Genomic DNA, 56339 nt, shown 5'->3' with positions numbered 1-56339 from the left:
CCCGGACCGTCCGGTGCACCTGGTCGGCCACGACTGGGGTTCCGTACAGGGCTGGGAGTTCGCGACCGTCGCCCGCACCGAGGGCCGGATCGCCTCCTTCACCTCGATCTCGGGCCCCTCCCTGGACCACTTCGGGCACTGGATCAAGAAGCGGATGTCCCGGCCCACCCCGCGCCGGGCCGCGCAGCTCCTCGGCCAGGGCGCCAAGTCCTGGTACGTGTACATGCTGCACACCCCTGTTCTGCCGGAGCTCGCCTGGCGCGGGCCGCTCGGCAAGAGGTGGCCGCGGATGCTGGAGCGTCTGGAGAAGGTCCCGGCCGGCTCCTACCCGACGGCCTCCCTGCCCTCGGACGCGGCGCACGGAGCCTGGCTCTACCGCGACAACGTACGGCCCCGGATGCGCCGGCCGCGCCCCGACGCGTACGCGCACGTACCCGTGCAGCTGATCACCCCGACCGAGGACGCGTTCCTCTCCGAGCGGCTCTACGACGACCTGGAGCTGTGGGCCCCCGATCTGGTGCGGCGCACCCTGCCCGCCAAGCACTGGGTGCCGCGGACCCGGCCCGATCAGCTGACCGCGTGGATCACGGAGTTCGTCACCGCCCGGGAGGAGCCCGCCACCCGGGCGCCGGAACAGAAGGCCCCGGGCAGGTACGCCGACCGGTTCGGCGGCCAGCTGGTACTGGTCACCGGCGCCGCCAGCGGCATCGGCCGGGCCACCGCGTTCGCGTTCGCCGAGGCCGGTGCCCGGGTGGTGTGCGTGGACCGGGACGCGGAGGGCGCGGCCCGTACGGCCGACATGGCGCGGCTCGTCGGGGCCCCCGAGGCCTGGGGCGAGTGCGTCGACGTCGGCGACGAGCAGGCGATGGAGAAGCTCGCGGCGAAGACCGCCGCCGAGTACGGCGTCGTGGACGTCCTGGTCAACAACGCCGGGATCGGGCTCTCGGGGCCCTTCCTGGAGACCACCTCGGAGGACTGGAAGAAGGTCCTCGACGTCAACCTGTGGGGTGTCATCCACGGCTGCCGGATCTTCGGCAGGCAGATGGCCGAGCGCGGCCAGGGCGGCCACATCGTCAACACCGCCTCCGCCGCCGCCTACCTGCCGTCCAAGACCCTGCCCGCGTACAGCACGTCGAAGGCCGCCGTGCTGATGCTGAGCGAATGCCTGCGCGCCGAGCTCGCCTCGCAGTCGATCGGGGTCTCCGCGATCTGCCCCGGCATCGTCAACACCAACATCACCGCCACCTCGCGCTTCGCCGGGGTGGACGCGACGGAGGAGAAGCGTCGCCAGGAGCGCTCCTCGCGGCTGTACGGGCTGCGCAACTTCCCGCCGGAGAAGGTCGCCGAGGCGATCCTGCGGGCGGTGGTGCGCAACGAGGCCGTGGTGCCGGTGACCCCTGAGTCGAAGGGCGCCCTGTGGATGTCCCGGTTCGCGCCGGGCGCGCTGCGGCGGCTCGCGAAACTGGAGCCCCGGCTGTGAGCGCGACAGAGCCCGGCACGGCCATATCCCGCTCCTTCCGGCAGTCGTACCATCCCTCGCAGGAGGGCTCGCTGCGCAGGGCGGTCGAGTACCTTGCGGCTTCGCCTGCCGCCCGGGCCGCGGCGGCCGCGGTCGGCCGAGCCGCCATGTCGTAGGGAGCCGGGATTGTCAGAACAGGCGGTGGCCGAGTACCGGATCGAGGATCTCGCGCACCACAGCGGGGCGACGGTGCGCACCATCAGGGCGTACCAGGACCGCGGGCTGCTGCCGAAGCCGGAGCGGCGCGGCCGCTCCAACGTCTACCGGGACACGCATCTGGCGCGGCTGCGCCAGATCGCCGATCTGCTGGACCGCGGCTACACCCTGGCCTCCATCAAGGAGCTGCTGGAGGCCTGGGACGCCGGGCGCGGGCTCGGCGGGGTGCTGGGGCTCGTCGCCGAGGTGCACGGACCGTGGACCGACGAGGAGGCCGCGCGCATCAGCCGGGCCGAGCTGAACGAGCGGTTCGGCGGCCTGCCCGACGACGACGCGGTGGGCGAGGCGTGCGAACTGGGGGTGCTGGAGGCGATCCCGGGGCGCCCGGACGAGTTCCTGGTGCCCTCCCCGCAGGAGCTGACGGTGGCCGCCGAGCTGTACGCGGCCGGGGTGCCGCTGTCGGCGATCACCGGACACCTGCGTGAGCTGCGCGGGCAGGTGGAGCACATCGCCTCGCGCTTCCTGGAGTTCACCACCGAGCACGTCTTCGCCCGCTACCTCGGGGAGGTCCCGCCGACGGACGCGGACGCGGCGGAGGCGGCGACGATGGTACGGAGACTGCGCCCCCTGGCCCAGCAGACGGTGGACGCCGAGCTGGCCCGGGCGATGCAGATGTTCGCGACCCGGCATCTGCAGCGCCACCTGGGGGCGGCCGGGGCTCCGCAGCCCTCGGGACCCGCGTCGGTGGCCCTGCCGGCGGGGACGGTACGGGCGGTGCAGGAGCTGGTCGGCGCCGAGCACGTGGGGGAGTTCGTCCGGGCCGCGACGGAGCGGGAGCTCCAGGCCCGGACGATGAACGAGCTGGCCCGCCGGGGCGGCGGGTAACGGCCCGTGGCATCCGGTCAGTAGTCCACAGGGCGGATCGCTCGTTTGCCCCCAAACCCGGCCCAACCGGCTGTGGAGAAGTCGGTGTTGCCTGTGGGCAACTCTGTGGACGGCCCTGTGGAAGCCCGTGCGGCCGGGTCAACCAATGGTCTCGTACGCGGGGTTCACCGGGCCGATGGCGCCGGCGGGGCCGGTGACCCTGACGACGTCGGCCGGCGCCTCCTGCTCACCGCGCCGGGCGCTCCCGTACAGCAGTGCGGCGAGGGCCAGGCCCAGGACGCCGCCGACCACCTGGGCCGCGATGAATCCGGGCAGCGACTGCGGGGCGATCCCGGTGAAGGAGTCGCTGAAGGCGCGCCCGATGGTGCCCGCCGGATTGGCGAACGAGCCGGACGAGGTGAACCAGATCGCGGCGGCGATGTACGCGGCGACCGCGGCCGGAATCAGCTTCGGACGCCCGATGCGCTCCAGGCCCTGGATGACGAGGACGAGCCCGGCGGTGGCGACGATCTCGCCGACGAGCAGGTGGCCGCCGGCTCGGATCTGCGTGGAAAAGGTGCCTGGTGTACGGCCGAACATCACCTCGGCGAGGACGGCGCCGCCGATGGCCCCGGCGGTCTGGGCGGCGGTGTAGACGAGGGCCTCCCGGCCGCCGAGTCCCTCGCCGCCGGTCCGGCGGGCCCACCAGGAGGTGAGGGTGACGACCGGGTTGAGGTGGGCTCCGGACAGCGGCCCGAAGAGGGTGATGATCAGGCCGAGGCCGATGGCCGAGGCGATCGAGTTGGCGACGAGGGCGACACCGGTGTCACGGCTGAGGTCGGCGGCTTGGATACCGGAACCGATCACGACCACGAGAAGGCCGGCGGTGCCGACGAGCTCGGCGACCGCGCGACGCGGCAGGGAAGCGTGGATTGTCATGGGTTCTCCCCCTGGGCAGCAGTACAGCGGAAAATGTATTCCGTATCTTGGAAACGCGATAGAGGGTGTCTCACGGTGTCCCAGGCCGGCGGAGCGCCGATAAATCCCTGCTCGACCCCAGCCCGACCCGGCAAGCTGGGCCCATGGACGACAGACGCACCGTGAAGGTGTCCAAATACGTCTCGAAACATCTGCGGCATCAGCCGGAACGCATCGGACTGGTGCTCGACCCCCAGGGCTGGGTGGAGATCGACGATCTTCTCCACGCGGCCGCCGCCCACCGCTTCCCCATCAGCCGCGCCGAGCTCGACCACGTCGTGGCGGCCAACGACAAGCAGCGGTTCGCCGTCGAAGGCACCCGCATCCGCGCCAACCAGGGCCACACCGTTCCCGTGGACCTGGACCTGCCGGAGGCCGAACCGCCCGCGTACCTCTACCACGGCACCGTGGCCGCAGCCCTGGACGCGATCCGCGCCGAGGGCCTGCGCCCCATGGCCCGCCACCACGTGCACCTGTCCCCCGACCGGGAGACGGCGACCCGCGTGGGCGCGCGCCGCGGCCGGCCCGTCGTGCTCTCCGTGGACGCCGGAGCGATGCGCGCGGCCGGACACGTGTTCCGGATCAGCGCCAACGGGGTGTGGCTGGCGGAGGCCGTGCCGCCGCAATTCCTGCGCTTCTCCTAGCCCGGGAATTCACGGCGGGATTGTCAGATCATCCCCCTACTCTGTTCCTCATTCCGATCCGTGAGGGGGGTACCTCGCGATCGCCGAACCATCCATGCGCGTACGCGAGGTGACGCCCCATGACGTCCACGTCCTCTTCCTCCACCCATTCCGACCCGTCCGCCAACAGCTTCCAAGTCGATCTGCGCGGCCTGGTCGACCTGCTCTCCCACCACCTCTACTCCAGCCCGCGCGTCTACGTCCGCGAGCTGCTGCAGAACGCGGTGGACGCCGTCACCGCCCGCCAGGCACTCGACCCGGAGGCGGAGATCCGCATCCGCCTGTCGGCGTCCGCGGGCCGGGTGACCATCGAGGACAGCGGCATCGGCCTGACCGCCGCCGAGGCCCACTCCCTCCTCGCCACCATCGGCCGCAGCTCCAAGCGCGGCGGCGACCACGGCCTCGAGACCACCCGCCGGGAGTTCCTCGGCCAGTTCGGCATCGGCCTGCTCGCCTGCTTCGTCGTCGCCCGCCAGATCCGCGTCATCACCCGTTCCGCCCGCGACCCCCAGGCCGCGCCCGTCGAATGGCTCGCCACGGACGACGGCTCGTACACCGTCCGCGAACTGCCCGACGAGGCCCGCCGGGAGCCCGGAACCACCGTGATCCTGCAGGCCCGCCCGGGTGCCGAGGAATGGACCGTCCCCGCCAAGGTCGAGCAGCTGGCCCGCGACTACGGCTCCCTGCTCCCGTACGACATCACCTTCACCGAGGGCGAGCCCGAGGGCGGCGAGAGCGGCGAGCACGGCGAGCCGCGGGGCATCACCGACCGGCCCGCCGTGTGGGACCGCCCCTTCCCCACCCCCGCCGCGCGCCGCGTCGCGCTCGCCGGCCACTGCTCGCAGCTCTTCGGCTTCACCCCGCTCGACAGCATCGACCTCGACCTGCCCGTCGCCGGGGTGCGCGGAGTGGCGTACGTCCTCCCCGAACCGACCAGCCCCGCCCACCGGGCCGGACACCGCGTCCACCTCAAGGGCATGCTGCTCACCGACCACGCCGACAACCTGCTGCCGGACTGGGCGTTCTTCGTCCGCGCGGTCATCGACACGGACACCCTGCGGCCCACCGCTTCGCGCGAGAACCTGTACGACGACGAGACCCTGTCCGCCGTACGGGAAGCCCTCGGCGCCCGGGTCCGGGCCTGGCTCGGCGAGCTCGCCGCGAGCGAACCGGAGCGCCTGGCCGCCTTCCTGAGCGTCCACCACCTCGGGGTGAAGTCCCTGGCCCGGCACGACGCCGAGCTGCTCGGCCTGATGCTGCCCTGGCTGCCGTTCGAGACGAGCGAGGGCTCGATGAGCCTCCAGGAGTTCACGGCGGCCCACACCGAGATCCACTTCACGCGGACCGTCGAGGAGTTCCGTCAGATCGCCCCGATCGCGGCGGCCCACGGCCTCGGTGTCATCAACGCCGGATACACGTACGACGCCGACCTGCTCGCCCTGCTGCCCGCCGTCCGGCCGGACCTCAAGGTCACGGAGCTGGACGCCGGGGCCGTCACCGAGCGCCTCGACCCGGTCCCGACCTCCGCCGAACTGGCCCTCGCGCCCTTCCTGTCCACGGCCCGCACCCGGCTGGAGGCACAGGGCTGCGATGTCGTGCTGCGTGCCTTCCAGCCCGTGTCCGTCCCCGCGCTCTACCTCGACGACCGCCAGGCCCGACAGGAACGCGACCGCACCGCGGCGCTGGACAGCGCCGACTCCCTTTGGAGCGGAATCCTCGGCGCGCTGCGCGGCTCCGCGCCGCGCGCCCGTCTGGTGCTCAACCACAACAACCCGCTGATCCGCCGGATCTCGGCCCTGCCCGACGAGGCCCTGACCGGCACCGCCGTCGAATCGCTGTACGGGCAGGCGCTGCTGATGTCCCAGCGGCCGCTGCGTCCCGCCGACTCCACGCTGCTCAACCGGGCCTTCCTCGGGCTTCTGGAATGGGCGACCCACTCCACCGACTCCCAGGAGGGACAGAAGTGACCACGCTGACGCGCGAGGAGATCGAGCAGGGCCTGGCCGAGAACAGGAGCTCCCCGAACGGAGCCGCGCGCAACGCGCACGCCGAGGTGCTCGTGGGCGCGGCGGAGGCGATCGGTGACGGGGCCCTGTTCCGCACGGCCCTGGACAACCTGATCAACGCCTACCTCTGGAGCGCCGAGTCCTCGAAGATGCTGGTGCCCTTCGCCCGGCTGCTCCAGGAGTACGACAAGGACCCCGGCTCCTTCGACCGGTGGGCCGCCCACTCGCTGTTCTGGCAGTTCAAGTGGGTGGCCACGGCCATCAGCGATTCCCCTGAGATCCCGCTGGAGTCCGCCGTCGGCTGGCTGGACGAGATGGAGCGCCGCTACCGGATCGCCGGCTACAGCGAGCGGCCGGTGCGCGAGTCCGAGCTGTGGCTCGCCGACGCGATCGGCGAGGACGACCGGGCCGAGCGGGCCCACCGCGCCTGGCTGGCGGCCGACCGCGACGACATGAGCGACTGCCACGCCTGCGAGCTCAACGGCCAGGGCGCGTACGCCGTGCTGCGCGGGGACGACGCCCGGGCCCTGGAGCTCTGGCAGCCCGTCCTGGCGGGCGAGCGGACCTGCGCCGAGGAACCCCACCGGCTGCTCGCCACCTCGCTGCTGCCCCTGCTGCGCCTGGGCCGCTTCGACGAGGCCCGTTCGCACCACGTACGCGGCTACCGCATGGCCCGCGGCAACGAGAGCCTGCTGCCCTCGATCGGCAAGCACATCGAGTTCTGCGCCCTGAGCGGCAACGAGTCGCGCGGCCTGGAGATCCTCGCCGAGCACGCCGCCCACATGAGCCCGCTGGTCAATGCCGACGACCAGACGGCCTTCCACGGCGGCATCCTGGTACTGCTGCGCCGGCTGACGGAGCTGGGGCACGGCCAGAGCCCTGCCCTCCCGTACGAGGGCGTCCCGCACACGGTCTCCGAGCTGTACGAGGTGCTGCGCGCGAGCTCGCTCGGGATCGCCCGCCGGTTCGACGCCCGCAACGGCACCACCCGGGTCTCCGACCGCTTCCTGGCCCGGATCGGGCGGGAGCCGCTGGTCGGCGTACTGCCGCTGGGGGTGCGCAGCAGCGCGCTGCCCCGGCCGGCCGCCGCCGTGAGCGCATCTGCGGCCGCGGCCGTGCCCGCGCCGCCCGCGGCCGATGTCGAGGAGCTGGTGGAACGGGCCCGGCAGGCCCGGGAACAGCGGCACCCGGCGGCGGACGCGCTCTGGGCCGAGGTCGGTGTACGGGTGGACGCGCGCCCGGGGGACGAGGTGGACCCGCTGCTCGCGGCCGACGTCGCGGACCAGCGGGCCCTTACGGCGGCGCGCGGCGGGGCCGCGAACGCGGCGGCGCTGCTGGAGGCGGTCCGCGACCGCTACCGCGAGCTCGGCCACTCGGAGCGCGCCGCACTGGCCGAGCTGCGGCTGGCCAGCGCGGCCGCGCAGTCCGGCGCCGAACCGCAGCGGATCCGCGAGCTGCTGGCGGTGGCGCTGAAGGCCGCCGAGGCGCTGGACGCGGACGAGCCGCTGCGCGGGCGCCGGATCGCACTGGCGGAGCTGTCGTCGATCCGCGTGGAGTCGTACCTGCGCTCGCTGGAGTCCGGCCCCGAGCACGAGCACCTCCACGGGCCGGGGCAGGACCACGGGCACGGTGAACTGGCGGCCGAACTCGACGCCTTCGTCGCCGCGTACGAGCAGGCTCTGCCCGATCTGGCGGCCGAGGCCGAGGAGATGCTGGGCCGCGTCGCGCTGTCGCAGGGTGAGCCCGAGCGGGCCCTGCCGCTGCTGGCCGCGTCCGCGGCGCGCGCGGTGTCGGCCGGTCTGCCCTGGCAGGCGGTTGATGCGCTGGTGCTGCGGGCCGGTGTCCTGATGTCCGTGGAGCGGCCCGAGGAGGCCGAGGAGGCGGCGCGTTCCGCGCTGGAGTACTCCGCGGAGGTGACGGAGGCCGAGACGCAGGGCGTCGTACGGCTCACCCTCGCGGACATCCTGCTGCGCCGGACCGATGCCGCGGCGGAAGCGGCCGAGCACGCCCTCACCGCGGCGCACTGGTTCGACCAGGCGGGTCTGACCGCCGACGGCGGGGCGCAGGCCCGGCTGGTGCTGGCCCGGGCGTACGCGCGGGAGGGCCGGCACGCCGACGCGGCGGAGGTGTTGCAGTCGACCCTGCCCGATCTGCTGGAGCACGGCGAGGGACAGGCCGTGTCCGTACGGGAGTTCCTCGGCGATCTGCTGCGGCAGCTGGGCGACTCCCGGGCGGCGGCGGAGCAGTACCTGCTGGCGGCGGAGGTGGCCAAGGGCTGGGAGGACACCCGCCCGCAGGCCGCCCTGGCGCAGGCGGCCGCGGAACAGCTGTCCGCCGCGCGCCTGGACCAGGAGGCGCTCGCCGCGTACGAGCGGTCCCTGGAGCTGTACCGGGTGACGGGGGACGCCCCGGTCGCCGAGGTACGGATCCTGCGCTCCCTGGCCTGGATGGCTCCGCGCGGAGACGGCGATGCGGCGGCGTGGGCGCGGGCGCGGGACCTGATGGACCAGGCCGCCGGGGTCCTGAATGTCGCTCTGGCCGAGGCCGCGCCGGCCGGGCGCGGGGAGGCCGGCGAGGGCCGGGCCGCCCCGCAGCTGCGGGGCGAGCTCGCTCAGACCTGGCTGCAGCTGGCGCAGCTGCTCGACTGGCGGGTCACCTCGTACGAGCAGACCGCGGAGGAGGACGAGGCCGACACGGGTGGCGAGGGCTCCCGCCGCGTCGAGGTGGACACCGAGGCGCTGAGGCTGGAGGAGATCGAGCTGACCGCGCGGGCCGGTGACCTGTACGCGGAACTGGGCCCGGACCATCTGGGGGACCGGCTCCAGTGCGTGCAGTACGCCGCCTGGACCGAGCAGGAGATCGGTCGGGAAGAGGCGGGAGCCGCTCGGCTCTCGGCACTGATCGAGGAGTTCCGGGCCATGCCCGAGGGGGTCCCGGACGAGCTGCTGGAGCGCGCCCGGTCCTCCCTGGACAGCCTGCGGTCCTGAGCGGGATGCCCCCGTCGCCCGGCGGCGACGGGGGCATCCTCGCCGTTTCAGCCGTTCAGCTGGGCCAGGCCCTCGGTGGCGATCTGCTCGAAGACCTTCTCGTCGGCGGCGAACTCGGAGTCCGGGATCGGCGCGTGGATCACGATCTCGGTGATGCCGAGCTCCCGGTGGCGGCCGGCGAAGTCGACGAACGCGTCGACGGAATCCAGCATCGTGTTGCGGTCCGGGGTGAAGCCGGTCAGCAGGATCTTCCCCATCGGCTCGGACGCGCGCCCGATCTCGGCGCATACCTTGTCGAGCCGGCCCAGCTGGCCGCGGATGGCCTCCCGCGACTGCTCGGGGGTGCCCTCGTCGAAAAGCTTCGGATCGCCGGTGGTCACCCAGGCCTGGCCGTGGGCGGCGGCCAGCTTCATGCCCCGCGGGCCGTTTCCGGCGACGGCGAAGGGCAGTCGCGGCCGCTGCACACAGCCGGGGAGGTTGCGGGCCTCCTCGGCGGAGTAGAAGGCGCCCCGTTCGCTGATCTCGGTCTCGGTGAGCAGCCGGTCCAGCAGCGGTACGAACTCCGCCAGGCGGTCCGCGCGCTCACGCGGGGTCCAGGGGTCCTGACCCAGGGCGGTGGCATCGAACCCGTTGCCGCCGGCGCCGATCCCGAGGGTGATCCGGCCGCCGGAGATGTCGTCCAGCGACATCAGCTCCTTGGCCAGCGTCACCGGGTGCCGGAAGTTCGGGGAGGTGACGAGCGTGCCCAGGCGCATCTTCTCGGTGGCGGCGGCCGCCGCGGTCAGGGTCGGGATCGCGCCAAACCACGGCCGGTCGCGGAAGGACCGCCAGGTCAGGTGGTCGTAGGTGTACGCGGTGTGGAACCCGAGCCGCTCGGCTCGCACCCACTGGTCACGGCCGCCCTCACGCCACGGACGTACCGGGAGGATCACAGTGCTCAGAAGCAGACTCATACATTCGAGACTACGACCCCGCCCATGTTTCACGTGAAACGTCGTCCGTTCCCGGCTCACCGCAGGCACCCGCCCGGCCGCCGCCGGGGGAGAAACATCGCCATCCGGCACAGGAGCCCGGCCCGCTCTGGTCGGCTGCGGCAAGGCCATGGGCGAAGATGGATCCGTGACCTCGGCTCCCCAGCGCCCGGACGGGCCAACCCCCACTCCCCGGCTCATCGCCACCGACCTCGACGGCACCCTGCTGCGCGACGACAAATCCGTCTCGCACCGCACGGTCGCCGCGCTCGCCGCCGCCGAGGAGGCCGGGATCGAGGTCTTCTTCGTGACCGGCCGCCCGGCCCGCTGGATGGACGTGGTCAGCGACCACGTCCACGGCCACGGCCTGGCGATCTGCGCGAACGGGGCCGCGGTGGTCGATCTCCACGCAGGCCGGGAGTTCGTACAGGTCCGCGCACTGCCGCGGGCCACGGCGCTGACGGTCGTGGAGACGCTGCGCGCTGCCGCGCCGGGCACCTCCTTCGCGGTCGAGATGACCACCGGCATCAACTACGAACCGCTGTACCCGCCCTTCTTCCAGGACCCGGGTGCCCATGTGGCCACCGCCGAGAAGCTGCTGGAGGAGGAGGCGGACGACACCTCCACTCCTGTCCTCAAGCTGCTCGCGCACCATGCCGAGCTCGCCCCTGACGAGTTCCTGGCACTCGCCCGCTCGGCCGCCGGGGCCTACGCGTCGATCACCCGCTCCAGCCCCACCGCCCTGCTGGAGATCAGCGGACCGGGGGTCTCCAAGGCCAGCACCCTGGAGCTGTGCTGCGCCGAGCGCGGCATTTCCCCCGCCGAGGTCGTCGCCTTCGGTGACATGCCGAACGACGTGGAGATGCTCCGCTGGGCGGGCACTTCGTACGCGATGGGCAATGCCCACCCGGATGTGATCGAGGCCGCCTCCGGCCGTACGGTCGCCAACAACGAGGACGGCGTCGCCGTCGTCATCGAGCGCATCCTCGCGGAACGCGCCGCACACCAGCACTAGGGAGTTTCGTCAAAGGGGCGTCGGCCGCCCGAGCCGCCGGCCGGACGGGACTTCGACGACACGGCCCAGGACGGCGTCAAGGCGTCGGAGCGAGCCGGAGCCGGTACCGGCGCGGGGACGTCAGAGCGGGGCCTCCCACACCAGGGTGGTCCCGTTGCCGTCCTCCCCGATGCCCGGGCCGTACGAGCTGGACCCGCCCAGCGACTCGGCCCGCCGACGCAGATTCCGCAGCCCGCTGCGCCGGCCGCCCTCGGGGATGCCCACCCCGTCGTCCGCGACCTCCAACCGCACCCCGGGCCGCCCGTCGGTCAGTGTGCCGGTGCAGTCCACGACCACCTCGATCCGTGACGCCTCCGAGTGCCGGAAGGCGTTCGACAGGGCCTCGCGCAGCGCCGCGATCAGGTTCTTGCCCACCAGCTCGCCGACCACCGTGTCGATCGGGCCGAGGAACCGGTGCGCCGGCTTGAAGCCCAACGGCACGGCGGCCATGTTGATCTCCCGCAGGACCCGGGTACGCAGTCCCGACGGAGCCTCGGCCGGTCCCTGCTGGAGCGCGAAAATCGCGGTACGGATCTCCTGGATCGTCACGTCCAGCTCGTCCACGGCCTTGCCGACCCCGTCGACGACCTCGGGGACGACGGACCGCCGCTGGGCGCCCTCCAGCATCATCCCGGTGGCGAACAGCCGCTGGATGACCAGGTCGTGCAGGTCCCGGGCGATCCGGTCGCGATCCTCGAACACCGCGAGCCGCTCCCGGTCGCGCTGCGCCTCGGCCATCATCAGCGCGAGCGCCGCCTGGGAGGCGAACTGGGTGGCCAGGGTCCGTTCGGCCTCGCTGAACGGCCTCTTGCCGCGGGCCCGCGGTGTCACCAGCGCACCCAGCACCCGCCCGCCACTGTGCAGAGGCAGCATCATGCAGGGGCCGTACTGGCTGGTCAGCCGGCTGCTCGTGCGGGGATCGCCGGCAGCGTCCTCCACGAAGACCGGCTCGCCCTCGAGCAGCTTCGCCACCACCGGGCTCTCAGCCGGGATCACCAGGCCGAGCGAGCTGGCCGCGTTCTCGGCGGAGACGGCGACGATCTCCATGCCGCCCTCCTCGGCCGGCAGCATCACGATTCCGGCGGCGGAATCCGCCAGGTGGCGGGCCTGCTCGGCCACCACCGAGAGGGCGTCGTCCGCGTCCCCGCCCGACAGCAGGGCGGTCGTGACGGCCACCGAGCCGTCGATCCACCGCTCCCGCTGGGTGGCGGCCTCGTACAGCCGGGCATTGCCGATGGCGATGCCCGCCTCGGTGGCCAGGACCCGGACCATGTGGACGTCGTAGTCGTTGAACCGGCCGCCGCCGTTCTTCTCGGCGAGGTACAGATTGCCGAAGATCTCCCCCTGCACCCGGATCGGGACGCCGAGGAAGGTCTTCATGGGCGGGTGGTGCGGCGGGAACCCGGCCGAGCGCGGGTCCTTCGTGAGATCGGCGAGCTGCACCGTGTCGGGATGGGAGATCAGCGCACCGAGCAGACCCCGCTTCCCGTCCGGCCGGTGCCCGATCTTCCGGGCCGTCTCGGCGTCGATGCCGAAGGTGACGAAGTCCGACAGTCCGCGGCCCTCGGTGTCGACGACCCCGATCGCCGCGTACCGGGCGTCCGCGAGCTCGGCCGCCGTTTCGCAGATGCGGTCGAGGGTGGAGTGCAGTTCGAGACCGGTGCCCACGGAACGCATGGCCTCCAGCAGTTGTGGCACCCGGGCAGTGAGCTCGGTGGAGAGGCCCTGCAGACTCCGGGTGGCCTGGGTGGCTGCCTCCAGCGGGTCCGGTGTTCCGGGTGGTGATTCCGGCGGTTCCTGCGACTCCTGCAACGACATGCCCTTGAGCCTAGTTAGTCCCTTTTACCGGGGAAAGTCGGCCAGGGCTCCATCGGCCGCCCGCTCCCGCTCCAGCAGGTTCCGCAGGGGACCCTCGACTGCGGCCAGTTCGGCGTACGTACCGCGCTGCACGACCGCTCCTTGATCCAGTACGAGCACTTCGTCAACCGCCTCCAGGCCGGCCAGCCGGTGCGTGATCAGCACGGTGGTGCGGCCCTCGGTCGCGGCGAGCAGATCCGCCGTCAGGGCGTCCGCCGTCGCCAGGTCCAGGTGCTCGGCCGGCTCGTCGAGTACGAGGACGGGGAAATCGGCGAGCAACGCCCGGGCCAGGGCCAGCCGCTGGCGCTGACCTCCGGAGATCCGCTCGCCGTGCTCGCCGACCAGCGTGTCCAGCCCGTCCGGGAGGCCGTCGGCCCACTCCAGCAGCCGGGCTGCCGCAAGGGCCTCCCGCAGCTCCTCCTCGCTCGCCCCGGTGCGGGCCAGCCGCAGGTTCTCCCGTACCGAGCTGTCGAAGAGGTGCGCGTCCTGCGCGCACAGGCCCACCATCCGGCGGACGTCGTCGCCGTCGAGCGTGCGCGCGTCGGCGCCACCCAGGGTGTACGTGCCGTCGTGCGGGTCGAGGAACCGCAGCAGGACCTGGGCCAGCGAGGTCTTGCCCGCACCCGAGGAGCCGACGACCGCGATCCGTCGGCCGGCCTCCAGGGTGAGGTCCAGCCCCCGCAGCGCGTCCTGCTCCTGCCCGGGATGCCGGACGGCGAGTCCGGTCAGCCGCAGCGGGAAGGGGGAGGCCGGCACCGCGGCCGGCCGCTCCGGCTCGGCGACCGGGGCGGGAGAGTCGATGACCTCGTAGATCCGCTCGGCGCTGCGGCGCACCCGCTGCCGGTACTGGACGGCCAGGGGCAGCCCGTTGACCGCCTCGAAGGCGGCGAGCGGGGTCAGCACGGCCACGGCCATGGCCACTCCGGACAGTTGCCCGCCGTGCACGGCGTCGGCGGCCAAGGCCGCGGCGACCACCACCGTCAGCCCGCACACGAGGGCGGTCAGCCCGCTCCCGAGTCCGGTGGCGGCGGCTCCCCGCGCGGAGATGCCGGTCAGGGTCCGGTCGCTCTCCTTCGCGGCGTCCTTGCGCCCGGCCAGAGCGCCGGCGACGGTCAGCTCGGCGGTCCCGGTCAGCAGATCGGCAACCCGGGTGGCGAGTTCTCCCCGGGCCGGCGCCAGCCGCCGCTCCGCACGCCGGGAACAGGCTCCGCTGACCAGCGGCACCCCGACCCCGGCCGCGAGCAGCCCTACGGCGAGCGCGGCTCCCGCCCCGGGCAGCAGCCAGGCGGTGAAGGCGACCGACCCGGTGCCGACGAGCACCGCGGTGCCGACCGGCAGCAGCCAGCGCAGCCAGTAGTCCTGGAGGGAGTCGGCGTCGGCCACCAGGCGGGCCAGCAGGTCTCCGCGCCGCTGCGCGCGCAGCCCGGCGGGCGCGATGCGCTCCAGTCGGCGGAACACCGACACCCGCAGGTCGGCGAGCATCCGCAGCACGGCGTCATGGGAGACGAGCCGCTCCGCGTACCGGAAGACGGCCCGCCCGATCCCGAAGGTCCGGGTGGCCGTGACCGCCACCATCAGGTAGAGCACCGGCGGCTGTTCCGAGGCCCGCGAGATGAGCCATCCGGAGACGGCCATCAGCCCGACGCTGCATCCGACGGCCAGGGCACCGAGCAGCAGACCGAGCCGGAACCGCCCCTGCCAGGCCTTGGCCACGGCGCGCACCCGCCGCAGCGGATCGCCCCCGCCCGAGTCGGTGCCGCCCGCCTTGGCCGCCTTCTCCGAGGCGCTGCCGAGGATCCACTCCCCGGGGCCGGACGGCCCGTTGTGCTTCCCGGCGAGACCCCCGGAAGCCGCGGTTTCGGTCTTCCCGAGCCGGACGGCGGAAGGAGTCGGCAGGACCCCCGCCGCGCCCACCCGCACCACCCGGTCGGCCACGGCCAGCAGCGCCGGCCGGTGAACGACCAGCAGCACGGTCCGCCCCACCGCGAGGCGCCGTACGGCATCGACCACCGCCGCCTCGGTCTCCCCGTCGAGAGCGGCCGTCGGCTCGTCCAGCAGCAGCACCGGCCGGTCCGCGAGGAACGCCCGCGCCAGTGCCAGCCGCTGGCGCTGCCCGGCGGACAGCCCGACCCCGCCTTCGCCGAGCTCCGTGTCGACACCGCGCGGCAGCGCGGCCACGAACTCCCATGCCCCGGCGTCCTTCAACGCCCCGGCCACCGCGTCCGCGGACGCGTCCGGCCGTGCCAGCCGTACGTTCTGCGCGATCGTCCCGGCGAACAGGTGGGGCCGCTGCGGCACCCACGCGATCCGCTCCCGCCACTGTTCGAGCGACAGCGAGGCGAGGTCCACGCCTCCGATCCGCACCTGCCCGGCGGTGGGCTCGACGAAGCCCAGCAGTACCTGGAGCAGCGTGGACTTGCCCGCCCCGCTCGGCCCGGTGAGGGCGACGCACTCCCCGGGTCCGACCTCCAGCGAGACCGGTCCCGGCGAATCCTCGCCCCGGCCCTCGTAGCGGACCGCGACCCCGTCGCACTCGATCCGCAACCCCGCGGCCGGCACCGGGGCCACGCCGCCGGAGACGGCGACGGGGGTCTGGAGCACCTCGAAGATCTCCTCCGCGGCAGCCAGCCCCTCGGCGGCCGCGTGGTACTGCGCCCCGACCTGGCGCAGCGGCAGATACGCCTCGGGCGCCAGGATCAGGATGACCAGCCCGGTGTACAGGTCGAGCTCCCCGTGGACCAGCCGCATGCCGATGGTCACGGCGACGAGCGCCACCGACAGCGTCGCCAGCAGCTCCAGGGCGAAGGAGGACAGGAAGGCGATGCGCAGGGTCCGCACCGTCGCCTGCCGGTAATCGTCGGTGATCTTGCGGATCGACTCGGCCTGGGCCTTGGCCCGGCCGAAGACCTTCAGCGTCGGCAGCCCGGCCACCACGTCCAGGAAGTGCCCAGACAGCCGGGACAGCAGCCGCCACTGGCGGTCCATCCGGGACTGGGTGGCCATGCCGATCAGCACCATGAACAGCGGGATGAGCGGCAGGGTGACCACGATGATGGCCGCCGACACCCAGTCCTCGGTGACGATCCGGGCGAGAACCGCCACCGGGACGACCACCGCGAGCCCCAGCTGGGGCAGGTAGCGGGAGAAGTAGTCGTCGAGGGCGTCCACGCCCCGGGTGGCCAGCGCCACCAGCGATCCCGTCCGCTGACCGCTCAGCCAGCCGGGTCCCAGATCCACGGCCCGGTCCAGCAGTCGCCCCCTGAGCTGCGACTTGACCGCCGCACTGGCCCGGTGGGCGGCCAGCTCCGTGAGCCAGGCGAGCAGGCCACGCCCCAGCGCGACCGCAGCGAGCAGCAGCAGCGGTGTGCGCAGCGCCTCGCCGTCCAGCCCCTGTTCGAAGGCTCCGACCACGATCTCGGCGATCAGCATCGCCTGACCGACGACCAGCCCTGCCCCGGCAAGTCCCAGGGCCACCACGGCCGCCAGGAAGAGGCGGGTGGAGCGGGCGTACCGAAGCAGGCGCGGGTCGATCGGTTTCACGTGAAACATCCCCCAGAGCAGGGTCGGGCAGCAGGGTCGGGATCAGTGCGCGTCAGCGATGTGCTGCGTACCGATCCGCTTGCGGAACACCCAGTACGTCCAGCCCTGGTAGAGCAGGACGAGCGGCGTGGCCACCCCGGCGCACCAGGTCATGATCTTCAGGGTGTACGGGCTGGACGAGGCGTTGGTGACCGTGAGGTTCCAGGCGTCGTTCAGCGAGGACGGCATCACGTTCGGGAAGAGCGTCAGGAAGAGCATCGCGACCGCGGCGGCGATGGTGATCCCGGACAGGGCGAACGACCAGCCCTCGCGGCCCGCGAGGTTGAAGCCGAGGGCCCCGACCAGGGCCAGGACCGCGACGGCCATGGCGATCAGGCTCTTGCCGTCACCGCGCGAGACCTGCGTCCAGATCAGGAAGACGAGGGCCAGCACGGCGGTGAGCACACCCAGCCGGGTCGCCAGCGCGCGCGAGCGCTCGCGGATGTCCCCGACCGTCTTGAGCGAGGTGAACACCGTCCCGTGGAAGGTGAAGAGGGCGAGCGTGACGAGTCCGCCGAGCAGGGAGTAGACGTTGAGCAGGTCGAAGAGGCTGCCGACGTAATCCATGTGCTCGTCGATCTTGACTCCGCGCACGATGTTCGCGAAGGCCACACCCCACAGGAACGCGGGGATCAGCGAGGTCCAGAAGATGGCGTGTTCCCAGTTGGTCTGCCACCGCTCCTCGTCCCGCTTGTGCCGGTACTCGAAGGCGACACCGCGGATGATCAGGCAGACCAGGATGAGCAGGAGCGGCAGGTAGAACCCGGAGAAGAGGGTGGCGTACCACTCGGGGAAGGCGGCGAAGGTGGCCCCGCCGGCGGTGAGCAGCCAGACCTCGTTGCCGTCCCACACGGGTCCGATCGTGTTGATCAGGACCCGGCGCTCCTTGCGGTCGCGGGCGAGCAGCTTGGTCAGGACGCCGACTCCGAAGTCGAAGCCCTCCAGGAAGAAGTAGCCGGTCCACAGGACGGCGATGAGCACGAACCAGACGTCATGGAGTTGCATGGTGTGGTCCCCTCAGCCTCAGTACGAGAAGGCCATCGGCCGGTCGGGGTTCTTGTCGTCCCCGCCGATCTTGGTGGGCGGGTTCAGGTCGGCCTCGGTGAGCTCGGGCGGGCCGAGCTTCACGTACTTCACCAGCAGCCTGACCTCGATCACCGCGAGCACGGCGTACAGGAGCGTGAAGCCGATCATCGAGGTCAGCACCTCGCCCTGGGAGACGTGGGGCGAGACCGCGTCACGGGTGCGCAGGACTCCGTAGACCACCCAGGGCTGGCGGCCCATCTCGGTGAAGATCCAGCCCCAGGAGTTGGCGATGAGCGGGAAGCCCATGGTCCAGAGGGCGACGATCCAGTACCACGTGGCGAACCGGGGGCTCAGCGCCTTCTTGAAGAGGACCAGGTGCGGGACCTCTTCCTCGCCGGTGCGCAGCCCCGGCGGCAGCATGAACTTCTTCCGGGTGAGCCAGAGTCCCAGCACGCCGACGCCGAGCGAGGCCATGCCGAAGCCGATCATCCAGCGGAAGCCCCAGTAGGCGACCGGGATGTTGGGCCGGTAGTCGCCGGGTCCGAACTTCTCCTGCTCGGCCTTGTTGACGTCGTTGATGCCGGGGACGAAGGAGGTGAAGTCGTCGTTGGCCAGGAAGGACAGCAGGCCCGGGATCTCTATCGCGACCTTGTTGTGTCCCTTTTCGACGTCTCCGTATGCGAAGACGGAGAAGGGCGCCGGCGCCTCGCCGTCCCAGAGGGCCTCCGCGGCGGCCATCTTCATCGGCTGCTGCTTGAACATCACCTTGCCGAGCAGGTCGCCGCTGATGGCCGTGCCCATGCCGGCGATGATCAGCGTGACCAGGCCGAGCCGCAGCGAGGTCCGCATCACGGGGATGTGCTTCTTGCGTGCCAGGTGGAAGGCGGAGATGCCGACCATGAAGGCGCCGCCGACCAGGAAGGCCGCCGTGATGGTGTGGAAGAACTGGGTCAGCGCGGTGTTCTGCGTGAGGACCAGCCAGAAGTCGGTGAGCTCGGCCCGGCCCCTCTCCTCGTTGATCCGATAGCCGACCGGGTGCTGCATCCAGGAATTGGCCGCGAGGATGAAGTACGCGGAGAGGATGGTGCCGATCGAGACCATCCATATGCAGGCCAGGTGGATCTTCTTCGGCAGCTTGTCCCAGCCGAAGATCCACAGCCCGATGAAGGTCGACTCGAAGAAGAAGGCGATGAGCGCCTCGAAGGCCAGCGGCGCTCCGAAGATGTCACCGACGAAGCGCGAGTAGTCGGACCAGTTCATGCCGAACTGGAACTCCTGCACGATGCCCGTGACGACACCCATGGCGATATTGATCAAGAAGAGCTTGCCCCAGAACTTGGTGGCCCTGAGGTACTTCTCCTTCCCCGAACGCACCCAGGCGGTCTGAAGGCCTGCCGTGAGCGCGGCGAGCGAGATCGTCAGCGGGACGAAGAGGAAGTGGTAGACGGTGGTGATGCCGAACTGCCATCGCGCCAACGTCTCTGGCGCCAAAGCTACGTCCACGTCGTCGTCTCCTTCGGTGCGCCGTGGTCACTGTCGCAGTTTGCCTGGTACGTCCTACTCAATACGGGATAAAGCAGGACGCGCTTGTGAACGCGTTCACATTCACAAGCATTATGTCGCACCGGCTTCGACGGGTTTCGGCCGGGGTCCCCCTAGCCAACACATTCAACAGATTGTTGAATGCCGCCCATGAGGATTCGTATCTCCTGGCCCGCGGGCCAGCTCACGGCAGCCCTTGACGAGACTCCGACCAGCAAGGCGCTGGCCGAGGCCCTCCCGATCTCGGCCTCCGCCAACACCTGGGGCGAGGAGGTCTACTTCGACACCGGCGTCTCGGTGGCGCTGGAACACGACGCCAGGCAGGTCGTCGACCCGGGCACGGTCGCGTTCTGGACCGAGGGCGACGCACTCGCGCTGCCCTACGGCCCCACGCCCATATCGCGCGGAGGCGAGAGCCGCCTGGCGAGCCCGTGCAACGTGCTCGGCTCGTTCGACGGCGACCCCCGCCTGCTGTCCACCGTCCGCGACGGCGACCCGATCCGCGTGGAACTCGCGTAGCCGTTCAGGGCTCGCGCGGTCCCACGGGGTCACATCTCCTTGAAGAAGGCCTCGGCCGTGTGCAGGAAGATGTCGTTCGCCTCGGGCTCGCCGATCGTGACCCGCAGGCCCTCGCCGGCGAAGGGCCGGACCACCACGCCGGCCTTCTCGCAGGCCGCCGCGAAATCGGCGGTCCGCTCCCCCAGCCGCATCCACACGAAGTTCGCCTGCGTGTCCGGCACCACGGTCCAGCCCTGGCCGAGCAGCGTCCTGTGGACCCGGGCGCGCTCGCCCACCAGCGCCCCGACCCGGCCCATCAGCTCGTCCTCGGCTCGCAGCGAGGCGACCGCCGCGTCCTGGGCGAGCTGGCTGACGCCGAACGGCACCGCCGTCTTGCGCAGCGCCGCAGCCACCGGCTCGTGTGCCACCGCGAAGCCGACGCGCAGGCCGGCCAGCCCGTACGCCTTGGAGAACGTACGCAGCACGCAGACGTTCGGGCGGCTGCGGTAGAGCTCGATGCCGTCCGGCACCTCGGTGTCCCGGACGAACTCGCGGTACGCCTCGTCCAGCACCACCAGGATGTCCGAGGGCACCCGGTCCAGGAACCGCTCCAGCTCGGCGCGGCGCACGGCGGTGCCGGTGGGGTTGTTGGGGTTGCAGACGAAGATCAGCCGGGTCCGCTCGGTGATCGCGTCGAACATCGCGTCGAGGTCGTGCACGTCTCCGTCGGTCAGCGGGACCTGGACGGACGTGGCGCCCGAGATCTGCGTGATGATCGGGTAGGCCTCGAAGGACCGCCAGGCGTAGATGACCTCGTCGCCCGGGCCGGCCGTCGACTGGATCAGCGACTGGGCCACGCCCACGGAGCCCGTGCCGGTGGCGATGTGCTCGACCGGCACCCCGAACCGCTCGGCGAGCTCGTTCACCAGGCCCGTGCAGGCCATGTCGGGGTAGCGGTTGAACTGTCCGGCCGCCGCGACCGCGGTCTCCAGCACCCCGGACAGCGGCGGGTACGGGTTCTCGTTCGAGGACAGCTTGTACGCGACGGGCCCGCCCGCCGCAGCGGGCTTCCCGGGCTTGTAGGTGGGAATGCCGTCCAGCTCGGCGCGCAGCTTCGGGCTCTTCTCGCTCACCGCAGGTCCTCCTCGACCGTCCCGTACGACGTCGCCGTCGACTCAATACTGCTCACCTTATGAGGATTCCGCTCTCTCGAAAATGGGCGGCGCCAGGATTGCGGGGGAGCGTGCGCATATATGCGCACGCCGGTGGCCCGCGCCGTGGCGCGCATCCCTCGTACAGGTGAGTTGAGACCGTCCCGAGACCACACCTCTTTGGCATGCCCGGGCCCGACGACAAACGCCCCACTCACTCTCCGCACTCAAATTCCTTCGTTTCCAAGGTCATTGGGGGTGGCGAACCATGCAGAATCGTGCCTGTCAACGGGTGCATATGCACCCGGACCACCCACCCCGCCGAGCCCTACTATCGGCTCGCCATGACAGCAGCAGGGAAGCATCAGGTGAGCCGGACCGAGACCACCCGGCGGGCCGCCGGCCGACAGAGCCGGGCCGGCATCAGGGACGTGGCCGCCGCGGCGGGCGTCTCGATCACGACAGTCTCCGACGCCCTCAATGGCAAGGGGCGGCTGCCGGACGCCACCCGCCGCCACGTTCGCGAGGTCGCCGACCGGCTGGGCTATCGCCCTTCCGCAGCGGCCCGCACCCTCCGTACCGGCAAGTCGGGTCTCATCGGCCTGACCGTGACCACGTACGGGGATGAACCTTTCACCTTCACCGAATTCGCGTACTTCGCCGAGATGGCCAGGGCCGCCACCTCCGCCGCGCTCGCCCGCGGCTACGCCCTCGTCATCCTCCCCGCCACCTCCCGACACGACGTGTGGTCCAACGTGGCCCTCGACGGCACCGTCGTCATCGACCCCTCCGACCACGATCCCGTCGTCAGTGAACTGGTCCGCCAAGGGCTCCCCGTCGTCTCCGACGGCCGCCCGGCGGGCTCCCTCCCCGTCACCGCCTGGGTCGACAACGACCACGAAGCCGCCGTACTCAACCTGCTCGACCACCTCGCGGCCGCCGGCGCCCGCCGGATCGGGCTGCTGACGGGCACCACCACGGACACCTACACCCGGCTGTCCACCACCGCCTACCTCAGCTGGTGCGAGCGCGTCGGCCAGGACCCCGTCTACGAGTCCTACCCCGCCCACGACCCGTGCGCGGGCGCCGTCGCCGCGGACCGGCTGCTCGCCCGGCCCGACCGGCCCGACGCCGTCTACGGGCTCTTCGACCCCAACGGCACCGATCTGCTGGCCGCCGCCCGGCGCTACGGCCTGCGCGTCCCCGAGGACCTGCTGCTCGTGTGCTGCAGCGAGTCCACCGTGTACGCCAACACCGAACCGCCCATCACCACCCTCTCCCTCAAACCGCGCCGCATCGGCACTGCCGTCGTGCAGCTGCTGATCGACGCCATCGAGGGGGTCGACACCGGCCGCCCGGTCGAGCAGGTGGTCCCGACCGAACTGATCATCCGCACTTCCTCGCAGCGCAGGCAGCCCCGTACGACCGTCAGCCCGCCCCGGTCACCGGCCAAGGACTGACCGCCGCAGCGCGATACCGGCGGGGCCGACGGCCCCGCCGGGGATTTCTGCAACACCTATTTCGGGAGAAAGCGGCAGGAACCATTGGTTCCGCCCAGGATTCACCACCCCTGGTGCGTCACAGAGCGCGAGCCGCATTCCTATGATGGGCGCACGACATCACGGACCCTCCGGTCAGGAGGCCAAGAGGGTCCGCAGGTGTACGGCAGCGCGACGGTGGTGGAGGGGTCGATGACTCAGGGGGCCGGTCAGGGACCCGCGATGCGGACGGAGACGCTGCGGGACTTCCGAGTTCCGGTCACCGAGCCCGTCCCGTACGGCGTGCCCGGCGCGCTTCCCGAAGAGGCCCCGGTGTACGGCGAGTACCCCGCGTACTACGGGGAGGGCGCGCCAGTGCCCCCGCAGCCCTCCGTGCCGCCTCAGCCGCCCGTGCCCCCGCAGCCGCCCGTGGGCCGGGCCCCGGCCGCGGACGGGCCCGCTCCGGCCGACGGGGACGAGCTCGACGAGGGCTACACCCCCACCCACCGGGATCTGCCGATCATCGGCCGCGGAGGGCCGGGCGACACCGTCCAGGTCCAGTACGTACCCCAGGAGCCCCCGGCCGCGGGCCCCGGACCTCTGTACGTCGTCGGCGACGTCCACGGCTATCTCGACGAGCTCGTCCATGAACTCCAGGCCCAGGGCCTCATCGACGCCGACCGCAGCTGGTCGGCCGGCAACGCCCGCCTCTGGTTCCTCGGCGACTTCACCGACCGCGGCCCCGACGGCATCGGCGTCATCGACCTCGTCATGCGGCTGTCCGCCGAGGCCGCCGCCGCGGGCGGCTACTGCAAGGCCCTGATGGGCAACCACGAGCTGCTGCTCATCGGCGCCAAGCGGTTCGGGGACACCCCCATCGCCTCGGGCGCCGGCACCGCCACCTTCCAGGCCGCCTGGCTGCTCAACGGCGGCCAGCGCACCGACATGGAGCGCCTGGAGGACGTACACCTGCAGTGGATGCAGCGGCTGGACGCTGCCGTGCTGGAGGACGGGCACCTGCTGCTGCACTCCGACACCACCGCGTACCTCGACTACGGCGACTCCGTCGAAGACGTCAACGACACCATCCACGAGCTGCTCAACCGCAACGACGCCGACATCACCTGGGACCTGTTCCGCAAGTTCACCAAGCGGTTCGCGTTCCGCGACGAGGAGACCGGCCCCCAGGCCGTACGCGAACTCCTCGACACCTACGGCGGCGGCCGCGTCGTCCACGGGCACAGCCCCATTCCGTACCTGCTGGGCGAGGTGGGCACCGAGGACGGCGACGGATCGCGCGGACCGGAGGCCGTGAACGGCCCGCACGTGTACGCGGAGGGGCTCGCCATCGCGATGGACGGCGGGGTCACGATGGCGGGCAAACTGCTGGTGGTGCAACTCCCCTTGAACGACTGACGGTTATCAGAAGGGGGGTAATTTCGGGAAAGCCCCTGTCACGGCGTGGCATGGGCGCTCTACCATCGCCCTATCCGTAGCAGGCTCTCCTCCGTTTGTGCCGGCGCCCGGGTCTACGCGGGCAAACCGGTCCCTACGGAGCATCGGGGGATGCACATGAACAGCGCTCCGCACCTGCTGACCGAAGACCGACCCGAGTTCGATCGGCTCCTCGACGAGGCGCTCCGCACCGCGCACGAACGGCCCGAGCTCGCCGCCCTCGGTGAGCGCCTGAACGCCGAACAACTGCGCACGATGGCCATCGGGGCCAGTGCGCTGCTGACGGCCGCGGCCGCGGCCGAGTACGACCACTACGTGAAAATCCGCGGAGAGCGGCGCGACGAGGTCCTGTCCACCCCCGGTGCGGCCGCGGACCAGGCTGCCGGACTGCAGGGCGAGGGCGAGGACGGCGCGGGTGTCAGTGCCGTCGTCGCGGTGCTCGCGCCGGTCCTGGCGGGCACCGCGATGGTGATATTCCTGCTGGTGGGCTACGTCCTGAAGGCGGTCGAACCCGAACCTGCCTTCGCGGACACGATGCTGACGGCAGGTTGGCTGTTCGGCGCGCTGACCGTGGTGTCGCTGTTGTTCGCGGTGATCGGGCTGCTGGTGACGGCCGTCCGCAACCGGGCGACCGAGGTGGTGGCCGAGGACGAGGCCGACGCGATACCCGACGACGTCGCGCGGGCCCGCGAGGCCTGGCGGCACGCCCTGCTGGAGCGGGGCATCCTGCCGTTCCTGCGGGACGCGCTGGCCGACCCGAGCGCGGCGCCGGCAGGGCCGGCGTATCCGGCCCCGCACACGCCGAAGGCCGGGCGCATCCCCAACCTGGGATACAGCCGGCCCGACTTCACCAGTCCGGGGTCCCCTTCGCAGGGCCCCCGCCCCGGCTACACCCCTCCGGACTTCACGAGCCCGGACTTCACCAGCCCGGACGGCGGCACGCAGTAGCGCCGCGGCCGCGGCAGGTCGGCCGTCCCTGTTTCACGTGAAACATCGCGCCACGGCCGGAACGCTGCCCTGGGAAGCCCCCTCATCCTCCCCAGAGCAGCGCCGGCCGCCACGGGCGGTCAGTCCGCCAGCGGGAGGTACACCCGGTTCCCGCTCGCCGCGAACTCGGCGGACTTCTCCGCCATGCCCGCCTCGATCTCATTGGCCTTCAGGTCCCCGCCGTGCTCACGGCGGATGTCCTGGGAGATCTTCATCGAGCAGAACTTCGGACCGCACATGGAGCAGAAGTGCGCGGTCTTGGCCGGCTCGGCCGGGAGCGTCTCGTCGTGGAACTCGCGGGCCGTGTCCGGGTCGAGGGCCAGGTTGAACTGGTCCTCCCAACGGAACTCGAAGCGCGCGTCCGACAGGGCGTCGTCCCACTCCTGGGCACCCGGGTGGCCCTTGGCGAGGTCCGCCGCGTGCGCAGCGATCTTGTACGTGATGACGCCGGTCTTCACGTCGTCGCGGTTGGGCAGGCCCAGGTGCTCCTTCGGCGTGACGTAGCAGAGCATCGCGGTGCCCCACCAGGCGATCATCGCGGCGCCGATGCCCGAGGTGATGTGGTCGTACGCCGGGGCGACGTCCGTGGTCAGCGGGCCGAGCGTGTAGAACGGCGCCTCCTCGCAGATCTCCTGCTGGAGGTCGATGTTCTCCTTGATCTTGTGCATCGGGACGTGGCCCGGGCCCTCGATCATGGTCTGCACGTTGTGCCGCTTGGCGATCGTGTTCAGCTCGCCCAGCGTCTTCAGCTCCGCGAACTGCGCCGCGTCGTTGGCGTCGGCGATGGAGCCGGGGCGCAGGCCGTCGCCCAGCGAGTACGTGACGTCGTACGTCGCGAGGATCTCGCAGAGCTCCTCGAAGTTCGTGTAGAGGAAGTTCTCCTTGTGGTGCGCGAGACACCAGGCAGCCATGATCGAGCCGCCGCGGGAGACGATGCCGGTCTTGCGGCGGGCGGTCAGCGGCACGTACGGCAGCAGCACGCCGGCGTGGACCGTCATGTAGTCGACGCCCTGCTCGGCCTGCTCGATGACCGTGTCCTTGTAGATCTCCCAGGTCAGGTCCTCGGCGCGGCCGTCGACCTTCTCCAGCGCCTGGTACAGCGGCACGGTGCCGATCGGAACCGGGGAGTTGCGCAGCACCCACTCGCGAGTGGTGTGGATGTTGCGGCCGGTCGAGAGGTCCATGACCGTGTCGGCGCCCCATTTGGTGGCCCAGGTCATCTTGTCGACCTCCTCCTCGATGGAGGAGGTGACCGCGGAATTGCCGATGTTGGCGTTGACCTTCACCAGGAACCGCTTGCCGATGATCATCGGCTCGATCTCCGGGTGGTTCACGTTCGCGGGAAGCACCGCGCGACCCGCGGCGATCTCCTCGCGGACGACCTCGGGGGAGACGTTCTCGCGGATCGCGACGTACTCCATCTCCGGGGTGATCTCGCCGCGGCGGGCGTACGCGAGCTGCGTGACGGCGGCGCCGCCACGGCCTCGGCGGGGCTGACGCGGGCGGCCCGGGAAGACCGCGTCGAGGTTCTTGAGGCCACCGCGCGGCGAGGTGTGCTTGATGCCGTCGTCCTCGGGCCGCACCGGCCGGCCCGCGTACTCCTCGGTGTCGCCGCGGCTGATGATCCAGTTCTCGCGCAGCGCGGCCAGGCCACGCCGTACGTCGGTCTCGATCTGCGGGTCGGTGTACGGCCCGGACGTGTCGTAGAGCGTCACGTCCTTGCCGTTGGTGAGGTGGACCTGGCGGACCGGAACCCGGAGGTCGGGCCGGGAGCCTGCCAGGTATCCCTTGTGCCAGCCGGGCTGGCGCTCGGTCTGGCCGTCGGCGTCCTGGCTGACGGCAGGCGTGCGTGCGTCCTGAATGGTCATGAGACCTGATCTCCCTACGCCGGCATTACCCGGTAACAGGTTCGGCGGTCGACGCAGCCTCTTCCCGTACGCATATGTGCTGCGCGTACGGTGATCAGCGCCCTCTCAGCCCGGTGCTCCGAGCTCCCGCGTTGTGCAAAGGTGCCCCCACGCTAGCGTCATTTGTGGCGTGCTGAACAGTGGGCCCCCTCAACTCTTGCGATGATCTGCCGGTGAAGTCCTCGCCGCAGCCTCCCTCCGCGCCCACCGAGCCCCCGGGTCACGCCGACCACGCACACGTGGGCCGCGGGCATGACCACGAGCATGACCAGAGCCCATCCCAGGGCCACTCCCACGGTCATTCCCACGGCCACGGACCGGCGGCTCCCGTCTCGAAGCACCTGCGCAAGGTCATCGCCGCGGTCCTGATCCCCTTCGCCGTCGCCGTCTTCGTCGGCATGGTGGTGCTCTGGCCGGGCGGCGCCCCTGCCCACGAGCGCTCCGGGGTCGGCTTCGACCGGCAGACCCAGCAGGGCAAGGTCGTCGCGCTCGAACAGGTCGACTGCAAATCGGTGAACGCCTCGCAGGTGCCGACCACGGGAAGCGTCTCCACTCCGGAGGGCCGCGAGGCCCGGGCCCAGCAGACCGGTGACTGCAAGAAGGCCACCGTCGAGGTCGCCACCGGGCCGGACAAGGGCCGCACGTTCGTCGAGATCGTGCAGCCGGGAGCGCCACGACAGTTGGAGAACGGCCAGGAGGTGGTCGTCGCGTACGCGCCGGACGCGCCCCGGGACCTCCAGTACTCCGTGGTCGACGTGAACCGCAAACTTCCCCTGGCGGTGCTGGCCGGCATCTTCGCGGTGGCCGTGGTCGTCGTCGGGCGGATGCGAGGCCTGTTCGCGCTGATCGCGCTGGTGGTCAGCTTCGGCGTGCTGACCCTCTTCATCCTCCCGGCGATCCTGCAGGGCTCGAACCCGCTGGTCGTCGCGGTCGTCGGGGCCAGCGCGATCATGCTCATCGCGCTCTACATGTGCCATGGCCTGAGCGCCCGTACGTCCGTCGCCGTCCTGGGCACGCTCGTCTCGCTGCTGCTGATCGGGCTGCTCGGCTCGGTGTTCGTCGACTGGGCGTTCCTCAGCGGCAACACCGACGACAACACGGGGCTGATCCACGGGCTCTACCCGGACATCGACATGAGCGGTCTGCTGCTCGCGGGCGTGATCATCGGATCACTGGGTGTGCTCGACGATGTGACGGTCACCCAGACATCGGCGGTCTGGGAACTCCACCAGGCCGATTCGTCGATGGGGTCCCGCGCCTTGTACCGGGCGGCCATTCGGATCGGCCGCGACCACATCGCCTCGGTGGTGAACACCCTGGTGCTGGCCTACGCGGGCGCGGCGCTTCCGCTGCTGCTGCTGTTCTCGATCGCGAACAGCAGCATGGGCTCGGTGGCCAACAGCGAGCTGGTCGCGGAGGAGATCGTACGGACCCTCGTCGGGTCGATCGGCCTGGTGGCCTCGGTCCCGGTGACCACCGCGCTCGCCGCGCTGGTGGTCTCCGCCGACCGGCCGGGATCACCGGCCGGAACGGCGGCTTCTGGGCCGGTCCGCGGCGGCCGGGGGCGGCGGCGCAAGCGCTGAGCGACCCGGGGGGCTCGGGGGCCCGGGGCGACTCGGCTCGTACGGTCCGCCCGGCTCGCGCGGTCGGCCTGATCGGCTCTTCCGGTCGGGCCGCTCAGCCCGCGTTCTGCTCGTTCTGCTGCGGCTCGGCCAGGATCCGGTCCAGTGCCTCGTCGAGGTCTTCCTCGAAGTTGCCGAGGTTGCGCTCCTGACCGAGCGGAACAAGCCGGTCGGTACGGTCGAGGAACGCGACGAGCGGCGCCGCTCCCGCGCGGAACAGGGCCCGGTCGCAGCCGACCTGGAGCCGGATGTGGACGTCGGACAATTCCTCGGGATCGGTGGGGGCGATGTGCACATCGCCGTCGCCGCACGGCTTGTTGATGCCGTCGAGGAGCAGCTCCCGGCCGAACGCCCAGGTCACGGGGGCGTCTCCGGGAAGGTGGAACGTCAGGCGCACTGCGTAGGGGTCACGGGTGTCGTACCGGAGTTCCACCGGGATCCGGAAGGAGAGCTCCTCGGAAACGAGGAAGCTCATCATGACCTCTGCCTGTACCGACTCGCGCATGGACTACCCCGCTGTAGTGGAAGTGGCCAGGAATGAACCCCCAGGGCCCTCTTGACAAGGGTGGTGGAAGCTCATGCAGATCACAAGGAGTGAGTTTTCAGATACTGATAGAGAACGAGAGGGTGCTCAACAGCGCGCCTACTTCACTCCGTAGCTGATCGACCACATACAGCAATCGTTCCTCCTGGTGCAAAGGGAGGGAAATCGCCATTGTTGCGGCGGTATCGCCTGCGGTGATGGGGATGGCCGCACAGACAGTGCCCAGCGCGTACTCCTGACGCTCCGTAACCGGCTCCATGCGTCCGAGGGCGCCGATGCGGTGTTCGAGGGCGCTCTGGTCCCGGACCGTGTACTGGGTGACGGCCTCGACGGGGTGCCGCTCGTAGTAGTCCCTGCGCGTCTTCTCGTCGAGCTGGGCCAGCAGGCACTGCCCGATGGCGTGCGCATGGCCGGTCGCGCGGAAATCGGCCCACTCCTCGACGGCGGGGCTGGCCGGGGTGTCCGAAACTCCCACGAGCTCGATCTCACCCTCGCGGAACACCGCGAAGTAGACGGGGGCCCCGACCGCGTCGCGGAAGTGCGCGAGGGAGTCGAGGATCATGCCGCGACGTTTCTGCTGCAGCCCGCCGCCCGCCAGCCGCCCGGCGGCGGCGCCGAGCACGAACACTCCGCCCTCGCGCCGCAGATAACCCTCGTGGGTGAGGGTGCGCAGGAGGTGGTACGCGGTGGGGAGCGGGAGCCCGGCTTCGCGCGCCAGTTGTTTCGCCGGGGCCCCCTCTCTGTGGGAACCCACTGCTTCGAGCAGCCTCAACGCGCGCTGCACCGAACCGATCAGCGTCGGCACACCGGCATTGTGAACCGAAGACAAAGCTCACCCCCAGGCGTGGCGGCGGACCTGGGGAGGGTCCGCCCTGCGGGGGCCGCCCCCGCACGCGCCGCGGATCCTGGGGGTCGTACTCAGCCGGCACTTGATAAAACCGCAGGTCAGTGCGGCACCATCGGCGTCCGATGCCCAGGGAACGGCACAGATTGCCACTCTATCCGCCGATTCCCGCGGTGTGGGCGGTTTGCCACCTCACGTTCCCCCGCCCGGGTTAATCCCCGGGATTGACCCGGGGCCCAGGGGGCCTGGGCTCCGGGACCTACCAGTCGCGGGAGGAGGACTTCGAACCGCTGCCGGTGAACTTCTTCACGATGAAGACCAGGCCGCCCACGAGGGCGACGAAGAGCAGCAGCTTGAAGACGAACGAGATCAGGGCACCGAGGATGCTCGTGATGACACCACCGAAGACGAAGAGCACCAGAAGCGGGATCGCGACCCACTTAACCCACCAGGGCATGCCTGCGAATGTCTCTCGGATGCCGTCCATGTCCTCAACCTCTTCCTGAGCTCCTCGAGCTCCTGAGCCGTGACTTCCTGCTCTCGATGCTAGGAGGCCGCACAACCGTCCGGGGGCCCGCGAGCCCCCGGACTCCCCTGATCCGCCCCCTAGGGGGATCAGGGGGCACGACCCTGGGTCAAGGCCTGCCGCGCTAGGCCTCCGGCGGGGAGAACACCACCAATACCCGCAGGTCCTCGGTGATGTGGTGGAACTTGTGCACCACCCCGGCGGGCACGTAGACGACACTGCCGCGTGCCACCGTCGTCGTCTCCTCCCCGACCGTGATCGAGGCCCTGCCGCTCACCACGAAGTACACCTCGTCCTGGCGGTGCGGCTGTTGCGGATCGCTCTGGCCGGCGTCGAGGGCGTACAGCCCGACCGACATGTTCCGCTCGCGCAGGAACTGCAGATAGGCGCCGTCGTTCGCGAGCCGCTCCGCCTCGAGCTCGTCCAGCCGGAAGGCCTTCATCGTCGTTGTGCCCCTTGCTCTCGCGTGTTCCCTGGCATCCGCTGATCTGCTGATGTCCCACCGGGATCTTCTCTGCCACGATCAGACACATGACAAATTTCGTAGTCAAGACGCTCGCGAACGCGGCGGCCCTGGCCGTCGCCATCTGGCTGCTGGCCGGCATCACGCTCGACGACCACAGCTCCCTGGGCCGCCGGACCCTCACCCTGATCCTCGTCGCCCTGGTCTTCGGCCTGGTCAACTTGATCGTCAAGCCCGTGGTGAAGTTCTTCTCGCTGCCGCTGTTCGTCCTCACCCTCGGACTGTTCACCCTCGTGGTGAACGCCCTGATGCTGCTTCTGACCTCCTGGCTGGCCGCGCAGCTGGACCTCAGCTTCCATGTCGACAACTTCTGGACCGCGCTGATCGGCGGCCTGATCATCTCCGTCGTCTCCTGGGCCGTGAACATGGCCCTGCCCGACAACGACTGAGACGAACGCCATGTACCGCGTGTGCTTCGTCTGCACGGGCAACATCTGCCGCTCCCCGATGGCCGAGTCCGTCTTCCGCGCCCGCGTCATCGAGGCGGGGCTCGACGCCCTGGTCGAGGTGGACAGCGCCGGCACCGGCGGCTGGCACGAGGGGTACGGCGCCGATCCCCGCACCGTCACCGTCCTGGAGGCCGCCGGATACGAGCAGAGCCACCGGGCCCGGCAGTTCCGCGCCCCGTGGTTCGCCGGCCTCGACCTCGTCATCGCGCTCGACGCCGGGCACCTGCGGGACCTGCGGGCGCTCGCGCCCACCCCCGAGGACGCCGCCAAGGTACGGCTGCTGCGTTCCTACGACCCGGCGGCGACGGCTGCGGAGACCGACGTACCGGATCCCTACTACGGCTCCCTCGACGGGTTCGAGCAGTGCCTGGAACTCGTCGAGGCGGCGAGCTCGGGCCTGTTGGACGCCGTACGCGAGGCAGTGAAGGAGCAGACCGCATGAACGACCACGCCGACGAGCCGGCGGCCGGAGCGGGAACCGCGGCCGGAGCAAGAACCGGGTCGGCCAGGGCGGCCGGGATCGGCGACGGCACCCGGGCCGTACGCGCCGGGCTGCCCGAGCCGGTCAAGAACGAACCGCCCCTGCCCGGACCCGTCTTCGCAGCCCACTTCCACCTCCCCGGCGACGTGACGGGCCCGTACGCGTACGGCCGGGACACCAACCCCACCTGGACCCTGCTGGAGCGGGCCATCGGGGAGCTCGAAGCACCCGGCCAGGACGTCGACACCATCGCCTTCGCCTCCGGCATGGCCGCGGTCTCCGCCGTCCTGCTCTCCCAGGCCCGCACCGGCGACACCGTCGTCCTGCCCGAGGACGGCTACCAGGCCCTGCCGCTGGTCCGCGAGCAGCTGGAGGCGTACGGGATCCACGTCCGCACCGCCCCGACCGGCGACGACGCGCAGCTCACCGTCCTCGACGGAGCAAGGCTGCTGTGGATCGAGACCCCCTCCAACCCCGGGCTCGACGTGTGCGACATCCGGCGCCTGGTCGAGGCCGCCCACACGGGCGGCACCCTGGTCGCCGTCGACAACACCCTCGCCACCCCGCTCGGCCAGCGGCCCCTGGAACTCGGCGCGGACTTCTCCGTCGCCAGCGGCACCAAGGGCCTCACCGGCCACGGCGACCTTCTGCTCGGCTATGTCGTCTGCCGCGACCCGGAGCTCGCCGCCGCCGTCCGGCGCTGGCGCAAGATCGTCGGTGCGATCCCGGGCCCGATGGAGGCCTGGCTGGCCCATCGCTCCCTGGCCACCATCCAGCTGCGCGCCCAGCGCCAGTGGACCAACGCGCTGGCCGTCGCCGAGGCGCTGGCCGACCACGGGGACGTCACCGGGCTGCGCTACCCCGGCCTGCCCGCGGACCCGTCGCACAAGACGGCCGCCCGGCAGATGCGGGGCTTCGGCTCCGTGGTCTCCTTCACCCTGCCGGACCGCGCGCACGCCGAACGGTTCATGGCCGCCCTGCACCTGGTCGAGGACGCCACCAGCTTCGGCGGCGTACGGTCAACCGCGGAGCGGCGCGGACGGTGGGGCGGCGACCCCGTACCGGAGGGGTTCATCCGCCTGTCAGCCGGGGCCGAGGACACCGAAGACCTGGTCACGGACGTGCTGCGGGCCCTCGAAGCGGCGGGCACGGGCGTCTGAGCAGCAGAACGCGAGCGGTCCGAGCCTCCCCCCTGGTGGCTCGGACCGCTCCGGGTTCCGCGCGAAGAACCACGCACACAAGGCTAGTTGACTCAACGTCAGAGTCCAATCACGGTAACGACAGGGGCCTATCGGCATATTTATAGTTGAAGGCCCCACCGAGAGGGGCCTTCATGGACCTGGCCCTGTTGCGCACCTTCGTCGCCGTCCACCGGGCGGGCTCGTTCACCCGGGCCGCCGCGCTCCTCGGGCTGTCGCAGCCCGCCGTCACGTCACAGATCCGCACGCTCGAACGCCAGCTGGGCCGTCCGCTGTTCCACCGCCGTGCCCGCGGGGTCACCCCCACCGCCGTGGGCGACGAACTCGCCCACAAGGCCGCCCCCCACCTCGACGCCCTGCTGCGGATAACCGAGGCGGAACGCGAAGCCGCCGGCGCGTTACGCACGCTGCACCTCGCCGGTCCGCCCGAGTTCCTGTGCATGCGCGTCCTGCCCGCCCTGGCCCCGCTCGTCGGACAGGGCCACACCCTGCGCACCGTCCTCCAGGCAGGAGCCGAGGAGGCCCTCGACGGGCTCGCCGCCGGCCACCACGACCTCGTCGTCACCACCGCCCGCCCGCGCGGTGGACTCTTCAGCGCGACCGCCCTGTGCGACGAGGAGCACGTCCTGGTCGCCGCGCCCTACTGGGCGGCGCTCGTCGATCCGGACCGGCTGCGCGAGGCAGGCCCCGCCGCCCTCGACGGCATTCCGCTCGTCGAGGTCCACGAGACGCTGCCGCTCGTCGCCCGCTACTGGGCCGCCGTCTTCGAGACCCGGCCCGGCACCCGGCCCGAGGCCGCCACCGTCGTCGCCCCCGACCTCCGTGCCGTACTGGAGTGCGTCCGGGCCGGCGCCGGACTGGCCGTCCTGCCTCGGTATCTGTGCCAGGACGCCCTCGACCGCGGGCAGATCGTCGCCCTGCTGGAGCCACCCGTACCGCCGCTGCGCACCTGGTTCCTCGCCGTACGGACCGGCAGCCTCGCCCTCGCCCACCTCGCCCGTGCGCACGACCGGCTGCTGCGCGCCGCCGCCCACTGGTGAGGCTCCGCTTCCGGTGTACGGCGCGTTTCGCCCACTCGCGTTTCAGACACCGCCGTCTGGGCCACTCTTCTCCCATGACCGAACGTCCCGTGGTCAAACGCACCGCCCGCGCGATCCTGCTCGACGGTGACGACCTGATCCTCATCAAGCGCACGAAGCCCGGCGTCGATCCGTACTGGCTCACCCCCGGCGGGGGAGTGGAGTCCTCGGACGCCACCGTCGTCGACGCCCTCCACCGAGAGCTCCACGAGGAGCTCGGGGCGAAGATCACCGATGTGGTGCCCTGCTTCGTCGACACCGTCGAGCACATCGCCGACGGAGGGGTGACCGGAGTGAAGGTGCAGCACTTCTTCGTCTGCCACCTCGAATCCATGGACCCGAGCCAGCGGCACGGCCCCGAAATCGACGAGCCCGCGGGTGAGTACGAGATCGTCCGTGTGCCGTTCAGCCGGGTCGGCATCGCCGCCGTCCATCTCGTCCCGCTGTCCCTGAGGCACTACCTCGACGGCAACATCGAAGGCGTACGCGCCATGCACGCCCCCGACCTGGGCTGATCCCGGCCCTGTCTTCGGTCTGTTGGCCCGGGTCGCTTCGGCCCGGGCCAACCGGCCGGGGCCCGGGCTCCGGTCTGTCGGCCCGGGTCTCAGCCCGCGGCGCCCACCAGCTCCTCCACCGCGTCGAAGAGGATCCGGTCACCGGGAATCCCGATGCGCTTGAGCTCGTTCACGCCGCTGCGGATCATCGCGGGCGGCCCCGAGACGAACGCGTCGTACGAGCTCCACGGCCCGTGTTCGCCGACTGCCTGGGGAAGTTGGCCGGCGAGGCCCTCGCCCACCACCGGGCGCACCGACAGCCACGGGTGCGAGCGCTGCAGCCCCAGCAGAGTGTCCTTGTCGTACAGGCCGCCGTCGCTGCGCGCCCCGAAGAACACCTCCACCGGGCGGCGCTCGCCGTGCTCCGCCACGTCCTCGATCAGTGCCTTGATCGGGGCGATGCCGGTCCCGCCGCCCAGGCACAGCATCCCGTTGTCGGTGGTGTGGTCCACCACCATCGACCCGGCCGGCGGCCCGAGTCGCAACACATCACCGGGCCGGGCGTGCCGCACCAGCGCGTTGGACACCCAGCCCGCCGGAACGGCCTTGACGTGGAAGGACAGCAGCCCGTCGGCGCGCGGTGCCGAGGCGAACGAGTAGTGCCGCCACACCCGGGGCCACCACGGAGTCTCCAGGCTCGTGTACTGGCCTGCGAGGAAAGGATACGGCTGGTCGGGGCGGACGGTGAGCACCGCGATGTCCGGGGTGCGCAGATCATGCGAGACCACCTCCGCGTGCCACCACGCGGGGCTCTTCACCTCGTCCTCCGCCGCCGCGTCGATCATGGTCTGGGACATCACGGTGTAAGCCCGCACCCACGCGGCCTGCGTCTCCGGCCCCCAGGTCTGCTGCGCGTACCGGGACAGGGCGCCGATGAGGGCCTCACCCACCACCGGGTAGTGCCCGGCCATCGTCCCGTACTTCCGGTGCCCGGCGCCCAGCCGGCGCAGGTACGGGACGAGCACCTCCGGGTCGTCGATGTGCTCGGCGGCGGTCAGCAGCGCCTTCAGCAGCCGGTCTCGCTGTGCGTCCATGGCGGCCGGGAACATGCCCCGCACCTCCGGGTGCCCGGTGAACACCAGGGCATAGAAATACGAGGTCACCCTGTCGGCGATGGGAGCGACCTCTTCGAGGGTCCGGCGGATGAGCACCGCGTCCGGGGAGGGCTCGGCCTCACCGCCCCCGGACGGTATCCGGGCCGTCCGTCTGGCCGATCTGGTGGGCGGAGCGTCCATGCGGTGCCTCGCTTCGAACATCTCGGTCGGTAAGCACGCCACGGCCTTCGAATCCGTGGTTCCGGGCCTCAGAGACTGCCAGTCGCCCCCAACCACTCGCGGGAAAACCCGGAAAGTCCGCGTTTCGAACCCACTTTCCTCTTAAGATGCTTGGACTTCCGGGCGTGCCGCCCCGACCAGCTGATATGCCTCGCGCAGGTCCCGGCCCTGGTAGACGTGTGTCGCCCGTTCCGCCAGGAACGGGCGTGCGTTGACCGCCACGGACACCGAAACCGCTTCGAAGAGCACCGCGTCGGTCGCCGAATCCGCGTACGCGACGCAGTCGGCCCGACTCACTCCGAACTGTGCGCAGAGCCGGTCCGCCACCGTGACCTTGCCCTCGGGCGTCAGGATCCCGGCCGCTTCCACGGGCCGGGTGAAGGGCACCTCGGGGAAGGCCGAGCCGTGTGCGGCATGCGCGCCCCACTCCAGCAGCAGTTCCACGAAGAACGACGGCGACAACGACACCACCGCGCAGTAGTCCCCACGCTCCCTGATCTCCCGCCACACCTCGCGGATCCCCGTCAGCCACGGGGCTCCGTCGAACGCCGCCCGGACGTGCGCGGGGGTCAGCCCCGCCCACAGCGCATGCGCCGCCACCGAGAACTCGTGGGGCCCTATCTCCTGCGCACCGAACGCCCGCTCCAGCTCGGCGATCTCCGTACTCAGGCCCAGCTGTCGGGAGATCTCGACCGGTGCGGCCGAGCCGTACATCAGCGTTCCGTCGAGATCGAAGAGGTGAAGGAGGGTCATGGAAGACGAGGCTAGCGATGTTTCACGTGAAACATCGCCCGCTCCCACCGAGCCACCTCGCACCACGGCCCAGAGAGACATCGCGATGTTTCACGTGAAACATTGAGCCCAAATCCTCTGGACGCCCCCCGGCTGATGATCCAGTCTGGGCCCGTGACACCACCACACCTCACCGACCTGCCGATCCGTGCGCTGACCGTGGATGATCTCCGCCACTGCGCCGACCTCTCCGAAGACCGCGGGTGGCCGCGCGAGGACCACAAGTGGGGGCTGCTTCTCGCCGCGGGCAACGGCTACGGCATCGATGCTCCCGATGGGCAAGGACTCGCGGCCGCCTGCGTCGTCACCTCGTACGGGCACACCCACACCGGCCCGGAGCTGGCCGCCATCGGGATGGTCCTCGTTGCCGAGCGCTACGCCCGCCAAGGCCTGGGCCGCCGCCTCATGACGTACATCTGCGACGACGCTCTCAAGGGGATCCCGCTCACCCTTCACGCCACCCCCTACGGCCGCCCCCTCTACGAAGAGCTCGGCTTCGACACCACCGGCCGTGCGGAGATGCTCCGGGGCACCTTCCGTACAGAGCCCTCGGACCAGGCGCCCGAGTCGGGCTCGGTGGCGGTCCGGCCGGCGACCGGCGAGGACATCCCGCGGATCGTCCGCCTGGACACCGAGGTCTTCGGCTCGGACCGGACGCACATGATCACGCGGCTTCCCGCCTTCGCGGACCGGCTGCTGGTCGCCGAGGACGGGCGGGGCGAGCTCGTCGGCTACGCCGCGATCTGGCCCAACATGGAGACCCATGTGATCGGGCCGCTGATCGCGCATGACACAGCCGGCGCCCGGGCCCTCATCACGGCGCTCGCCGCCGCCACCGACCGCCCGCTGCGCACCGATATCGACGTACGCCACGAAGAGCTGCTCGTCTGGCTCAAGGACCGTGGCCTCGACTCCGTGGCGTTCAACGCCGTCATGACCCGCGACATCCCGGGACTGCCCGGCGACTGGACCCGCCGCTGGGCCCCGCTCACCGTGGCGGCGGGCTGAGAGTGACGGGCCGAGGAAGGAACCTCTCCATGACCGATCTCGACGAGTCGGCGATCCGCCCCGCCACCGAGGAGGACCTGCCCGCCATCGTCGCCATGCTGGCGGACGACCCGCTCGGCGCCACGCGCGAATCACCGGACGACCTCACCCCGTACCTCGCGGCGTTCAGACGCCTGTCCGATGACCCCCACCAGCACGTGGTCGTCGCGGTCCGCGAGGGCCGCGTCGTGGGCACCCTCCAGCTCACCATCGTCCCCGGGCTGTCCCGCAAGGGAGCCACGCGCTCGATCATCGAAGGTGTCCGCGTCCACGCCGACGAACGCGGCAGCGGCCTGGGGACACGGTTCATCCAATGGGCCATCGAGGAGTCCCGCCGTGAGAACTGCCGACTCGTGCAGCTCACCTCGGACGTGACCCGCACCGATGCCCACCGCTTCTACGAGCGGCTCGGGTTCACCGCGTCCCACGTCGGGTTCAAGCTGTCCCTCTGATCGTCCGCACGGCAGGCCGGGCCGGTATCTGCGGCCCGGCCTACGATCGGGAGGATGAGCCCCAGCCTCCCCCTCGTCACCACCGCCGAGCGCCGCCACCGGCTCGGACGCAGACACCGCCTGGCTCCCTCGGCACATGTCTCCACGGTCGCCGAAGCCGCGGACGCCGTCGTCGCCCTGCACGCCACCGATGCCGCGACCCTGTTCCTCTCGGCTCGCGCCCGGCTCGCGGAAGGCGGCCCCGAAGTCGTCGAACAGGCCCTGTACGAGGACGTCTCCCTCGTCCGACTGCTCAGCATGCGCAGGACGCTCTTCGCCGTCTCCGGCGAACTGGCCCCGTACGTGGACTCCTCCACCGCCCGGGGCATCGCCGTCAAGGAGCGCCGAACCCTGCTCAAGCACCTCGACGAGGACGGTCAGGGTCTCGACGCCGAGTGGCTGGCCGGAGCGGAGACCGCCGCGCTCGATGTCCTCGACGCCCAGGGCCCCTGCACCGGCAGCCAGCTCTCCGCGGCCGTGCCGGCGCTGCGCCGGAAGATCACCGTCGGCCGGGGCAAGAAGTACGAGGCCGAGACCGGCGTCGCCACCCGGGTGATCCGCCTCCTGGCCGCCGACGGCCGGATCCGCCGCGATCGGCCGCGCGGATCGTGGACCTCCAGCCAGTTCCGCTGGGTGCACACCGAGACCTGGCCGGCCGTACCGGCGGCCGAGGCACGCGCCGAGATCGCCCGCCGCTGGCTGCGCGCCTACGGACCGGCCACGGAGGCGGACCTCAAGTGGTGGACGGGCTGGACCCTCACCGACGTCCGCAAAGCCCTCGCCCTCGTCGGCCCCGACCAGGTCCGCCTCGAAGACGCCACCATCGCCCTGGTCGGACCCGGCGACACCGTGCCCGAACCCGCCCCGGAGCCCTGGGCCGCACTGCTGCCCGGCCTGGACCCCAGCGCAATGGGCTGGGCCGACCGGGGCTTCCACCTCGACCCCGCCCACCGGCCCGCGCTCTTCGACTACGCCGGCAACATCGGCCCCACGGTCTGGTGGAACGGTGAGATCGTCGGCGGCTGGGCCCAGCGCGCGGACGGGGAGATCGTCTGGCGGCTGCTGGGTGATCGCGGCCGCGCCGCCGAGGACGCCGTCGCCGCCGAAGCGGCCCGCCTCGCCGGATGGGTGGGCGAGGCCCGCATCACCCCGCGCTTCCGCACTCCGCTGGAACGCGAACTCGTTGCCTGAGTCGGCCTAGCCGATGCCCCGCCAGCCCTGCGGGTCCACCCCGCCGGGCACGGGGGCCTGTGCGTCGTAAGGCTCCCGCGTGAACACGAACGAGCCCAGGTCGAGATGGCTCACCGAACCGTCCTCGCGCCGCACCGCCCGCAGGGTCTCCCCCGCGTAGTAGCCGTTGATTCCGGTCCAGCTTCCGCCGGGCCCCGCCCGGAACCGGGCCGCCCGACCCGTCGCCCCCACCGGCGCGAGCTCCAGCAGACCATCCGCGTTCAGCCGCAGCACCTGCGGCGACGTACCCCAGTACCAGGGGCCGCACAGGTCCAGGGCGACCGGATCGGCCTCCCGGAACGGCCGCCACGGCTGCGGGAACCGCGGCTCCGCATCCGCGACGATCGCCACGAGCTCAGCGGCCACCGTCGCGGCGGGCAGCCCTGATGTGCAGTTCGCCAGGACCACGGCCGCCACGTCGTCCGCCTCACTCAGCCACAGCCCCGCGACGAAGCCGGGCAGCGAACCGGTGTGGCCGGCGAGCCGGCGCCCGCCGACGTTCGTCAACTGCATGCCGAGCCCGTAGCCGAGTTCGGCGAGCCCCTGCTCCGGCGGCGCGGCCGGCGTCCGCATCTCACGTACCGTCTCCGCGCTCAGCACCCGCTCGTCACCCTGGCCGAGGAACACCGCGAACCGCGCCAAGTCACGCGTACTGGACCAGAGTTGTCCGGCAGCGGCCATCAGCCCCAGATCCTCCAGAGGCTCCGGCATCATCACGTCGGCCCACGGATGCACCGCCCAGCCGCCCGCGTGCGGAGCCTGCGGGTGCGCCGTCGTACGGTCCAGACCGAGCGGCTCCAGCACCTCGGCCCGGAGCACCTCTTCCCACGGCTTTCCGCGCACGGCCTCCACGAGTGAACCCAGCAGCGTGTAGCCCGGGTTGGAGTAGTGGTGCCGTCGGCCCGGCCGGAAGCGGAAGGGCTCCTCACCCAACACGTCCGCGAGTTCGGGCCGCAGCGCCGCAGGCGTGCGCTCCCACCACTCGCCCGGCGTCTCCGCCGCCAACCCAGCCGTGTGGGCCATAAGTTGGGCGATGGTCACCTCTCCCGCGCCGGTCCCCGCCAGGTGCTTCTCCAGCGGGTCCTCAAGGCGCACCAGGCCCTCGTCCCGCAGGCGCATCACCAGCACCGCGGTGAAGGTCTTGCTGATCGAGCCGATCCGGTACTGCACGTTCCCGTCCGGCCCGTGCCCCTCGACGGAGGTCCGGGAGCCCTCCCAGACCACCTCGCCGCCGCGGGCGACGGCCGCCACCACCGAGGGCGCCCGTCCTTCGCTCTGCGCGACGGCGATCCGGTGCCTCAACGCACGCCGGGTCGCAGGGAGCAGATCCAGGTCTTCAGATACGGCATCCATGATCGGATGCTACGTGTTGGCCATGTCCACGAACCGCGAATAGTGGCCCTGGAAGGCGACGGTGATCGTCGCCGTCGGACCGTTACGGTGCTTCGCCACGATCAGGTCCGCCTCGCCCGCACGGGGCGACTCCTTCTCGTACGCGTCCTCACGGTGCAGAAGGATCACCATGTCGGCGTCCTGCTCGATCGAGCCGGACTCACGCAGGTCGGAGACCATCGGCTTCTTGTCGGTGCGCTGTTCGGGACCACGGTTCAGCTGGGACAGCGCGATCACCGGCACCTCGAGCTCCTTGGCCAGCAGCTTGAGGTTTCGGGACATGTCCGAGACCTCCTGCTGGCGGCTCTCGGGACGGCGCGATCCACCCGACTGCATCAGCTGCAGGTAGTCGATGACCACGAGCGAGAGGTCGTTGCGCTGCTTGAGGCGCCGGCACTTCGCCCGGATCTCCATCATCGACAGGTTCGGGGAGTCGTCGATGTAGAGCGGGGCGGCCGAGACGTCCGGCATCCGGCGGGCCAGCCGGGTCCAGTCGTCGTCCGTCATGGTGCCGGAGCGCATGTGGTGCAGGGCGACCCTGGCCTCCGCCGACAGGAGGCGCATCGCGATCTCGTTGCGCCCCATTTCGAGGGAGAAGATCACGCTGGGCAGGTTGCTCTTGATGGAGCAGGCCCGCGCGAAGTCGAGCGCGAGCGTGGACTTGCCCATGGCGGGTCGGGCCGCGATGACGATCATCTGGCCCGGGTGCAGTCCGTTGGTCAGCGAGTCGAGGTCCGTGAAACCGGTGGGGACGCCGGACATCTGGCCGCTGCGCGATCCGATGGCCTCGATCTCGTCGAGCGCACCCTCCATGATGTCGCCCAGCGGCAGGTAGTCCTCGGAGGTCCGCTGCTCGGTGACGGCGTAGATCTCGGCCTGGGCGCTGTTGACGATCTCGTCGACGTCGCCGTCCGCCGCGTATCCCATCTGCGTGATCTTCGTACCGGCGGCGACCAGACGCCGGAGGACCGCCCGCTCGTGGACGATCTCCGCGTAGTACTCGGCGTTCGCCGCGGTCGGCACCGACTGGACGAGCGTGTGCAGGTAGGAGGCCCCGCCGACCTTGCTGATCTCGCCGCGGCGGGTCAGCTCGGCGCCGACGGTGATCGGGTCGGCCGGCTCGCCCTTGGCGTACAGGTCGAGGATCGCCTGGTAGATCGTCTCGTGCGAGGGCCGGTAGAAGTCGTGGCCCTTGATGACCTCGACGACGTCCGCGATGGCGTCCTTGGACAGCAGCATGCCGCCGAGCACGGACTGCTCGGCGTCGAGGTCCTGCGGGGGGACGCGCTCGAAGCCGCCGCCACCGCCGTCCCAGGAGCCGCCCTCGCGGCCCCGGTCGTGCTGTTCGTCCCCGCGGCCCCGGCTGTCGCCGTTTCGGCGCGGACGGGCGGGCAGACGGTCACCCGGACCGCTGTCGGCCCAGGGGTCGTCCGTGGGCTCGGGCATACTCACCGGGCCACCTCCTCCCGTCCGCAACGCGGACCTCGCCGTGCCACTCTTTCTATGGCACGGCTCTGACATGTGGGGCACCCGGAACCGCCGTCGGCGAGTCGGGCAACGCACAACGGTAGGGCCGAGAGCGACGTCAGCCAATCTTGTTATCCACAGGCTGTGTGGATGAGATGTGGATGACCGACCCAATGCTGTGGGTAAGTCGCCGGAAGCTGTGCACGGACCGGGGGACGGTGCTGTGGACAAAATCACCTGGCCTACCCATCTACCCATCCTGACCTGCAATTTCTTCCTCCACCGGCTGTGGGGGAGAAATTTCTTCGCACCAGTTCCGAGATCGCCTCCAATGGGGTGCCGAGAACGTGTGAACCAAGTCGCAGGTAAGGATCCAAAGACCATTGCATCCATTACCTGTGGAAGATTAGATTGAGCGCATGACACAGGCCATCGCCCCGCTGAAGCCTGCCCCGAGACGGCACGACCACGAGATACTCGCGCTCGCCGTCCCGGCTTTCGGCGCGCTCGTCGCCGAACCCCTGTTCGTGATGGCCGACAGCGCCATCGTGGGGCACCTCGGCACTCCCCAGCTGGCCGGCCTCGGTATCGCCGCGGCCCTGCTCACCACCGCCGTCAGCGCCTTCGTCTTCCTCGCCTACGCCACCACCGCCGCCGTCTCCCGACGGGTCGGCGCGGGAGACCTCCGGGCAGCCATCCGGCAGGGCGTGGACGGCATCTGGCTCGCCCTCCTGATCGGCGCCGTCGTCGTCGCCGTCCTGCTGCCGACGGCGCCCTGGCTGGTCTCCGTCTTCGGAGCCTCCGACACTGTCGCCCCGTACGCGGTCGCGTACCTGCGCATCTCCGCCCTCGGCATCCCGGCCATGCTGATGGTGCTGGCCGCCACCGGCGTCATCCGCGGCCTCCAGGACACCCGCACACCGCTCTACGTCGCCATCGCGGGCTTCGCCCTCAACGCGGCCCTGAACGTCGCCCTCGTGTACGGAGCCGGCTTCGGCATCGTCGGTTCCGCCTGGGGCACGGTGATCGCCCAGTGCGCCATGGCCGGCGCCTACCTCTTCGTGGTCGTCCGCGGAGCCCGTACGCACGAGGCGTCCCTGCGCCCCGACCCCGCGGGCATCCGGGCCTGCGCACAGGCCGGCGTCCCGCTGCTCGTGCGCACGCTGTCCCTGCGCGCCGTGCTGATGATCGCGACCGCCGTCGCCGCGCGGCTCGGCGACGCGGACATCGCGGCCCACCAGATACTGCTCTCCCTGTGGAGCCTGCTCGCCTTCGCCCTCGACGCGATCGCCATCGCCGGGCAGGCCATCATCGGCCGCTACCTGGGCGCCGGCGACACCGAAGGAGCCAAGGCCGTCTGTCGCCGCATGGTGCAGTGGGGGATCGCCTCCGGAATCGTCCTCGGCACACTGGTGGTCGCGGCCCGCCCGGTCTTCATCCCGCTCTTCACCGGCGACCCAGTGGTCGAGCATGCCCTGCTGCCCGCCCTGCTGGTCGTGGCGATCTCCCAGCCCGTGTGCGGCATCGTCTTCGTGCTCGACGGGGTCCTGATGGGTGCGGGCGATGGCCGCTACCTGGCCTGGGCCATGCTCCTGACGCTCGCCGTGTTCACCCCGGCCGCCCTGCTCGTCCCGGCCCTCGGCGGCGGTCTCACCACGCTGTGGTGGGCCATGACCCTGATGATGCTGGTCCGGATGGCCACCCTGCAGCTGCGCGCCCGCTCCGGCCGCTGGCTGGTCGCAGGGGCGACCCGCTGACCCTCGGGTCGATGTTTCACGTGAAACATCGACCGGCGGTCCCGGAAACGACGAAGGGCCGCACCCCCACAGGGGTGCGGCCCTTCGCTCGCAGCACTTAGGCGGCGACGACCTCGACGCCCACGTTCGCGGCGACCTCAGCGTGCAGACGCACGGAGACCTGGTACGAACCGAGGGTCTTGATCGGGGCAGCCAGCTCGACGCGGCGCTTGTCGACCTTCGGACCACCGGAAGCCTCGATCGCCGTGGCGATGTCGGCCGGGGTCACGGAGCCGAAGAGACGGCCGGCGTCACCCGAGCGGGTGGCCAGACGGACCTTCGTGCCCTCGAGCTTGGCCTTGACCTCGTTGGCCTGCTCGATGGTCGCGATCTCGTGGATCTTGCGGGCGCGGCGGATCTGCGCCACGTCCTTCTCGCCACCCTTGGTCCAGCGGATCGCGAAACCACGCGGGACCAGGTAGTTGCGAGCGTAACCGTCCTTGACGTCGACGACATCGCCGGCGGTGCCGAGGCCAGAGACCTCGTGGGTCAGGATGATCTTCATTGTTCGGTCACCCTTTCCTTATCGCGCGGTGGACGTGTAGGGCAGCAGCGCCATCTCACGGCTGTTCTTGACGGCCGTGGCGACGTCACGCTGGTGCTGCGTGCAGTTGCCGGTAACGCGGCGGGCACGGATCTTGCCACGGTCGGAAATGAACTTCCGCAGCATGTTCGTGTCCTTGTAGTCCACGTACGCGGTCTTGTCCTTGCAGAACGCGCAGACCTTCTTCTTAGGCTTGCGCACAGGCGGCTTCGCCATTGTGTCTCTCCTGTGTGATCAAGAAGTGGGGATGCGAGCTTCCCTAGAAGGGAGGCTCGTCCGAGTAGCCACCGTTGGAACCGCCGGAGCCGCTGGAGCCGCCGGAGCTTCCGCCCCAGCCGCCCCCGCCGCCCTGCTGCTGGCCGCCGGCCGGCGCGCTGGACGCCCACGGGTCGTCGGAGGGAGCTCCGCCGCCCTGCGGGGCGCCGCCGCTGGGGGCTCCGCCCCAGCCACCGCCGCCGCCCTGCTGCTGACCGCCGCCGCCGTATCCGCCCTGGCCACCGCGACCGGTGGTCTTGGCGACCTTGGCCGTGGCGTTCTTCAGGCTGGGGCCGACTTCCTCGACGTCCAGCTCGTAGACCGTGCGCTTGACACCCTCACGGTCCTCGTACGACCGCTGCCTCAGCCGGCCCTGCACGATGACGCGCATGCCTCGCTGAAGGGACTCGGCGACGTTCTCGGCCGCCTGCCGCCACACCGAGCAGGTCAGGAACAGGCTCTCGCCGTCCTTCCACTCATTGGTCTGACGGTCGAAGGTGCGGGGGGTGGACGCGACACGGAACTTCGCGACCGCCGCACCCGAGGGGGTGAAGCGCAGCTCGGGGTCGTCGACGAGATTGCCGACGACCGTGATGACGGTCTCGCCTGCCATGGATGAACCTCTCGGCGGGGATTGCTGCTGGGCTGCTGTGCTACTCGGTCCCGATTACCGCTGAACCGAAGTTCAGTGGGTCTCGGGGCGAAGGACCTTGGTCCGGAGAACCGACTCGTTCAGGTTCATCTGTCGGTCAAGCTCCTTGACGACCGCAGGCTCGGCCTGAAGGTCGATGACCGAGTAGATGCCCTCGGGCTTCTTCTTGATCTCGTAAGCGAGACGACGACGGCCCCAGGTGTCGACCTTCTCGACCTTTCCGTTGCCCTCACGGACGACGGAGAGGAAGTTCTCGATCAGCGGGGAGACAGCGCGCTCCTCGAGATCGGGGTCGAGGATGACCATCACTTCGTAGTGACGCATGTGGAACCCACCTCCTTTGGACTCAGCGGCCACGGTCGTTCCGTGGCAGGAGGGTCGTGATGCGTGCGCACGGCGTCTGTGAGCAGACACCGCGCAGCTGTACAGACTACCTGCTCGACTCCTTCCGGTTGAAATCCGGCGGGAGGAGGCCACACTCTGTATTCATCGGGTGTGCTCGGTGCTATGCCCCCGGCCCCTGCCGGAGGCGCCCGTGCACCGCTCTGCTTCAGCCAGGAGGTGCCTTCCGATGGCACAGGCCATGCAACCCAAGTCCTCCATCTCGCTCCTCGCGACCGACGGCAAGCCCCATCCGCTGCAGGACACCCTCATGGTGGCCACGGTGGTGCTCGGCATCGTGGCGTTCGTCACGGGGTTCTTCGACAATCTGCACCTGCTGAGCTCGTGGACCGGGCTCGTCGGCATCCTGACCGGCGCGTACGGACAGTTCATCTCGGAGACGACACGCGAGCGCTTCGCACTGATCATCGGGCTTGGCGCCTCGGCCGTGGGCTTCTACCTCGGCATGGCGCACGGCGGTCTCTTCGGCGGCTGGGCGGGCTGACCGGGGCTCTTCGGCGACAGGGCGCCGGTCACTCACCGGCCCGGGCCCGGCCCGTCCCCCAGATGGGTGGCGCCCTTGTCGCAGTAGGCTTCGCGCCATAGCCAGCGAAGCCGCCGGAGGAGACGCCCCGCATGAGCCTGTCCCTGAGGACCATCAGCCGAGAGCAGCATCTGGGATACCTCCAGAGCCTGCCCTCGGCTAGCCACTGCCAGGTCCCGGCGTGGGCCGACGTGAAGAACGAGTGGCGCTCCGAGAACCTCGGCTGGTTCGACCAGAACGACGAACTGGTCGGCGCCGCCCTCGTGTTGTACCGGCAGCTGCCCAAGGTGAAGCGGTACCTCGCGTACCTCCCCGAGGGTCCGGTCATCAACTGGTACGCCCCGAATCTGGAGGAATGGCTCCAGCCGATGCTGGCCCATCTCAAGCAGCAGGGCGCCTTCACCGTGAAGATGGGCCCGCCCGTCGTCATCCGCCGCTGGAACTCGGCCGCCATCAAGGCCGGTATCCAGGACCCGGACGTGAAGCGCCTGCGCGACGTGGAGGCCTCGGTCATCGAGCCCCGCGCCTTCGAGGTGTCGGACAAGCTGCGCCGCATGGGCTGGCAGCAGGCCGAGGACGGCGGCGCCGGCTTCGGTGACGTCCAGCCCCGCTACGTCTTCCAGGTACCGCTGGCCAACCGCTCGCTGGACGACGTCCTCAAGGGCTTCAACCAGCTGTGGCGCCGCAACATCAAGAAGGCCGAGAAGGCCGGTGTCGAGGTCGTCCAGGGCGGCTACGAAGACCTGCCGGTCTGGCAGGAGCTGTACGAGGTCACGGCCGAGCGCGACAAGTTCCGCCCGCGCCCGCTCAGCTACTTCCAGCGCCAGTGGACGGCCCTCAACTCCGAGGACCCGAACCGGATGCGGTTGTACATCGCGAAGCACGAGGGGGAGCCGCTGGCCGCCGCCACGATGCTCACCGTCGGCCAGCACGTCTGGTACTCGTACGGCGCCTCCGCGAACCACAAGCGCGAGGTGCGGCCCTCGAACGCCATGCAGTGGCGCATGCTGCGCGACTCGTACGCGCTCGGTGCGAGCGTCTACGACTTGCGCGGCATCAGTGACACGCTGGACGAGAACGACCACCTGTTCGGCCTCATCCAGTTCAAGGTCGGTACGGGCGGCGAGGCCGTCGAGTACGTCGGCGAGTGGGACTTCCCGCTCAACAAGGTGCTGCACAAGGCGCTCGACATCTACATGTCGCGCCGCTGACCCGCTGCCGCATCCCCCACACACCGCACCGCTGCACAGGCAGCTTTTAGAGAGAGGCTCCGGACGGGCATGGCGCTCACGCTCTACGTCGACACCGCGCGCTGGCGTGCGCACCAGAAGCAGATCCAGGATCAGTTCCCCGGGATGATCCCGGTCTGCAAGGGCAACGGCTACGGCTTCGGCCACGAGCGGCTCTGCGAGGAGGCGACCCGGCTGGGCGCCGACGTACTGGCCGTCGGGACCACGTACGAGGCCGCCAGCATCAAGGACTTCTTCGGCGGCGACCTGCTCGTCCTCACCCCGTTCCGGCGGGGCGAGGAGCCGGTGCCGCTGCCGGACCGGGTGATCCGCTCGGTGTCCTCGCTGGACGGGGTCCGCGGCCTGGTCGGCGCCCGCGTGGTGATCGAGTGCATGAGCTCGATGCGCCGCCACGGCATCTCCGAGCAGGACCTGGGCCAGCTGCACGCGGCGATCGAGGACGTGCGGCTGGAGGGCTTCGCCCTGCACCTGCCGCTGGACCGCCCGGACGGCTCGGACGCCGTCGAGGAGGTCATCGGCTGGATGGACCGGCTGCGCGCGGCCCGGCTGCCGCTGCACACCATGTTCGTCAGCCACCTGCGGGCCGAGGAGCTGGCCCGGCTCCAGCAGCAGTTCCCGCAGACCCGCTTCCGGGCGCGGATCGGCACCCGGCTGTGGCTGGGCGATCACGAGGCGACCGAGTACCGCGGCGCCGTCCTGGACGTCACGCGCGTCGCCAAGGGCGACCGGTTCGGCTACCGCCAGCAGAAGGCCGCCTCCGACGGCTGGCTGGTCGTGGTCGCGGGCGGCACCTCGCACGGAGTGGGCCTGGAGGCTCCCAAGGCCCTGCACGGTGTGATGCCGCGCGCCAAGGGCGTGGCCCGGGCCGGTCTGGCGACCGTGAACCGGAACCTCTCGCCGTTCGTGTGGGCGGGCAAGCAGCGCTGGTTCGCGGAGCCCCCGCACATGCAGGTGTCGATCCTGTTCGTGCCGTCGGACGCCCCCGAGCCGAAGGTCGGCGACGAGCTGGTGGCGCACCTGCGCCACACCACGACGCAGTTCGACCGGGTACTCGACGCCTGACCGGTCAGTCCCTGGGGGCCGTGCCCCACTCCACCCGCTGTCCCTCCGAGGGCGCCGCGTCCTGCGGCGCCCTCGCTGCGTCCGACAGCACGAAGACGTCCTCGGCCCCGTCCAGGACGCCGCCGGACGGGTCGTCCGATCCGTCGCGGCGTACGACGTCCCGCTCGGGCAGCAGGATGTCGCGGACGACGACCGCGCAGAGGTAGAGGGTCGCCAGCAGATGGGCGGCGATCGCCACCTGGTAGCCCTCCACGGGCAGGCCCTGGTGCTTGTCCCCGCTGGTCGTGTAGGCCAGGTAGAACCAGATCCCGAGGAAGTACACGACCTCGCCGGCCTGCCAGATCAGGAAGTCCCGCCAGCGCGGCCGGGCCAGCGCCGCGAGCGGGATGAGCCACAGCACGTACTGCGGCGAGTAGACCTTGTTGGCCAGGATGAAGGCGGCCACGACCAGGAAGGCCAGCTGCGCGAAGCGGGGCCGGCGGGGGGCGGTCAGCGTCAGCACGCCGATGCCCGCGCACAGCAGCAGCGTCAGGCCCGTGGCGTACGTGTTGGCGTCCTGCAGAGGGTTCCCGGAGCGCTGGGAGATGAGCAGCCACACCGAGCCGAAGTCGATCGGGCGTTCCTGGCTGAACGTGTAGAACTTCTTCCAGCCGTCCCAGGCGTAGATCATGACGGGCAGGTTCACCACGAGCCAGGAGACGGCCGCACCGAGGACGGCGGAGCCGAACGCCCGCCACTTCCCGGCCCGCCAGCACAGCACGAACAGCACGCCGAGCAGCAGGACGGGGTAGAGCTTGGCGGCGGTGGCCAGGCCGATGAACACGCCGAAGAGCAGGGTGCGGCCGCGGGACCACATGAGCATCCCCGCGGCGGTCAGGGCGATGGCCAGCAGGTCCCAGTTGATCGTCGCGGTGAGCGCGAAGGCGGGCGCGAGGGCGAAGAGCAGCGCGTCCCAGGGCCGGCGGCGGTGGGTGCGCACGACGCACACGGCGATGACCGCGGTGCAGGCCATCAGCATCCCCGCGTTGACCATCCAGTACATCTGCTCGCGGTGCTGCATGGAGCCGCTGCCCGGGGTCAGCCAGGAGGCGACCTCCATGAAGAGCCCGGTGAGGACCGGGTACTCCAGGTACTCCATGTCGCCGGGGAGGCGGTCGAAGTAGGGCGTGAGCCCGTCGGCGAAGCCGCGTACGGAGAACAGGTGCGGGATGTCGGAGTAGCAGGCGTGCGTGTACTGGGAGCCGGCTCCCCTGAACCAGGCCCAGTCGTAGCAGGGCAGCTTCTGCACCATGCCGAGCGCGAACATCCCGAGGGCCACGAGGACCACGACGCGGACCGGGGTCAGCCAGTGGCCGCCCAGCCGGGCGTAGCGGCCCATCGGGCCGCCGAGGAACTCACTGCCGGCCGCGGCGACCTCGTCCTGCTGGGTGGGCAGTACGGGCCGGTCCTCGTGCACCTTCGTCATGCGCTCATCCTGCCGTACGGGGCCGGACATGCGGGAGGGCCGCCGCACGGTGTGCGACGGCCCTCACCGGGGCGCGGGGAGGCGGGTCAGCCGGTGGCGCCCATCGAGGTCCCCCAGCTGGTGCCGCCGGGACGTCCGGGTCTGCCCGTCGGAGTCCCCGACGGTGATCCGCTGGGTCCGCCGGTCCCGCCGCCGGGGCCCCCGTTGGTGTTGCCGTTGTTCGTGCCGCCGTTGGTGTCCGGGATGCAGTACAGCTCCCACGGCTTGCAGGTCGGCTTGCCGCCCTTCGACGGGGACGGGGAGACCGGCGGGGAGGAGCTCGCCGAGGGCGAGGGCATCGACGGGGAGGGCGACGGGGAGAAGGACGGGGACGGCGAAGGGGCACCGGAGGCGTCCGCGGTGACGCCGATCTTCTCGGCCTCCGGGAACTCCTTGACCGGGGCGCCCTTGAGGGCTTCCTTCATGTACTCGGTCCAGATCGCGGCCGGGATGTCGCCACCGTGGATGGAGTCGACGCCGCCCACGCCGTTCATGGAGATGAGCTTCTTGTCCTTGGAGTTCGGGTCGGTGCGGAACAGGGCGACCGAGGTGGACAGCTCGGGGGTGTAGCCGACGAACCAGGCCGACTTGTTCTGGTCGGTGGTTCCGGTCTTGCCGGCGGCGGGCCGGGTGAAGCCGAGCTTCCTGACCTTGGTGCCGGTGCCGTTGTCGACGACGTTCTCCAGCACCTTGGTGACGTTGTCGGCGATGGCGTCGTCCATCGCCCGCTGCTCCTTGGGGGTCCCGAAGCCGGGCAGCTCCTTGCCGTCCTTCTCGACGCCGGTCACGGAGAACGGATCGTGGTGGGTACCGGAGGCGGCGAAGGTGGCGTACGAGTCGGCCATGCGGATGGCGCTCGGCGTCGAGGTGCCGAGGGCGAACGAGGCGTCGTTGTTCGGGTTCATCGAGTCCTTGAGGATGCCCGTGGCCGCGGCCACGTCCCGGACCTTGTTGTGGCCGACGTCGAAGACGAGCTGCGCGAACGGCACGTTGATGGACTTCTCCATCGCCTCGTTGAGGGTCACGTAGCCGTAGGGGTAGCCGCTCTCGTTCTTCTGCTTGAACGGCTTGCCCGAGGCGTCCCGCAGCGGCTTGCCGTCGCGGTTGTTGATCACAGTCAGGTCGTTCGCGTTGTACTTGCTGTCGGCCGAGATGCCCTGGCTGTGCGAGTTCTGGGTGCCGTACTGCATCGCGGCCGCCAGGACGTACGGCTTCCAGGTCGAGCCGACCGGGACGCCGAGGGTGTCGGCGTTGTTGCTGAAGTACTTCTTGTCCATGCCCGGGCCGCCGTACAGGGCCACGATCGCCCCGCTCTTGACGTCCACCGAGGCGGCCCCGAACTGGACGAAGGTGTCGTACTCGGGCCGGGCCTTCTCGTCCAGGAAGTCGTTTCGGGTGTCCTCGACGGCCTTGACCAGGGCGTCCACCTTGGGCTTCTGGAAGGTGGTCTTGATCTGGTAGCCGCCGCGGGCCATCTCCTCGGCCGTGAGGCCGGTGACCTTCATCACGTACTTCTTGGCCGTGTCGACCAGGTAGCCGGTCTGACCGGACAGGCTACGGGCCTGCTCGGAGTCGACGATCTTCGGGAACTCCGTGAACTGGTCCCGCTCGGCCTTCTGCATCCGGCCGACCGCGACCTCGCGGCCCAGGACCCAGGCCCAGCGCTCCTTGGCCCGCTCGGTGTTCTTCTCGGGGGTGGCCGCCGTACCGACGCCGCCGTCCGGGTTGTAGAGGTTGGGCCCCTTGAGCACGGAGGCCAGGAAGGCGCTCTCGGACGGTGTGAGGTCCTTGCAGTCCTTGCCGAAGTAGGCCCGCGAGGCCGCCTGGATGCCGTAGGCGTCACGACCGTAGTAGGCGGTGTTGAGGTAGCCGGCGAGGATCGTGTCCTTCTCCTCGGACACACCCAGCTTTATCGAGATGAAGAGCTCTGTGACCTTGCGCTTCAGCGTCTGGTCGGAGTCCAGGTACGTGTTCTTCACGTACTGCTGGGTGATGGTCGAGCCACCCTGGGTGGAGCCGCCCTTGGCCATGTTCCACACGGCGCGGGCGATGCCCATCGGGTCGACGCCCTTGTCCGTCTCGAAGGACTCGTTCTCCGCGGAGATCACCGCGTTCTGCATCGACTTGGGGATCTTGTCGATGGGTACGATCTGGCGGTTCATCGAGCCGCCGGTGGCCACCATCTGGGTGCCGTCCGCCCAGAAGAAGACGTTGTTCTGGGCCTGGGCGGCCTTGTTCGGGTCGGGGGTGTTCACCGACGCGATGCCGATGCCGGCGCCCGCCGTGACGATGGCGAAGAAGCCGAAGGCCGTGCCGCAGACCAGCTTCCAGGACGGTACGAACCGCTGCCAGCCGTCCTTGTCGGAGCGCGGGTAGTTGATCAGCCGCTTGTCCGGGCGGCCCGCGCCGACGGCGTCGCGTCCGCGCCCTCCGGATCCACGGGGGGCGGCCCGGCGCGTGCCGGGCCGGCCGCCGTGGCCGGGCGGCTCTGCGTACGGTCCGCTGGGCGACGCCGTGGGGACGTCGCGTGCGGGTCCGGCACCCCGGCCGGGGCGCTGCTGGGCGGCCCGACGGGCCGCGGCACGTCCGCCCTCTTCGGGCTGCGGCTGTTTGCGGCGGTGCTCGCTCATCGAACGACTACTCCTCGGGCAGGCGAGTGGCCTGGAAGCGGCAGGTGAATTCCGGTTCCCCCGTTGTCATGGCCCACAGACTACGCACGCTCAAAACCCGAACAGTGCCGAAGTTCACCCCAAATCAGGCAACTCGCTTGGTGCGAATTAGTGATGTGATGCCGGTCACCACGTCACCCCTTGTCGTCGAAGACGGCCCGTTCTATCGTCTGGATGTATCGAGCCGATACATCAGCTCGGTATAAAACTCAGGAGCGAGGGAGAGGCAGGCGGATGAGCAGGCGCTCAGGCATCCTCGAGTTCGCCGTCCTCGGCCTGCTTCGCGAATCCCCCATGCACGGGTACGAGCTCCGCAAGCGGCTCAACACCTCGCTGGGGGTGTTCCGGGCGTTCAGTTACGGAACGCTCTACCCCTGCCTCAAGACGTTGGTCGCCAACGGCTGGTTGATCGAAGAACCGGGCAACGCCCCGGAAGACGCTCTCGCCACTTCACTCGCAGGGCGCCGCGCCAAGATCGTCTACCGGTTGACGGCAGCGGGTAAGGAGCACTTCGAGGAGCTCCTGTCCCACACGGGCCCCGACGCCTGGGAGGACGAGTCCTTCGCCGCGCGCTTCGCCTTCTTCGGTCAGACCGAGCGGGAAGTGCGCATGCGGGTCCTGGAGGGCCGCCGCAGCCGGCTGGAGGAGCGCCTGGAGAAGATGCGCGCCTCACTCGCCCGTACGCGGGAGCGCCTCGACGACTACACGCTTGAGCTGCAGCGGCACGGTATGGAGTCCGTGGAGCGCGAAGTGCGCTGGCTGAACGAGCTCATCGAGAGTGAGCGGGCGGGACGGGATCGGAGACGACCCGGTCCGCCCGACGAAACTGCAAAGTGAGGCCTGCATCTCGCAGGCCTCGTCCAAGAACGAACAGGGAGCAACCGGAATGGGTTCGGTTCGCGTAGCCATCGTCGGCGTGGGCAACTGCGCCGCCTCGCTGGTGCAGGGCGTCGAGTACTACAAGGACGCCGACCCGGCGGCCAAGGTCCCCGGTCTGATGCACGTCCAGTTCGGCGACTACCACGTGGGCGACGTCGAGTTCGTCGCCGCGTTCGACGTCGACGCGAAGAAGGTCGGCCTCGACCTTTCGGACGCCATCGGCGCCAGCGAGAACAACACCATCAAGATCTGCGACGTCCCCAACGCGGGCGTGACCGTCCAGCGCGGCCACACCCTGGACGGCCTGGGCAAGTACTACCGCATGACGATCGAGGAGTCCGCCGAGGCTCCGGTCGACGTGGTCCAGGTCCTCAAGGACCGCGAGGTCGACGTTCTGGTCTGCTACCTGCCCGTCGGCTCCGAGGCCGCGGCGAAGTTCTACGCCCAGTGCGCCATCGACGCCAAGGTCGCCTTCGTCAACGCCCTCCCGGTCTTCATCGCCGGCACCAAGGAGTGGGCCGACAAGTTCACCGAGGCCGGTGTCCCGATCGTCGGCGACGACATCAAGTCGCAGGTCGGCGCCACCATCACGCACCGCGTGATGGCCAAGCTGTTCGAGGACCGCGGTGTCCGTCTTGAGCGCACCATGCAGCTCAACGTCGGCGGCAACATGGACTTCAAGAACATGCTGGAGCGCGACCGCCTGGAGTCGAAGAAGATCTCCAAGACGCAGGCCGTCACCTCGCAGATCCCCGACCGCGAGCTCGGCGAGAAGAACGTCCACATCGGCCCGTCCGACTACGTGGCGTGGCTCGACGACCGCAAGTGGGCCTACGTCCGCCTCGAAGGCCGCGCCTTCGGCGACGTCCCGCTGAACCTCGAGTACAAGCTCGAGGTGTGGGACTCCCCGAACTCCGCCGGTGTCATCATCGACGCCGTGCGCGCCGCGAAGATCGCCAAGGACCGCGGCATCGGCGGCCCGATCCTGTCGGCTTCGAGCTACTTCATGAAGTCCCCGCCGGTGCAGTACTTCGACGACGAGGCGCTGGCCAACGTCGAGAAGTTCATCAAGGGCGAGGTCGAGCGCTAAGTCGGACCCCACGGGTCTTCGGACACCTGGTCTTCGACTGTTCTTCCGCGGAGGGTCCCCGGGCAATGTGCCCGGGGACCCTCCGCGTATGTGACCCTTGCCCTCATGCCTGTCGTACGTGATCTGCGCGTACTCCTGCGCCTGAGGGACTTCCGCAACCTGCTCGCCGTACGGCTGCTCTCCCAGGCCGCCGACGGCGTGTACCAGGTGGCGCTCGCCACGTACGTGGTGTTCTCCCCCGAGAAGCAGACCTCGCCCGCGGCCATCGCCTCGGCCATGGCGGTCCTGCTGCTGCCGTACTCGTTGATCGGCCCCTTCGCCGGGGTGCTGCTCGACCGCTGGCGCCGCCGCCAGGTCTTCCTCTACGGCAACCTGCTGCGGGCGGTCCTGGCCTGCGTCACGGGCCTGCTGATCGTCGCGCACGTCCCCGACTGGCTCTTCTACGCCTCGGCCCTGTCGGTCACCGCCGTCAACCGCTTCGTGCTGGCCGGGCTCGCCGCCTCCCTGCCCCGTGTCGTCGCACCCGCCCAGCTGGTCACCGCCAACTCGCTCTCCCCCACGGCCGGGACGCTCGCGGCGGTCGCCGGCGGGGGACTCGCCTTCCTCGTCCGGGTGCTGGCCTCCGACTCCAACGCCCCGGTCGTGCTGCTCGGCGCCGGGCTCTACCTGTGCGCGGCCCTGGTCTCACTGCGCCTGGCCGTGGGCCTGCTCGGCCCTGACCATCCCACCGGACGGGTCCACCCCTCGGTGGCCCAGGGGGTAGCCCTGACCGTCCGGGGCATGGTCGAGGGGCTGCGGCACCTGGCCTCCCGGCGCGAGGCGGCCCAGACGCTCACCGCCATGACCCTGATGCGCTTCTGCTACGGGGCCCTGTTCGTGACGCTGCTCATGCTCTGCCGGTACTCCTGGTCGGACAGCGAGTCCGCCGGCCTCGCCCTGCTGGGCATCGCGGTCGGCGTCTCCGGGGCCGGGTTCTTCGCGGCCGCCGTCGTCACCCCCTGGATGGTGGGCCGGCTGGGGACCCGCGGCTGGATCACGGCCTGCTCCGCCGGGGCAGCCGTCCTGGTGCCCCCGCTCGGCCTGTTCTTCACACCCGGACCGATGCTGGCCGCGGCCTTCGTGCTGGGCCTCGCCACCCAGGGCGCGAAGATTTCCACCGACACTGCCATCCAGTCCCATGTGGACGACGACTTCCGCGGCCGGGTGTTCTCCGTCTACGACGTGCTCTTCAACGTCGCGTTCGTGGGTGCGGCGGCCGTGGCCGCCCTGATGCTCCCCCCGGACGGGCGGTCCGTCACGCTGATCGTGAGCGTGGCCGCCCTCTACGCCGTGACAGCGGTCTACCTGAGGCGTCGGGGAGCGCAGTCGTGACGCGGCAGACGCGTCGGCCGGGTGGAAGTTTAACGGGGTAAAGAGGACCCGCGGCCCCCCGTTAAAGGGGGTGGCCCCCCCCACAACCATGGGGGGGCGCGCGCGGCGGCGCCCGGCCAAGGACCCGTGT

Annotated in this window: 49 protein-coding genes and 1 riboswitch (1 of these 50 only partly in view); of the genes, 27 read left to right on the top strand and 22 right to left on the bottom strand. The window is 70.6% G+C overall.

Going from position 1 to position 56339, the window contains the following annotated elements:
• The 3 genes in view from ACFXGI_RS09545 to ACFXGI_RS09535 are tightly spaced (at most 10 nt apart) and all read left to right on the top strand, a layout consistent with a single transcriptional unit that may run on beyond the window.
• Positions 1–1480: the 3' portion of an SDR family oxidoreductase gene (locus tag ACFXGI_RS09545; protein ID WP_384704860.1), read on the top strand. It extends 311 nt beyond the left edge of the window; 1480 of the gene's 1791 nt are visible here — the last part of the coding sequence; its start codon lies off the left edge, out of view; the stop codon is at positions 1478–1480.
• Positions 1477–1635 (top strand): hypothetical protein, encoded by a 159-nt coding sequence (locus tag ACFXGI_RS09540; RefSeq protein ID WP_384704941.1) that lies wholly within the window; start codon positions 1477–1479, stop codon positions 1633–1635. Before ACFXGI_RS09545 ends, ACFXGI_RS09540 begins: the two co-directional genes overlap by 4 nt.
• Before the next feature lie 10 nt (positions 1636–1645).
• Positions 1646–2560 carry a MerR family transcriptional regulator gene (locus ACFXGI_RS09535; protein WP_384704859.1) on the top strand — a complete coding sequence of 305 codons (915 nt, stop codon included), beginning with the start codon at positions 1646–1648 and terminating at the stop codon, positions 2558–2560.
• A gap of 138 nt (positions 2561–2698) precedes the next feature.
• Here ACFXGI_RS09535 and ACFXGI_RS09530 read toward each other — a convergent pair whose 3' ends face one another.
• Positions 2699–3478 (bottom strand): aquaporin, encoded by a 780-nt coding sequence (locus ACFXGI_RS09530; RefSeq protein ID WP_384704858.1) that lies wholly within the window; start codon positions 3476–3478, stop codon positions 2699–2701.
• A gap of 143 nt (positions 3479–3621) precedes the next feature.
• On the opposite strand from ACFXGI_RS09530, the gene ACFXGI_RS09525 reads away from it, so the two are divergent.
• The 3 genes from ACFXGI_RS09525 (at position 3622) to ACFXGI_RS09515 (ending at position 9193) form a co-directional block, all read left to right on the top strand.
• Positions 3622–4161, top strand: a complete 540-nt coding sequence (locus tag ACFXGI_RS09525) for an RNA 2'-phosphotransferase (protein ID WP_030857801.1) — start codon at positions 3622–3624, stop codon at positions 4159–4161.
• 119 nt (positions 4162–4280) lie between these two features.
• The gene (locus ACFXGI_RS09520) at positions 4281–6167 is read left to right on the top strand and encodes an HSP90 family protein (protein ID WP_384704857.1); all 1887 of its coding nucleotides are present in this window, start codon (positions 4281–4283) and stop codon (positions 6165–6167) included.
• Complete coding sequence (locus tag ACFXGI_RS09515; RefSeq protein WP_384704856.1) at positions 6164–9193, top strand: tetratricopeptide repeat protein; 3030 nt, start codon at positions 6164–6166, stop codon at positions 9191–9193. Before ACFXGI_RS09520 ends, ACFXGI_RS09515 begins: the two co-directional genes overlap by 4 nt.
• Before the next feature lie 47 nt (positions 9194–9240).
• On the opposite strand, the gene ACFXGI_RS09510 is transcribed toward ACFXGI_RS09515, so the two are convergent.
• Entirely contained in the window at positions 9241–10146 is a 906-nt protein-coding gene (locus ACFXGI_RS09510; RefSeq protein ID WP_384704855.1) for an LLM class flavin-dependent oxidoreductase, read from the bottom strand.
• Between the two features lie 148 nt (positions 10147–10294).
• On the opposite strand from ACFXGI_RS09510, the gene ACFXGI_RS09505 reads away from it, so the two are divergent.
• Positions 10295–11179, top strand: a complete 885-nt coding sequence (locus tag ACFXGI_RS09505) for a Cof-type HAD-IIB family hydrolase (RefSeq protein ID WP_384704854.1) — start codon at positions 10295–10297, stop codon at positions 11177–11179.
• A gap of 120 nt (positions 11180–11299) precedes the next feature.
• On the opposite strand, the gene ACFXGI_RS09500 is transcribed toward ACFXGI_RS09505, so the two are convergent.
• Genes ACFXGI_RS09500 through ACFXGI_RS09485 form a run of 4 tightly spaced genes read right to left on the bottom strand, consistent with a single transcriptional unit; the run spans position 11300 to position 19183 of the window.
• Complete coding sequence (locus ACFXGI_RS09500; protein WP_384704853.1) at positions 11300–13036, bottom strand: GAF domain-containing sensor histidine kinase; 1737 nt, start codon at positions 13034–13036, stop codon at positions 11300–11302.
• 24 nt (positions 13037–13060) lie between these two features.
• The gene (cydD, locus tag ACFXGI_RS09495) at positions 13061–16624 is read right to left on the bottom strand and encodes a thiol reductant ABC exporter subunit CydD (protein WP_384704852.1); all 3564 of its coding nucleotides are present in this window, start codon (positions 16622–16624) and stop codon (positions 13061–13063) included.
• A 33-nt stretch (positions 16625–16657) separates the two neighbouring features.
• Complete coding sequence (gene cydB, locus ACFXGI_RS09490) at positions 16658–17659, bottom strand: cytochrome d ubiquinol oxidase subunit II (protein WP_384704851.1); 1002 nt, start codon at positions 17657–17659, stop codon at positions 16658–16660.
• A gap of 18 nt (positions 17660–17677) precedes the next feature.
• Entirely contained in the window at positions 17678–19183 is a 1506-nt protein-coding gene (locus tag ACFXGI_RS09485) for a cytochrome ubiquinol oxidase subunit I (RefSeq protein WP_384704850.1), read from the bottom strand.
• Positions 19184–19372: 189 nt separating this feature from the next.
• On the opposite strand from ACFXGI_RS09485, the gene ACFXGI_RS09480 reads away from it, so the two are divergent.
• The gene (locus tag ACFXGI_RS09480; protein ID WP_384704849.1) at positions 19373–19741 is read left to right on the top strand and encodes a cyclophilin-like fold protein; all 369 of its coding nucleotides are present in this window, start codon (positions 19373–19375) and stop codon (positions 19739–19741) included.
• A gap of 29 nt (positions 19742–19770) precedes the next feature.
• Here the strand turns inward: ACFXGI_RS09480 and hisC are convergent, their stop codons facing one another.
• Positions 19771–20853: a histidinol-phosphate transaminase gene (gene hisC, locus ACFXGI_RS09475; RefSeq protein ID WP_384704848.1), complete on the bottom strand. Its 1083-nt coding sequence runs from the start codon at positions 20851–20853 to the stop codon at positions 19771–19773.
• Between the two features lie 362 nt (positions 20854–21215).
• Here hisC and ACFXGI_RS09470 point away from each other — a divergent pair, with 362 nt between their 5' ends.
• The 3 genes from ACFXGI_RS09470 to ACFXGI_RS09460 all read left to right on the top strand — a co-directional run bounded on the left by ACFXGI_RS09470 (position 21216) and on the right by ACFXGI_RS09460 (position 24752).
• Positions 21216–22331 (top strand): LacI family DNA-binding transcriptional regulator, encoded by a 1116-nt coding sequence (locus tag ACFXGI_RS09470; protein ID WP_384704847.1) that lies wholly within the window; start codon positions 21216–21218, stop codon positions 22329–22331.
• Positions 22332–22562: 231 nt separating this feature from the next.
• On the top strand, positions 22563–23765 hold the full coding sequence (locus tag ACFXGI_RS09465; RefSeq protein ID WP_384704846.1) for a metallophosphoesterase: 1203 nt from the start codon (positions 22563–22565) through the stop codon (positions 23763–23765).
• A gap of 150 nt (positions 23766–23915) precedes the next feature.
• The gene (locus ACFXGI_RS09460) at positions 23916–24752 is read left to right on the top strand and encodes a hypothetical protein (RefSeq protein WP_384704845.1); all 837 of its coding nucleotides are present in this window, start codon (positions 23916–23918) and stop codon (positions 24750–24752) included.
• Between the two features lie 119 nt (positions 24753–24871).
• Here the strand turns inward: ACFXGI_RS09460 and thiC are convergent, their stop codons facing one another.
• The gene (thiC, locus tag ACFXGI_RS09455) at positions 24872–26659 is read right to left on the bottom strand and encodes a phosphomethylpyrimidine synthase ThiC (RefSeq protein ID WP_384704844.1); all 1788 of its coding nucleotides are present in this window, start codon (positions 26657–26659) and stop codon (positions 24872–24874) included.
• Positions 26654–26799, bottom strand: a riboswitch (TPP riboswitch). Its footprint overlaps the gene before it by 6 nt.
• A 72-nt stretch (positions 26800–26871) precedes the next feature.
• Here thiC and ACFXGI_RS09450 point away from each other — a divergent pair.
• Entirely contained in the window at positions 26872–28281 is a 1410-nt protein-coding gene (locus ACFXGI_RS09450; RefSeq protein WP_384704843.1) for a YibE/F family protein, read from the top strand.
• A gap of 94 nt (positions 28282–28375) precedes the next feature.
• Here ACFXGI_RS09450 and ACFXGI_RS09445 read toward each other — a convergent pair whose 3' ends face one another.
• From ACFXGI_RS09445 to ACFXGI_RS09430, 4 genes are all read right to left on the bottom strand, one after another.
• Positions 28376–28825 (bottom strand): SsgA family sporulation/cell division regulator, encoded by a 450-nt coding sequence (locus tag ACFXGI_RS09445; protein ID WP_030857783.1) that lies wholly within the window; start codon positions 28823–28825, stop codon positions 28376–28378.
• A gap of 97 nt (positions 28826–28922) precedes the next feature.
• Positions 28923–29660 carry an IclR family transcriptional regulator gene (locus ACFXGI_RS09440; RefSeq protein ID WP_384704935.1) on the bottom strand — a complete coding sequence of 246 codons (738 nt, stop codon included), beginning with the start codon at positions 29658–29660 and terminating at the stop codon, positions 28923–28925.
• A gap of 307 nt (positions 29661–29967) precedes the next feature.
• Positions 29968–30195, bottom strand: a complete 228-nt coding sequence (locus ACFXGI_RS09435; RefSeq protein ID WP_229337959.1) for a DUF5326 family protein — start codon at positions 30193–30195, stop codon at positions 29968–29970.
• A 163-nt stretch (positions 30196–30358) separates the two neighbouring features.
• Positions 30359–30676: a cupin domain-containing protein gene (locus ACFXGI_RS09430; RefSeq protein WP_030153240.1), complete on the bottom strand. Its 318-nt coding sequence runs from the start codon at positions 30674–30676 to the stop codon at positions 30359–30361.
• Between the two features lie 89 nt (positions 30677–30765).
• Here ACFXGI_RS09430 and ACFXGI_RS09425 point away from each other — a divergent pair, with 89 nt between their 5' ends.
• From ACFXGI_RS09425 to ACFXGI_RS09405, 5 genes are all read left to right on the top strand, one after another.
• On the top strand, positions 30766–31146 hold the full coding sequence (locus ACFXGI_RS09425; RefSeq protein WP_030857778.1) for a phage holin family protein: 381 nt from the start codon (positions 30766–30768) through the stop codon (positions 31144–31146).
• A 10-nt stretch (positions 31147–31156) separates the two neighbouring features.
• Positions 31157–31648, top strand: a complete 492-nt coding sequence (locus ACFXGI_RS09420) for a low molecular weight protein-tyrosine-phosphatase (protein WP_384704842.1) — start codon at positions 31157–31159, stop codon at positions 31646–31648.
• Positions 31645–32847 (top strand): cystathionine gamma-lyase, encoded by a 1203-nt coding sequence (locus tag ACFXGI_RS09415; RefSeq protein ID WP_384704841.1) that lies wholly within the window; start codon positions 31645–31647, stop codon positions 32845–32847. Before ACFXGI_RS09420 ends, ACFXGI_RS09415 begins: the two co-directional genes overlap by 4 nt.
• A 173-nt stretch (positions 32848–33020) precedes the next feature.
• Positions 33021–33926 (top strand): LysR family transcriptional regulator, encoded by a 906-nt coding sequence (locus ACFXGI_RS09410; protein WP_384704840.1) that lies wholly within the window; start codon positions 33021–33023, stop codon positions 33924–33926.
• Positions 33927–34000: 74 nt separating this feature from the next.
• Positions 34001–34480 (top strand): NUDIX domain-containing protein, encoded by a 480-nt coding sequence (locus tag ACFXGI_RS09405; protein ID WP_030857770.1) that lies wholly within the window; start codon positions 34001–34003, stop codon positions 34478–34480.
• 89 nt (positions 34481–34569) lie between these two features.
• Here ACFXGI_RS09405 and ACFXGI_RS09400 read toward each other — a convergent pair whose 3' ends face one another.
• Together ACFXGI_RS09400 and ACFXGI_RS09395 are read right to left on the bottom strand one after the other, a co-directional pair.
• Positions 34570–35754, bottom strand: coding sequence for a globin domain-containing protein (locus ACFXGI_RS09400; protein ID WP_384704839.1), 1185 nt, complete (start codon positions 35752–35754; stop codon positions 34570–34572).
• 141 nt (positions 35755–35895) lie between these two features.
• The gene (locus ACFXGI_RS09395) at positions 35896–36546 is read right to left on the bottom strand and encodes an HAD family hydrolase (protein WP_384704838.1); all 651 of its coding nucleotides are present in this window, start codon (positions 36544–36546) and stop codon (positions 35896–35898) included.
• Positions 36547–36699: 153 nt separating this feature from the next.
• Here ACFXGI_RS09395 and ACFXGI_RS09390 point away from each other — a divergent pair, with 153 nt between their 5' ends.
• From ACFXGI_RS09390 to ACFXGI_RS09380, 3 genes are read left to right on the top strand one after another with little or no spacing between them, the layout of a single operon-like run.
• Positions 36700–37593: a GNAT family N-acetyltransferase gene (locus ACFXGI_RS09390; protein ID WP_384704837.1), complete on the top strand. Its 894-nt coding sequence runs from the start codon at positions 36700–36702 to the stop codon at positions 37591–37593.
• 29 nt (positions 37594–37622) lie between these two features.
• A complete protein-coding gene (locus ACFXGI_RS09385; RefSeq protein WP_384704836.1) occupies positions 37623–38084 on the top strand; it encodes a GNAT family N-acetyltransferase in 462 nt (153 codons plus the stop codon).
• Between the two features lie 54 nt (positions 38085–38138).
• A complete protein-coding gene (locus tag ACFXGI_RS09380) occupies positions 38139–39314 on the top strand; it encodes a winged helix DNA-binding domain-containing protein (RefSeq protein WP_384704835.1) in 1176 nt (391 codons plus the stop codon).
• 6 nt (positions 39315–39320) lie between these two features.
• Here ACFXGI_RS09380 and ACFXGI_RS09375 read toward each other — a convergent pair whose 3' ends face one another.
• Positions 39321–40706 carry a serine hydrolase domain-containing protein gene (locus tag ACFXGI_RS09375; RefSeq protein WP_384704834.1) on the bottom strand — a complete coding sequence of 462 codons (1386 nt, stop codon included), beginning with the start codon at positions 40704–40706 and terminating at the stop codon, positions 39321–39323.
• Between the two features lie 9 nt (positions 40707–40715).
• Positions 40716–42191 carry a replicative DNA helicase gene (gene dnaB / locus ACFXGI_RS09370; protein WP_384704934.1) on the bottom strand — a complete coding sequence of 492 codons (1476 nt, stop codon included), beginning with the start codon at positions 42189–42191 and terminating at the stop codon, positions 40716–40718.
• Between the two features lie 440 nt (positions 42192–42631).
• Between dnaB and ACFXGI_RS09365 the strand changes: the two genes are divergently transcribed.
• Positions 42632–43969: an MATE family efflux transporter gene (locus ACFXGI_RS09365; protein ID WP_384704833.1), complete on the top strand. Its 1338-nt coding sequence runs from the start codon at positions 42632–42634 to the stop codon at positions 43967–43969.
• 97 nt (positions 43970–44066) lie between these two features.
• Here ACFXGI_RS09365 and rplI read toward each other — a convergent pair whose 3' ends face one another.
• The 4 genes from rplI to rpsF form a co-directional block, all read right to left on the bottom strand.
• Complete coding sequence (gene rplI / locus ACFXGI_RS09360; RefSeq protein ID WP_030153214.1) at positions 44067–44513, bottom strand: 50S ribosomal protein L9; 447 nt, start codon at positions 44511–44513, stop codon at positions 44067–44069.
• Positions 44514–44531: 18 nt separating this feature from the next.
• Entirely contained in the window at positions 44532–44768 is a 237-nt protein-coding gene (rpsR, locus tag ACFXGI_RS09355; RefSeq protein WP_005315025.1) for a 30S ribosomal protein S18, read from the bottom strand.
• Positions 44769–44811: 43 nt separating this feature from the next.
• The gene (locus tag ACFXGI_RS09350) at positions 44812–45420 is read right to left on the bottom strand and encodes a single-stranded DNA-binding protein (protein WP_384704832.1); all 609 of its coding nucleotides are present in this window, start codon (positions 45418–45420) and stop codon (positions 44812–44814) included.
• A gap of 72 nt (positions 45421–45492) precedes the next feature.
• The gene (rpsF, locus tag ACFXGI_RS09345; protein ID WP_004950685.1) at positions 45493–45783 is read right to left on the bottom strand and encodes a 30S ribosomal protein S6; all 291 of its coding nucleotides are present in this window, start codon (positions 45781–45783) and stop codon (positions 45493–45495) included.
• A gap of 247 nt (positions 45784–46030) precedes the next feature.
• Here rpsF and ACFXGI_RS09340 point away from each other — a divergent pair, with 247 nt between their 5' ends.
• The 3 genes from ACFXGI_RS09340 (at position 46031) to ACFXGI_RS09330 (ending at position 48696) form a co-directional block, all read left to right on the top strand.
• Positions 46031–46345 (top strand): hypothetical protein, encoded by a 315-nt coding sequence (locus tag ACFXGI_RS09340; protein WP_384704831.1) that lies wholly within the window; start codon positions 46031–46033, stop codon positions 46343–46345.
• 131 nt (positions 46346–46476) lie between these two features.
• A complete protein-coding gene (locus ACFXGI_RS09335) occupies positions 46477–47595 on the top strand; it encodes a peptidoglycan bridge formation glycyltransferase FemA/FemB family protein (RefSeq protein ID WP_030857748.1) in 1119 nt (372 codons plus the stop codon).
• Between the two features lie 69 nt (positions 47596–47664).
• A complete protein-coding gene (locus ACFXGI_RS09330; RefSeq protein WP_030857746.1) occupies positions 47665–48696 on the top strand; it encodes an alanine racemase in 1032 nt (343 codons plus the stop codon).
• Positions 48697–48700: 4 nt separating this feature from the next.
• On the opposite strand, the gene ACFXGI_RS09325 is transcribed toward ACFXGI_RS09330, so the two are convergent.
• Positions 48701–50161, bottom strand: a complete 1461-nt coding sequence (locus ACFXGI_RS09325; RefSeq protein ID WP_384704830.1) for a glycosyltransferase family 87 protein — start codon at positions 50159–50161, stop codon at positions 48701–48703.
• Between the two features lie 86 nt (positions 50162–50247).
• Positions 50248–52830, bottom strand: coding sequence for a transglycosylase domain-containing protein (locus ACFXGI_RS09320; RefSeq protein WP_384704829.1), 2583 nt, complete (start codon positions 52828–52830; stop codon positions 50248–50250).
• 273 nt (positions 52831–53103) lie between these two features.
• Between ACFXGI_RS09320 and ACFXGI_RS09315 the strand changes: the two genes are divergently transcribed.
• From ACFXGI_RS09315 to ACFXGI_RS09305, 3 genes are all read left to right on the top strand, one after another.
• Complete coding sequence (locus ACFXGI_RS09315) at positions 53104–53706, top strand: PadR family transcriptional regulator (RefSeq protein ID WP_030857740.1); 603 nt, start codon at positions 53104–53106, stop codon at positions 53704–53706.
• 49 nt (positions 53707–53755) lie between these two features.
• Positions 53756–54838, top strand: a complete 1083-nt coding sequence (locus tag ACFXGI_RS09310; protein ID WP_384704828.1) for an inositol-3-phosphate synthase — start codon at positions 53756–53758, stop codon at positions 54836–54838.
• A 105-nt stretch (positions 54839–54943) separates the two neighbouring features.
• Positions 54944–56209 (top strand): MFS transporter, encoded by a 1266-nt coding sequence (locus ACFXGI_RS09305; RefSeq protein WP_384704827.1) that lies wholly within the window; start codon positions 54944–54946, stop codon positions 56207–56209.
• The last annotated feature ends 130 nt before the right edge of the window (positions 56210–56339 follow it).

This window comes from Streptomyces sp. NPDC059355 (assembly GCF_042752335.1).
Classification (GTDB): Bacteria; Actinomycetota; Actinomycetes; order Streptomycetales; family Streptomycetaceae; genus Streptomyces.
The sequence above is the reverse complement of the archived record's forward strand: the minus strand, read 5'-3'. Positions and strand labels throughout refer to the sequence as shown.

Coding starts and splice junctions, on each gene's coding strand:
- ACFXGI_RS09530 (WP_384704858.1), bottom strand. CDS start 3,478: ATGACAATCCACGCTTCCCTGCCGCGTCGCGCGGTCGCCGAGCTCGTC.
- ACFXGI_RS09525 (WP_030857801.1), top strand. CDS start 3,622: ATGGACGACAGACGCACCGTGAAGGTGTCCAAATACGTCTCGAAACAT.
- ACFXGI_RS09520 (WP_384704857.1), top strand. CDS start 4,281: ATGACGTCCACGTCCTCTTCCTCCACCCATTCCGACCCGTCCGCCAAC.
- ACFXGI_RS09510 (WP_384704855.1), bottom strand. CDS start 10,146: ATGAGTCTGCTTCTGAGCACTGTGATCCTCCCGGTACGTCCGTGGCGT.
- ACFXGI_RS09505 (WP_384704854.1), top strand. CDS start 10,295: ATGGGCGAAGATGGATCCGTGACCTCGGCTCCCCAGCGCCCGGACGGG.
- ACFXGI_RS09500 (WP_384704853.1), bottom strand. CDS start 13,036: ATGTCGTTGCAGGAGTCGCAGGAACCGCCGGAATCACCACCCGGAACA.
- cydD (WP_384704852.1), bottom strand. CDS start 16,624: ATGTTTCACGTGAAACCGATCGACCCGCGCCTGCTTCGGTACGCCCGC.
- cydB (WP_384704851.1), bottom strand. CDS start 17,659: ATGCAACTCCATGACGTCTGGTTCGTGCTCATCGCCGTCCTGTGGACC.
- ACFXGI_RS09480 (WP_384704849.1), top strand. CDS start 19,373: ATGAGGATTCGTATCTCCTGGCCCGCGGGCCAGCTCACGGCAGCCCTT.
- ACFXGI_RS09470 (WP_384704847.1), top strand. CDS start 21,216: ATGACAGCAGCAGGGAAGCATCAGGTGAGCCGGACCGAGACCACCCGG.
- ACFXGI_RS09465 (WP_384704846.1), top strand. CDS start 22,563: ATGACTCAGGGGGCCGGTCAGGGACCCGCGATGCGGACGGAGACGCTG.
- ACFXGI_RS09460 (WP_384704845.1), top strand. CDS start 23,916: ATGCACATGAACAGCGCTCCGCACCTGCTGACCGAAGACCGACCCGAG.
- thiC (WP_384704844.1), bottom strand. CDS start 26,659: ATGACCATTCAGGACGCACGCACGCCTGCCGTCAGCCAGGACGCCGAC.
- ACFXGI_RS09445 (WP_030857783.1), bottom strand. CDS start 28,825: ATGCGCGAGTCGGTACAGGCAGAGGTCATGATGAGCTTCCTCGTTTCC.
- ACFXGI_RS09435 (WP_229337959.1), bottom strand. CDS start 30,195: ATGGACGGCATCCGAGAGACATTCGCAGGCATGCCCTGGTGGGTTAAG.
- ACFXGI_RS09430 (WP_030153240.1), bottom strand. CDS start 30,676: ATGAAGGCCTTCCGGCTGGACGAGCTCGAGGCGGAGCGGCTCGCGAAC.
- ACFXGI_RS09425 (WP_030857778.1), top strand. CDS start 30,766: ATGACAAATTTCGTAGTCAAGACGCTCGCGAACGCGGCGGCCCTGGCC.
- ACFXGI_RS09420 (WP_384704842.1), top strand. CDS start 31,157: ATGTACCGCGTGTGCTTCGTCTGCACGGGCAACATCTGCCGCTCCCCG.
- ACFXGI_RS09415 (WP_384704841.1), top strand. CDS start 31,645: ATGAACGACCACGCCGACGAGCCGGCGGCCGGAGCGGGAACCGCGGCC.
- ACFXGI_RS09410 (WP_384704840.1), top strand. CDS start 33,021: ATGGACCTGGCCCTGTTGCGCACCTTCGTCGCCGTCCACCGGGCGGGC.
- ACFXGI_RS09405 (WP_030857770.1), top strand. CDS start 34,001: ATGACCGAACGTCCCGTGGTCAAACGCACCGCCCGCGCGATCCTGCTC.
- ACFXGI_RS09400 (WP_384704839.1), bottom strand. CDS start 35,754: ATGGACGCTCCGCCCACCAGATCGGCCAGACGGACGGCCCGGATACCG.
- ACFXGI_RS09395 (WP_384704838.1), bottom strand. CDS start 36,546: ATGACCCTCCTTCACCTCTTCGATCTCGACGGAACGCTGATGTACGGC.
- ACFXGI_RS09385 (WP_384704836.1), top strand. CDS start 37,623: ATGACCGATCTCGACGAGTCGGCGATCCGCCCCGCCACCGAGGAGGAC.
- ACFXGI_RS09380 (WP_384704835.1), top strand. CDS start 38,139: ATGAGCCCCAGCCTCCCCCTCGTCACCACCGCCGAGCGCCGCCACCGG.
- ACFXGI_RS09375 (WP_384704834.1), bottom strand. CDS start 40,706: ATGGATGCCGTATCTGAAGACCTGGATCTGCTCCCTGCGACCCGGCGT.
- dnaB (WP_384704934.1), bottom strand. CDS start 42,191: ATGCCCGAGCCCACGGACGACCCCTGGGCCGACAGCGGTCCGGGTGAC.
- ACFXGI_RS09365 (WP_384704833.1), top strand. CDS start 42,632: ATGACACAGGCCATCGCCCCGCTGAAGCCTGCCCCGAGACGGCACGAC.
- rplI (WP_030153214.1), bottom strand. CDS start 44,513: ATGAAGATCATCCTGACCCACGAGGTCTCTGGCCTCGGCACCGCCGGC.
- rpsR (WP_005315025.1), bottom strand. CDS start 44,768: ATGGCGAAGCCGCCTGTGCGCAAGCCTAAGAAGAAGGTCTGCGCGTTC.
- ACFXGI_RS09350 (WP_384704832.1), bottom strand. CDS start 45,420: ATGGCAGGCGAGACCGTCATCACGGTCGTCGGCAATCTCGTCGACGAC.
- rpsF (WP_004950685.1), bottom strand. CDS start 45,783: ATGCGTCACTACGAAGTGATGGTCATCCTCGACCCCGATCTCGAGGAG.
- ACFXGI_RS09340 (WP_384704831.1), top strand. CDS start 46,031: ATGGCACAGGCCATGCAACCCAAGTCCTCCATCTCGCTCCTCGCGACC.
- ACFXGI_RS09335 (WP_030857748.1), top strand. CDS start 46,477: ATGAGCCTGTCCCTGAGGACCATCAGCCGAGAGCAGCATCTGGGATAC.
- ACFXGI_RS09330 (WP_030857746.1), top strand. CDS start 47,665: ATGGCGCTCACGCTCTACGTCGACACCGCGCGCTGGCGTGCGCACCAG.
- ACFXGI_RS09325 (WP_384704830.1), bottom strand. CDS start 50,161: ATGACGAAGGTGCACGAGGACCGGCCCGTACTGCCCACCCAGCAGGAC.
- ACFXGI_RS09320 (WP_384704829.1), bottom strand. CDS start 52,830: ATGAGCGAGCACCGCCGCAAACAGCCGCAGCCCGAAGAGGGCGGACGT.
- ACFXGI_RS09315 (WP_030857740.1), top strand. CDS start 53,104: ATGAGCAGGCGCTCAGGCATCCTCGAGTTCGCCGTCCTCGGCCTGCTT.
- ACFXGI_RS09310 (WP_384704828.1), top strand. CDS start 53,756: ATGGGTTCGGTTCGCGTAGCCATCGTCGGCGTGGGCAACTGCGCCGCC.
- ACFXGI_RS09305 (WP_384704827.1), top strand. CDS start 54,944: ATGCCTGTCGTACGTGATCTGCGCGTACTCCTGCGCCTGAGGGACTTC.